This is a genomic window from Bacillus sp. BPN334 (assembly GCF_008368885.1).
Classification (GTDB): Bacteria; Bacillota; Bacilli; order Bacillales; family Bacillaceae_G; genus Bacillus_A; species Bacillus_A wiedmannii.
Genome location: NZ_QOZW01000001.1, coordinates 1 through 57,671 on the forward strand (window position 1 = coordinate 1; position 57,671 = coordinate 57,671).

General features: G+C 32.2%; 53 protein-coding genes and 11 pseudogenes (1 of these 64 running past the window's edge). 22 read left to right on the top strand and 42 right to left on the bottom strand.

Annotation, left to right across the window (positions count from 1 at the left end; all coding sequences use genetic code 11):
- Window positions 1-284: 284 nt before the first annotated feature.
- The 8 genes and pseudogenes from DN393_RS00005 to DN393_RS00040 all read right to left on the bottom strand — a co-directional run.
- A pseudogene (locus tag DN393_RS00005) lies at window positions 285-437 on the bottom strand (IS4 family transposase); the annotation flags it as partial.
- Between the two features lie 149 nt (window positions 438-586).
- On the bottom strand, window positions 587-1,816 hold the full coding sequence (locus DN393_RS00010; RefSeq protein WP_149173090.1) for an IS110 family RNA-guided transposase: 1,230 nt from the start codon (window positions 1,814-1,816) through the stop codon (window positions 587-589).
- 239 nt (window positions 1,817-2,055) lie between these two features.
- A pseudogene (locus tag DN393_RS00015) lies at window positions 2,056-3,333 on the bottom strand (IS4 family transposase); the annotation flags it as partial.
- Window positions 3,334-3,534: 201 nt separating this feature from the next.
- Entirely contained in the window at window positions 3,535-4,590 is a 1,056-nt protein-coding gene (locus DN393_RS00020; protein ID WP_149173091.1) for an alpha/beta hydrolase, read from the bottom strand.
- Window positions 4,591-5,194: 604 nt separating this feature from the next.
- Window positions 5,195-5,872, bottom strand: a complete 678-nt coding sequence (locus DN393_RS00025) for a hypothetical protein (protein ID WP_149173092.1) — start codon at window positions 5,870-5,872, stop codon at window positions 5,195-5,197.
- Window positions 5,873-5,928: 56 nt separating this feature from the next.
- Complete coding sequence (locus tag DN393_RS00030) at window positions 5,929-6,144, bottom strand: hypothetical protein (protein WP_149173093.1); 216 nt, start codon at window positions 6,142-6,144, stop codon at window positions 5,929-5,931.
- Window positions 6,145-6,378: pseudogene (locus DN393_RS00035) on the bottom strand (recombinase family protein); the annotation flags it as partial. It lies immediately after the preceding gene.
- A gap of 232 nt (window positions 6,379-6,610) precedes the next feature.
- The gene (locus DN393_RS00040; RefSeq protein ID WP_472926283.1) at window positions 6,611-7,507 is read right to left on the bottom strand and encodes an Rpn family recombination-promoting nuclease/putative transposase; all 897 of its coding nucleotides are present in this window, start codon (window positions 7,505-7,507) and stop codon (window positions 6,611-6,613) included.
- Between the two features lie 674 nt (window positions 7,508-8,181).
- Here DN393_RS00040 and DN393_RS00045 point away from each other — a divergent pair.
- The 3 genes from DN393_RS00045 (at window position 8,182) to DN393_RS00055 (ending at window position 10,003) form a co-directional block, all read left to right on the top strand.
- Window positions 8,182-8,889, top strand: a complete 708-nt coding sequence (locus DN393_RS00045) for a CotZ-related putative spore coat protein (RefSeq protein WP_149173095.1) — start codon at window positions 8,182-8,184, stop codon at window positions 8,887-8,889.
- A gap of 99 nt (window positions 8,890-8,988) precedes the next feature.
- Complete coding sequence (locus DN393_RS00050; protein WP_255449607.1) at window positions 8,989-9,546, top strand: BclA C-terminal domain-containing protein; 558 nt, start codon at window positions 8,989-8,991, stop codon at window positions 9,544-9,546.
- 112 nt (window positions 9,547-9,658) lie between these two features.
- Window positions 9,659-10,003, top strand: coding sequence for a DUF3992 domain-containing protein (locus DN393_RS00055; protein ID WP_149173096.1), 345 nt, complete (start codon window positions 9,659-9,661; stop codon window positions 10,001-10,003).
- A gap of 232 nt (window positions 10,004-10,235) precedes the next feature.
- On the opposite strand, the pseudogene DN393_RS00060 reads toward DN393_RS00055, so the two are convergent.
- The 3 genes and pseudogenes from DN393_RS00060 to DN393_RS00070 all read right to left on the bottom strand — a co-directional run.
- Window positions 10,236-10,712, bottom strand: a pseudogene (locus tag DN393_RS00060) (transposase); the annotation flags it as partial.
- Window positions 10,708-10,940: pseudogene (locus DN393_RS31800) on the bottom strand (DUF421 domain-containing protein); the annotation flags it as partial. The pseudogenes DN393_RS31800 and DN393_RS00060, both read right to left, overlap by 5 nt.
- 544 nt (window positions 10,941-11,484) lie before the next feature.
- Window positions 11,485-12,123 carry a DUF2953 domain-containing protein gene (locus DN393_RS00070; protein ID WP_149173097.1) on the bottom strand — a complete coding sequence of 213 codons (639 nt, stop codon included), beginning with the start codon at window positions 12,121-12,123 and terminating at the stop codon, window positions 11,485-11,487.
- Between the two features lie 728 nt (window positions 12,124-12,851).
- Between DN393_RS00070 and DN393_RS00075 the strand changes: the two genes are divergently transcribed.
- From DN393_RS00075 to DN393_RS00090, 5 genes are all read left to right on the top strand, one after another.
- A complete protein-coding gene (locus tag DN393_RS00075; RefSeq protein WP_149173098.1) occupies window positions 12,852-13,199 on the top strand; it encodes a YxeA family protein in 348 nt (115 codons plus the stop codon).
- A 171-nt stretch (window positions 13,200-13,370) separates the two neighbouring features.
- Window positions 13,371-14,999 carry an amidase family protein gene (locus DN393_RS00080; RefSeq protein WP_149173099.1) on the top strand — a complete coding sequence of 543 codons (1,629 nt, stop codon included), beginning with the start codon at window positions 13,371-13,373 and terminating at the stop codon, window positions 14,997-14,999.
- Window positions 15,000-15,633: 634 nt separating this feature from the next.
- On the top strand, window positions 15,634-15,780 hold the full coding sequence (locus tag DN393_RS31280) for a hypothetical protein (protein WP_179958481.1): 147 nt from the start codon (window positions 15,634-15,636) through the stop codon (window positions 15,778-15,780).
- A gap of 219 nt (window positions 15,781-15,999) precedes the next feature.
- Window positions 16,000-16,581 carry a DUF421 domain-containing protein gene (locus tag DN393_RS00085; protein ID WP_149173100.1) on the top strand — a complete coding sequence of 194 codons (582 nt, stop codon included), beginning with the start codon at window positions 16,000-16,002 and terminating at the stop codon, window positions 16,579-16,581.
- A gap of 929 nt (window positions 16,582-17,510) precedes the next feature.
- Complete coding sequence (locus DN393_RS00090) at window positions 17,511-17,786, top strand: hypothetical protein (RefSeq protein WP_255449609.1); 276 nt, start codon at window positions 17,511-17,513, stop codon at window positions 17,784-17,786.
- Between the two features lie 41 nt (window positions 17,787-17,827).
- On the opposite strand, the gene DN393_RS32320 is transcribed toward DN393_RS00090, so the two are convergent.
- The 3 genes and pseudogenes from DN393_RS32320 to DN393_RS00100 all read right to left on the bottom strand — a co-directional run.
- Window positions 17,828-18,004, bottom strand: a complete 177-nt coding sequence (locus tag DN393_RS32320) for a CPBP family glutamic-type intramembrane protease (RefSeq protein WP_370458078.1) — start codon at window positions 18,002-18,004, stop codon at window positions 17,828-17,830.
- An 82-nt stretch (window positions 18,005-18,086) separates the two neighbouring features.
- Window positions 18,087-18,257: a hypothetical protein gene (locus tag DN393_RS31285; protein WP_179958485.1), complete on the bottom strand. Its 171-nt coding sequence runs from the start codon at window positions 18,255-18,257 to the stop codon at window positions 18,087-18,089.
- Window positions 18,258-18,348: 91 nt separating this feature from the next.
- Window positions 18,349-18,651, bottom strand: a pseudogene (locus DN393_RS00100) (peptide ABC transporter substrate-binding protein); the annotation flags it as partial.
- A gap of 637 nt (window positions 18,652-19,288) precedes the next feature.
- Between DN393_RS00100 and DN393_RS00105 the strand changes: the two are divergent.
- On the top strand, window positions 19,289-20,053 hold the full coding sequence (locus tag DN393_RS00105; RefSeq protein ID WP_149173102.1) for a class I SAM-dependent methyltransferase: 765 nt from the start codon (window positions 19,289-19,291) through the stop codon (window positions 20,051-20,053).
- A 273-nt stretch (window positions 20,054-20,326) separates the two neighbouring features.
- On the opposite strand, the gene DN393_RS00110 is transcribed toward DN393_RS00105, so the two are convergent.
- Entirely contained in the window at window positions 20,327-20,515 is a 189-nt protein-coding gene (locus tag DN393_RS00110) for a hypothetical protein (protein ID WP_149173103.1), read from the bottom strand.
- 529 nt (window positions 20,516-21,044) lie between these two features.
- On the opposite strand from DN393_RS00110, the gene DN393_RS00115 reads away from it, so the two are divergent.
- The 5 genes and pseudogenes from DN393_RS00115 to DN393_RS00140 all read left to right on the top strand — a co-directional run bounded on the left by DN393_RS00115 (window position 21,045) and on the right by DN393_RS00140 (window position 25,104).
- Window positions 21,045-21,275, top strand: a complete 231-nt coding sequence (locus DN393_RS00115; protein WP_149173104.1) for a hypothetical protein — start codon at window positions 21,045-21,047, stop codon at window positions 21,273-21,275.
- Window positions 21,276-22,440: 1,165 nt separating this feature from the next.
- The gene (locus DN393_RS00125; protein WP_149173106.1) at window positions 22,441-22,914 is read left to right on the top strand and encodes a YbaK/EbsC family protein; all 474 of its coding nucleotides are present in this window, start codon (window positions 22,441-22,443) and stop codon (window positions 22,912-22,914) included.
- 326 nt (window positions 22,915-23,240) lie between these two features.
- A pseudogene (locus DN393_RS32325) lies at window positions 23,241-23,345 on the top strand (TetR/AcrR family transcriptional regulator); the annotation flags it as partial.
- A gap of 236 nt (window positions 23,346-23,581) precedes the next feature.
- Entirely contained in the window at window positions 23,582-23,959 is a 378-nt protein-coding gene (locus DN393_RS00135; protein WP_149173107.1) for a hypothetical protein, read from the top strand.
- Window positions 23,960-24,483: 524 nt separating this feature from the next.
- Window positions 24,484-25,104 (top strand): hypothetical protein, encoded by a 621-nt coding sequence (locus DN393_RS00140; RefSeq protein ID WP_149173108.1) that lies wholly within the window; start codon window positions 24,484-24,486, stop codon window positions 25,102-25,104.
- Window positions 25,105-25,190: 86 nt separating this feature from the next.
- Here the strand turns inward: DN393_RS00140 and DN393_RS00145 are convergent, their stop codons facing one another.
- Entirely contained in the window at window positions 25,191-25,424 is a 234-nt protein-coding gene (locus tag DN393_RS00145; RefSeq protein ID WP_149173109.1) for a hemolysin XhlA family protein, read from the bottom strand.
- A gap of 1,085 nt (window positions 25,425-26,509) precedes the next feature.
- On the opposite strand from DN393_RS00145, the gene DN393_RS00150 reads away from it, so the two are divergent.
- From DN393_RS00150 to DN393_RS31805, 3 genes and pseudogenes are all read left to right on the top strand, one after another.
- Window positions 26,510-26,887 carry a hypothetical protein gene (locus DN393_RS00150; protein WP_149173110.1) on the top strand — a complete coding sequence of 126 codons (378 nt, stop codon included), beginning with the start codon at window positions 26,510-26,512 and terminating at the stop codon, window positions 26,885-26,887.
- A gap of 1,290 nt (window positions 26,888-28,177) precedes the next feature.
- Window positions 28,178-28,543 carry a hypothetical protein gene (locus tag DN393_RS00155; RefSeq protein ID WP_053514607.1) on the top strand — a complete coding sequence of 122 codons (366 nt, stop codon included), beginning with the start codon at window positions 28,178-28,180 and terminating at the stop codon, window positions 28,541-28,543.
- Between the two features lie 317 nt (window positions 28,544-28,860).
- Window positions 28,861-29,074, top strand: a pseudogene (locus DN393_RS31805) (class I SAM-dependent methyltransferase); the annotation flags it as partial.
- A gap of 854 nt (window positions 29,075-29,928) precedes the next feature.
- Here DN393_RS31805 and DN393_RS00160 read toward each other — a convergent pair.
- On the bottom strand, window positions 29,929-30,603 hold the full coding sequence (locus DN393_RS00160; RefSeq protein ID WP_149173111.1) for a carbonic anhydrase family protein: 675 nt from the start codon (window positions 30,601-30,603) through the stop codon (window positions 29,929-29,931).
- A 574-nt stretch (window positions 30,604-31,177) separates the two neighbouring features.
- On the opposite strand from DN393_RS00160, the gene DN393_RS00165 reads away from it, so the two are divergent.
- Window positions 31,178-31,903: a DUF421 domain-containing protein gene (locus tag DN393_RS00165; RefSeq protein ID WP_149173112.1), complete on the top strand. Its 726-nt coding sequence runs from the start codon at window positions 31,178-31,180 to the stop codon at window positions 31,901-31,903.
- A gap of 203 nt (window positions 31,904-32,106) precedes the next feature.
- Here the strand turns inward: DN393_RS00165 and DN393_RS32585 are convergent.
- Window positions 32,107-32,745, bottom strand: a pseudogene (locus tag DN393_RS32585) (cation:proton antiporter domain-containing protein); the annotation flags it as partial.
- A gap of 336 nt (window positions 32,746-33,081) precedes the next feature.
- Entirely contained in the window at window positions 33,082-33,576 is a 495-nt protein-coding gene (locus DN393_RS00175; protein WP_149173113.1) for a cation:proton antiporter regulatory subunit, read from the bottom strand.
- 632 nt (window positions 33,577-34,208) lie between these two features.
- On the opposite strand from DN393_RS00175, the gene DN393_RS00180 reads away from it, so the two are divergent.
- Together DN393_RS00180 and DN393_RS00185 are read left to right on the top strand one after the other, a co-directional pair.
- Window positions 34,209-34,790 carry a DUF421 domain-containing protein gene (locus tag DN393_RS00180; protein WP_149173114.1) on the top strand — a complete coding sequence of 194 codons (582 nt, stop codon included), beginning with the start codon at window positions 34,209-34,211 and terminating at the stop codon, window positions 34,788-34,790.
- Between the two features lie 346 nt (window positions 34,791-35,136).
- Window positions 35,137-35,649 carry a DUF3841 domain-containing protein gene (locus DN393_RS00185; protein WP_149173115.1) on the top strand — a complete coding sequence of 171 codons (513 nt, stop codon included), beginning with the start codon at window positions 35,137-35,139 and terminating at the stop codon, window positions 35,647-35,649.
- A 56-nt stretch (window positions 35,650-35,705) separates the two neighbouring features.
- Here the strand turns inward: DN393_RS00185 and DN393_RS31775 are convergent, their stop codons facing one another.
- From DN393_RS31775 to DN393_RS00255, 15 genes and pseudogenes are all read right to left on the bottom strand, one after another.
- Window positions 35,706-36,452 (bottom strand): SAR2788 family putative toxin, encoded by a 747-nt coding sequence (locus DN393_RS31775; protein WP_218944219.1) that lies wholly within the window; start codon window positions 36,450-36,452, stop codon window positions 35,706-35,708.
- A gap of 10 nt (window positions 36,453-36,462) precedes the next feature.
- The gene (locus DN393_RS00195) at window positions 36,463-37,317 is read right to left on the bottom strand and encodes a S8 family peptidase (RefSeq protein ID WP_149173116.1); all 855 of its coding nucleotides are present in this window, start codon (window positions 37,315-37,317) and stop codon (window positions 36,463-36,465) included.
- Window positions 37,318-37,780: 463 nt separating this feature from the next.
- The gene (locus DN393_RS00200; protein WP_149173117.1) at window positions 37,781-38,074 is read right to left on the bottom strand and encodes an ArsR/SmtB family transcription factor; all 294 of its coding nucleotides are present in this window, start codon (window positions 38,072-38,074) and stop codon (window positions 37,781-37,783) included.
- 94 nt (window positions 38,075-38,168) lie between these two features.
- The gene (locus tag DN393_RS00205; protein ID WP_149173118.1) at window positions 38,169-38,579 is read right to left on the bottom strand and encodes a disulfide oxidoreductase; all 411 of its coding nucleotides are present in this window, start codon (window positions 38,577-38,579) and stop codon (window positions 38,169-38,171) included.
- Window positions 38,563-38,703, bottom strand: coding sequence for a hypothetical protein (locus tag DN393_RS31810; protein ID WP_255449614.1), 141 nt, complete (start codon window positions 38,701-38,703; stop codon window positions 38,563-38,565). Before DN393_RS31810 ends, DN393_RS00205 begins: the two co-directional genes overlap by 17 nt.
- A 50-nt stretch (window positions 38,704-38,753) precedes the next feature.
- Window positions 38,754-39,335, bottom strand: coding sequence for a hypothetical protein (locus tag DN393_RS00210; RefSeq protein ID WP_255449615.1), 582 nt, complete (start codon window positions 39,333-39,335; stop codon window positions 38,754-38,756).
- Window positions 39,336-39,361: 26 nt separating this feature from the next.
- Window positions 39,362-39,649, bottom strand: a complete 288-nt coding sequence (locus DN393_RS00215) for a hypothetical protein (protein WP_149173119.1) — start codon at window positions 39,647-39,649, stop codon at window positions 39,362-39,364.
- 75 nt (window positions 39,650-39,724) lie between these two features.
- A complete protein-coding gene (locus DN393_RS00220) occupies window positions 39,725-39,925 on the bottom strand; it encodes a hypothetical protein (protein WP_149173120.1) in 201 nt (66 codons plus the stop codon).
- 33 nt (window positions 39,926-39,958) lie between these two features.
- A pseudogene (locus DN393_RS00225) lies at window positions 39,959-40,599 on the bottom strand (thermonuclease family protein).
- Between the two features lie 22 nt (window positions 40,600-40,621).
- Window positions 40,622-41,152, bottom strand: coding sequence for a hypothetical protein (locus DN393_RS00230; RefSeq protein ID WP_149173121.1), 531 nt, complete (start codon window positions 41,150-41,152; stop codon window positions 40,622-40,624).
- Window positions 41,153-41,311: 159 nt separating this feature from the next.
- Complete coding sequence (locus DN393_RS00235) at window positions 41,312-43,975, bottom strand: type IA DNA topoisomerase (protein ID WP_149173122.1); 2,664 nt, start codon at window positions 43,973-43,975, stop codon at window positions 41,312-41,314.
- Window positions 43,976-44,199: 224 nt separating this feature from the next.
- Window positions 44,200-44,856, bottom strand: coding sequence for a hypothetical protein (locus DN393_RS31815; RefSeq protein ID WP_255449616.1), 657 nt, complete (start codon window positions 44,854-44,856; stop codon window positions 44,200-44,202).
- Window positions 44,857-44,974: 118 nt separating this feature from the next.
- The gene (locus DN393_RS00245; protein WP_149173123.1) at window positions 44,975-45,577 is read right to left on the bottom strand and encodes a hypothetical protein; all 603 of its coding nucleotides are present in this window, start codon (window positions 45,575-45,577) and stop codon (window positions 44,975-44,977) included.
- Between the two features lie 372 nt (window positions 45,578-45,949).
- Window positions 45,950-46,588, bottom strand: a complete 639-nt coding sequence (locus DN393_RS00250; RefSeq protein WP_149173124.1) for a nuclease-related domain-containing protein — start codon at window positions 46,586-46,588, stop codon at window positions 45,950-45,952.
- A 16-nt stretch (window positions 46,589-46,604) separates the two neighbouring features.
- Entirely contained in the window at window positions 46,605-46,988 is a 384-nt protein-coding gene (locus tag DN393_RS00255; protein WP_048548690.1) for a hypothetical protein, read from the bottom strand.
- Between the two features lie 125 nt (window positions 46,989-47,113).
- Here DN393_RS00255 and DN393_RS00260 point away from each other — a divergent pair, with 125 nt between their 5' ends.
- The gene (locus DN393_RS00260) at window positions 47,114-47,695 is read left to right on the top strand and encodes a hypothetical protein (protein ID WP_149173125.1); all 582 of its coding nucleotides are present in this window, start codon (window positions 47,114-47,116) and stop codon (window positions 47,693-47,695) included.
- On the top strand, window positions 47,679-48,293 hold the full coding sequence (locus tag DN393_RS00265) for a hypothetical protein (protein ID WP_149173126.1): 615 nt from the start codon (window positions 47,679-47,681) through the stop codon (window positions 48,291-48,293). The genes DN393_RS00260 and DN393_RS00265 overlap by 17 nt, the downstream gene beginning before the upstream one ends.
- Before the next feature lie 50 nt (window positions 48,294-48,343).
- Here the strand turns inward: DN393_RS00265 and DN393_RS00270 are convergent, their stop codons facing one another.
- The 8 genes and pseudogenes from DN393_RS00270 to DN393_RS00305 all read right to left on the bottom strand — a co-directional run.
- Window positions 48,344-48,979 (bottom strand): hypothetical protein, encoded by a 636-nt coding sequence (locus DN393_RS00270; protein WP_149173127.1) that lies wholly within the window; start codon window positions 48,977-48,979, stop codon window positions 48,344-48,346.
- Complete coding sequence (locus DN393_RS00275; protein ID WP_149173128.1) at window positions 48,979-49,608, bottom strand: hypothetical protein; 630 nt, start codon at window positions 49,606-49,608, stop codon at window positions 48,979-48,981. The genes DN393_RS00270 and DN393_RS00275 overlap by 1 nt, the downstream gene beginning before the upstream one ends.
- 333 nt (window positions 49,609-49,941) lie before the next feature.
- Window positions 49,942-50,655, bottom strand: a complete 714-nt coding sequence (locus DN393_RS00280) for a transposase (RefSeq protein WP_149173129.1) — start codon at window positions 50,653-50,655, stop codon at window positions 49,942-49,944.
- A 16-nt stretch (window positions 50,656-50,671) separates the two neighbouring features.
- Window positions 50,672-51,397 (bottom strand): annotated as a pseudogene (locus tag DN393_RS00285) (hypothetical protein); the annotation flags it as partial.
- A gap of 98 nt (window positions 51,398-51,495) precedes the next feature.
- Window positions 51,496-53,304 (bottom strand): group II intron reverse transcriptase/maturase, encoded by a 1,809-nt coding sequence (gene ltrA, locus DN393_RS00290; RefSeq protein ID WP_149173130.1) that lies wholly within the window; start codon window positions 53,302-53,304, stop codon window positions 51,496-51,498.
- A 603-nt stretch (window positions 53,305-53,907) separates the two neighbouring features.
- Complete coding sequence (locus DN393_RS00295; RefSeq protein WP_149173131.1) at window positions 53,908-56,493, bottom strand: DEAD/DEAH box helicase family protein; 2,586 nt, start codon at window positions 56,491-56,493, stop codon at window positions 53,908-53,910.
- Window positions 56,494-56,564: 71 nt separating this feature from the next.
- The gene (locus tag DN393_RS00300) at window positions 56,565-56,792 is read right to left on the bottom strand and encodes a hypothetical protein (RefSeq protein ID WP_149173132.1); all 228 of its coding nucleotides are present in this window, start codon (window positions 56,790-56,792) and stop codon (window positions 56,565-56,567) included.
- Window positions 56,793-56,807: 15 nt separating this feature from the next.
- A protein-coding gene (locus DN393_RS00305; protein WP_149173133.1) for a DUF6094 domain-containing protein crosses the window boundary here: on the bottom strand, window positions 56,808-57,671 show its 3' portion. 228 nt of this gene lie beyond the right edge of the window; 864 of the gene's 1,092 nt are visible here — the last part of the coding sequence; its start codon lies beyond the right edge, outside the window; the stop codon is at window positions 56,808-56,810.

The window sequence follows — 57,671 nt, forward strand, 5'->3', positions numbered from 1 at the left end:
TCGAACTTTATGTTTAGTAGGGCATACCCCATCATCAAGTTGAAATTTTAAAATACCCCCAAAACGAGAAAATTGTACGTTTTAATCTGGAGACGTCAATTTTCTCATTTTCGGGTATTTGCTTTTCTTAGCTTGATGGTGATGGGGTACTGCCACATCGCTATCAAGCTAAGCTTATACAAAGTCAATTTTAGGCGAGATTGTTCCTTTTTTCTAAAGGGCAAGTGTAGGTGATTGAAAGATTTGCATACGAAATAAACCCTAACGGGTTTCACTTTTTTGAATTAAGCGGCTTGATTGTCCGACATAGTACAATTATAAACGACACCTAATATATCAAAAACTGCTTTCTTCTCATACCTATGGAATTTTCGCCCGTTTTGCTGTAGGAGATTGAACAGGCGAAGTAATACCTTTGATAGCTCTTGGGTGTTTTCTTACGATTAGTCAACCTGTATTTTTAGTTTTTTACTGGAGTGAATATCAGAATGAACAAGTACTTGTTATCATGCATACCAAAAACCCCTAATATATACTCGTTTTTTTACTAGGGGTGAGATATGATATGATGAATGAAACTATGATATTAGGCCGTTAACCGATAATCATAGTGGATATCATGTGTAATAAGGTGAAAGAGGAGTTTCAAGAACTTGTTTACACATGCAATGGACGCAACTTTATGACATTTGTTATAGGGTTGCGTTTTTAATTTATCGTAATACTCAACAATGTGATTTTGTCCGTAACGTCGTTGTTTAATCATGTTCTGGATGATGAGGAAAAGGAGCTTCCGCAAATGTTTATTTCCACGTTTATTGATTTTATCTTTAAAAAAGGTTTTACCTGATTGAAAACGGCGTATATCAATACCAGCAAATGCATTGAGTTGCTTGTTATTGTTAAAACGAGTAATATCTCCTATTTCAGCCATCAAGCGTACTGCAGTATTCGGTCCAATCCCAGGAAGACTGAGAATGATATCGTATTCTGCACGTTGCTCGGCTATATATACCATCTTGTTAATACAGCATTCTTTTTGGTGAAGAAGCTCTTGATAGCGCCTTGCGTATAATTTGAGTTGATCACACAGAACATCGTTCTGAGAAACAGCAGGATAGGAAGTTTTCGCTATTTCAAGTATTTGAATCGCTTTTTTCTCCGCTGTAATATTTGATATTTTTTTATTGGTGTTGGCACGAATACGATTTTTTATAATGGTTTTTGAAAGACCTAAAATATAATCTGGGTGGGGGAATAGTTGAACAAAATTTAAAAACAAATCAGATTTACTGGTAAATATTCTCTCCGACTCAGGAAATGTTAATTGGATTACTTTATGCATACGACCACGAATTATCGATAATTCACTATCCAGTTCGCTATACAATCTAGAAAGAGATTTTAACTGATGGAATAAGTTATTAGTTCCATTAGATACCCTTCGGGTAACTGTGAAATGAGTGAGAGCTAATCGGTGTGCATCGCTTCGATCGGTCTTATGAATCCGTAAGGAATCACATTGTAGCTTGGCTTCTAATGGGTTTAATAAACAATATGTATACTGATTATCTTGCATAAATCGTTCTAGCTGCCTGGAATAGATTCCTGTTGATTCGAAAACAATTTCAGGTGATTCGCCGTTTTCATCTGTAACCTTGTTTTCATCTGTAACCTTATGTATCTTTTCTTGTAGCTTTTTAAAATCTGGCTTAGTATGCTTGATTTCACTTTCGAATACGCATTGTTTTTGTACATTATAAATGACCATATAGCTTTTACCCATACTGACATCAAATGCAATAACGTGTTTCATATAGCTCCTCCTCAGGTGGGATTGAAGTCTTCAACTTACACTTATCTATTCTCATTTCTTATACACGATCTCGAAGACCAACATACTAAAAACTGATTCAAATAAGGTAAGTGAAGAAGGTCAGTTTTGTATACGGATTCAGGATCCCAAAACACCCACGACCTTCTCTTCACTTCTACTATATAAAAAATAGTAGTGCGAACCACTGCCTTGGTCTACACTACTAATCTTAGTATGTTTTGTATAGTTTGGAATAGAAGAAGGAAATAGTCTTTAATCATATATATGGCCTTATATTCACTCAGTTCTCGTTTCTTTTTCATAAGAAGTAATTGCCGCATTTGAAACATGGTAGAAGAACAAAGTAGAATGGCAATCAGTTGCCCATACAAATGGCATTCCAATCGTTCTCGTTTTATCTTTTTACAATGATGAATATGAAAGAATGATTTCCATGTTTTAAATAAAATCTCGATTTGCCAACGTAAAGAATACCAATCATGTACTTGTCCCATTGGGACAATATCTATAGGGGTATTTGTCATATATACATTGATACCGCTAAGTCGTTTACTACGAGCAGAATACTTCATTCCTTTCTTTTTTTCTCTTACCGTTTGATCGTGTAATCGTTTTTGTTGTTGTTCTTTTGTTAGTCGATGAACAATCACACGAGTTGGTACTTTATCAGTCATTCCTACATAAGCGTTGGATATTTCATATGTTTGTCCTGGCTGAAGAGAGTTCATTAAAACCTCCATATCTATTTGGATATACTCTGTACCCTTCTTAATTCTGCCATCTTGAAAATAATCAGGGTTTGGATTTTTTTGATAAATACGTGTATTCGATTTAATACGTGAGATATAATAAGCCTTTTTATCTTGTATATGTTGAAGATCTTTCAAATGAAAATAACCTAAATCTTGGATACATAAATCATTCGCTGTTACAGTTGGGGCACACAGGGAACCGTAGGTTCGATCATGTTGTTTACCTGGACCTGTATGAATATGAAGGAATTGTCCACTTAATAAATCATACTCAAGCTGTATCTTTACTCCCGCTGTATGGCTGCATCCTCCCGCACCAGGATAAACCGATGAAAATATATCCGGGAGTTGAAATGCAGTTGAATCTAAAATACGAATACGCTTGAAAACAGAAGTGTATGGAGAAGAAATCGGCATAGATGCGGCCAATTTTTTGCTTAGTAGTTCGGCTAGTAGGTGTTGTAAAAGTTGGACGGCCGCCTTATTAAACCGTTGATTCAGTCCCTCAGGACTGATGAGTACTTCTGTTGATGCTTCTAAACAGCTAGATAACTGAGTTAAAGAAGTCATAGCTACATTTTGGCTCATCCATACACATAAAGCTACTAAATCTTTTGCTTGGTACTTACTGGTTCGTTGTACAAAGCCAACATCTCTAGCAAGATCCCGTAAAGCATTTGGAGATAGTACACTTTGAATCTCTTGAGCAAATAGTTGTAATTCGTTAGACACAGAAACAAACATAAAAAACGCCATCCTTTCCTATGATTCTACAGAAAGAATAGCGTATTTTTTCGCTCGATGACGATGTGGTGTTACCTCAAATATAATTATTTTATTTGAAGGTTGTAGTTTTAGAATAAAGTTTGTTCAAAATGGAGTTGCTCTTTTAATATAAGAATATGATTTTTATAAAACAGATTGTTCGGGCAAATACCTCAAAGATTAGTTAGAGGAAGTGATCCCCTTCAGAAACGTCTTTGTCTGCTTCAGACTAAGTATACTGGCTGGAGAGGCCATATCAAACTGATAGCCGTGACCAGCTTTTATCTCATTGGGATCGAAAAATAAAGAAGTAACTGGGATGTCCTTTTCTTGAAGTGTAGCGACGAAAGTCCTGGCTTGTGTTTCAAATGAATTCGTGTTGCCGTCGGTTACAAATGCAGGAGGGAAGTCTTTAGTGATATACTTTGACAGATTTAAGACATCAAACTTCGGATTGTCCATCCAGTTCTTATCATCCAAAATGCCCCAGCCCATACGTTTGATTATGAATTTTTGCACGGGTTTTAGATTGCTGTGCTGAAATGCTGTAATATCGTAGGGGGCGCTATATAGTAATAAGCCCTTGATTGTATTCGTCGATACGGATTGCGGGATTCCCACGAGATTTGCATATTCGGAATTGGTTTGAATCAGGGCAAACTCCCCGGCCAAGAAAGCTCCCGCTGAGGAACCGGCCAAGATCACCTGCGATGGGTCCAAGGGGTATTTTTGAGCTAACTGGTGCAAATAAGACAATACCTCGCCGACCTGCTTCGTCTGATCAAACAAAGTAGCCCCTGGCGCTAACTCGTAATTCATGGATACTACAGCAAATCCTTCCGAGGCAAGCGCCCTTGAATAATCCGCAGGCATATACTTGTCTCCATTAATAAAGCCTCCACCGTGGATAAAGATGATCACAGGCAGTGGCTTCGAATTAGTTTGAGGAAGGTAAAGGTCCAATTTATTTTCTTGGTACTTGGATGGATATGAGATGTCAGAGAGAACCCGAGTTTGTTTCATAAGAGCGGGCAAATCGGATGGGTGGGAGCCATAATTTTCAGGATTATTCTTGCTGCCAAGCATTTGGAGCACCCAAATGCTTGGCTGAGGTGTCCAAATGGTGAATGCAGCCGTGATTAGCACAATCATCAAAACTGCAATCCCTATAAACTTGACTAATTTGAAGTTGCGCTTTTTTTCTACTCGTTGGTTGGGTATTTGTACTTGTGTCATCGGTTAACCTCCTGCATCCATGTCCTCGGTCTCAGCATAACCGGTTATTTTTAATATGAATTTCATGGACGGTATCGTTTATTTAATTATATCACTTCTAATTTGAATCGTAATTCAAAAACTTATTCAATTAAAGCGCCTTTTAATTGAATAACAGAGGAGTTTCTATTAGCTAATTTAGCGAAAATGGAAAAATATTAAGGTTGATATACAAAGACGTGTAGTAATCGACCTATACTGCAGTAATAATAATACTTATAATCATTAAAGACCATTCTATAACTGGAGAAAAGTATCCGTTCGTACTTAATGTAGAAGAACTTACACCAAGTATTAAAATAACTATTTGTAAAGGTCAGTTTTTAACCAATCTGAATCCCCCTTTAAACAATAAAGATGTAATTGATTGTAAGGTAGTTATCTATGGATATTTAACTTATTTTTTTGGGGGGTATTCGCATTTATTAGCTTGATAGCGATGTGGCGAGACCCCCTATATGTCTTAACAAGATAACGCGTATTAATAACCTGACACGCCCTAAACATCATAAACATATTCCCACCACCACCTTTAATACAAATTACCTTTTACCTATCCTTATACTCACATCTTTATCAAAGCTTTTTCAGTTTCATACCCTAACTCTAATTGATAAAATTCTTCTAATGATTCTACAGCTCCTGCAAATTCTAAAATCTTAGGAATTTCTTTTCTTGATTGATAATAAATTGTTTTTGCCTGCGGTATTTTATGATCTGTTTGTACGCTCTTCATTCCAACATTTAACTCATTATGTAGCACACGAACAATATTATTTAATACATCAACAGAACCATGTATACGCAAACGAGGACGGATATAAATTCCTTTTTTATATTTCCCTTTCATAGTGCTGACTTCATGTAACAAGCGAATATACACACTAACAAATACCTTTTCACTAAATGCTCCTCTTGGAAATACTCGATTTCCTTTTGAAATTGGTGTCCATCCCATTTCTTTAATCATTTGTAAAAATGGATGATTAATGTTTATACCTACCTCCCAAAAACCACTTTTTTCTTCAGGTAATCTCTCATTATACCTTACTGTGTTACTTCTAATAATTAATTGGCGGAAGCGTTCAGGAATCCATTGTTGTTTATTTCTTATAGTAAAGCTATCCTTTCGTTTTGATCCGAATCTCCAAGCAATTGCTAATGCTTCTGCAAATCCATCTGTTTCAAGAAATTGATTAAATTGTTTTTCCTCTTCCTCAGTTAAACTGAATTTTTTACTCATAACAAATTCCCCTAGCATCAATTAAATTGTCGTTTTCCAACACACATTATTTCAATTTATTCCTTAGAACTCCTTTTTTGAATCTTCCCTAAGACAATAATCCCTATACTTATTGTCCCTACTATCACTAATACAAAACCAATCCACCACAACACCATTTTCAATCCACTTATAACTTCTTCCCCTGATCGTCCAGATGCCCAAAAACTATACATAACTAAAAAAATAAACCCCACTAACAATATTAATGTATCAAAATTTATTTTCTTCATTTATCTTCCTCCCCCCTCATCATTTCCCTTTTCCTTTTTTCTTTTAGCTCGTTGCAAGGTACTCACACTAATTCCGGTCATTTCTTCTACTTCTCTATAAGATTTCGTTTTCAATAAATCAAGTGCATGATCTATTTGTTTCTTAGTAAACTTCTTTGGACGTCCTTCTTTAAAATCCGGATTCAACTTTGCAATTGCTTTTCCTTCTTGTGTACGTTCTACAATCATATCTCTTAAGTTGTGAATAAGGTATTCTTTTAGATACTCCAACGCAGCTTCTCCTCACAAAACCAATTTTATCCATTTACCATATAAAAAGGAGTTAATTCGAAAATCATTAAATGATACAGATTTTATGGTGAATTCAAAATATGGGGTAGGCAGATATTTTTACACATGCTAAATTAAGAGCTTTGCCACTAAAAAACAACACCTACAGTATTTGTAGGTGTTGTTTTTTCATCTTTTAGACTTGTAAAATATTTCGTATTTCTTCTATGCGCAAATTTGTAAACTTCGCAATATCTTCTATTGGCATTCCATTTTTGTGCATACCACGAATAAGTTGCATTTTCCCTTCTTCTATGCCTTCTTCTATTCCTTTTTTAATTCCTTGCTGCTCTGCATGAGCAAACTTTGCAGCCTCATCCATAAGAGCTTTTTCCCTTGCTTCATAGGCTTGTCGAAAAGAAGAATCTTGACTCATACGCTCCCATTTATCCATTGCTTTTTGTAAAATCGGATCTTGATTCATGGCAATATCCTCCAATGTTTGGGTTAATTGTTCATCTTCATTTGCTGGGAGTAATAATAACCAACGAACAAATGTATCTTCCCAGGGATTGACTTGTTCATTTCGCCACTGTTGCATCAATTTCGGAATCTCCACAATATGAACTTCGATATCATCACTCAACAATTTCTTTTGTTGTTGATTCCATAAGATTCCCGTTGTATGAAATGCATCATATTCAGGAAACATAACGAAATTCAACAAATTAATTGTAATGGTTTTATGAAGAGCACTATACGGCATTCCTTTTTGAAGTTGGGATGTGTATAGTCTTCCCCAGTAATAAAGGCTACGTTTTATCATATTATGGGTGTTATTCATTTGTATTTCTATATTTACTTTCGTGCCGGTATCTAATGTAGCGGAAATGTCTAGTATTGATAATTTATCCTCTTCATGTTCGCGATGTAAATGAGGATCTTCTAATTGTAAAGAAATAATAGGTGATTCTAACGAATCTTGTAACGTTGCATTTAAAAAGGCAACTAAAATATCTTCGTTACCACTTGTACCAAATAATTGTTTAAAAGCAAAATCAATACGCAAATTCACTAATTGTTGATTGGACATGGGTTTTCCTCTCCCCATCTCATAAGATGTTTTTCTTTCATTGTACATAAAAGAGTAACATACATGCAAACAGGCTCTTATGTAAATACACATAAGAGCCTGTTTTATAACAACATACAATACAAAATTAGATTGTTGCATAGAATGAAAAATTGCTGACTGTAAGAAAAACTCAAAGCTAGTATACAAAATAACAAAAAAGAATTCAATACTTACAGATCCCTTCACCAGCAATATTTAGTTTTTGAATTTTCTTTCATTTTAATTTATACTAAAGTAAAGAGACATGTCTCCTTTAGGCTATGTTCGTTACAAAACCAATTCCTATATATGGAATTGGTTTTGTAATTTATTCACTATAAACATGCATCACGTTTGCGGTTTAATATCCCTAATCAAAATCCTTTTATGCTATAATTTTCATAGTGACAAGTCTCTTCTATAAATAAAAATTTTATTATTGACAGAACATTCATAACATTATGTTGGTTTACATCTTAATTTGAATGACTTTAATATTAATCTCTCTTTTTATTTGTGCTTAAATTTCTTGAATAACATATACTATAACAAAAATATCGTGGTTTTTACGATGTTTTTGTACCTATCATTGTTTTTTAATGAAATTTAGGTTTCATAACTACACAGTTAGCATTTTAAGGAATGATTTAAATATGAATAAATGGCTTTCTTTAGAACTAGAAAGAATTATAAAAATCCCTTTCCCTCCTCATTCTACAAACTGGCCAACTACTTCCCCTTTTTGTTTATTTAATTACAATGGAAATTTATTTACTTTAACAGGTAACAGTAAGAATGGCCCATTCACTACTCCCTTTTTTACAGTTAAAGCAGTAGATACTAAAAAGAATTGTGCCTTACTTGAATTATTATTTCCATTTCCAGTTATAAAAAATAAAAACACCCAAAAAATGCCCTTAAATACATTTTGTTGTGTTGAAAAATTATTTCATACAGAAAATCAATTATTTGTAAATCTTGCTGACTTATGCGGCTTGACCTTTGTAGACATTCCAACTTTTGATTGTTTGATAAAATCAAGAGTGATAAAAAATAGTTTGTGTTTAACCTATTGTTTAACACAAACTTGTCCATCTCGAATTATATGGAAAAAAAGTAAAAAATATCGAAATAATACAGCCACCATAACAAGTTCTTATAACTCTGGAACAAATTCAGAATTACAAATATTTTTATATACTAAAACCAAAACTTATAATTTGTTCATCCCGAAGGGACGTTGTAAATCAATTACTGTATCAGATTTAGAATATATTAAAATCCCCACTCCACAAAAATTTGCCGCTGGTACTATACAAATACAACTTAATTATTATTACAAAGAAAAATATTATTTTTAAAATTATATTTTTTCTGTTTAATCATGACCACAATCTAAAAAAGGACATACACTATTAATAAATTAATTGCACTATTCCTTAAAAAGGGGCGTTTATAAATTGGCCAACAAACTAAATTTCACTGGACCACTCGGATGTTGCGGTATTAGTGGGAAAACAGGTCCTACTGGAGTAACTGGCCTTACTGGAATAACTGGTCCTACTGGAATAACTGGTCCTACCGGAGATACTGTCACCACTAATTCCATGTTTGCTTCTAATACAATTGGTAGCGCCATTAATGTCGCATTAGGTGGAGCTACTAGTATTCCTCTTCCTAATAATCAAGATTTAGATGGTTTTACAGTTAATGGGACAAATACCACTTTTACAGTACCACAATCAGGAAGATATTATATTACTTATCAAATTAATACTACAGCTGCAGTAGGTATCGGTGCTGGTTCAAGAGTTTTATTAAACAATACTACTCCTATTCCCTCCTCTATATTAAGACCAGCTATCAGTGTATCTACTTTTAACAATGATGTTATTGTTAATTTAGTTGCTGGAGATACAATTCAACTACAATTATTTAGTAGTATTCTTTTAGTTGCTACACTGTTATCAATCGGAGGTTCAGTTGGAGCAGCCTTAACAATCATCCGAGTGTCATAATATGTACACTTAGTGAAATTTCTTTTAACCCAGAAATTTAATGGTCCAAACACAATCTGAAAATGAAACATACAATAGTGTATCTTGTTTATAAAATTAGGGGGAATGAATATTGGCACAAATAGGGAATTGTTGTACTGAACAACTATGTTGTGTAAATGATGCCGTATGTTGTACTATTATTCTAGATGATACGGATGGAACTGCTTTACCTATTTGGGATGATAGTACTACATTTGTGATAAATGGGACAATTATGGTGGAGAATAATGGTGCAGTTGGAGTGGGATCAACAGCGGCTCTTACTGTAAATGGAACCGCTGTTGGTGGATTTGTCGTCGCACCAGGAGAATGTAGATCTATTACGATGAATGATATAAATTCAATTGCAATTGTGGGTTCTGGAACAGGTACATCTAGTGTTAAGATTTCTTTCTCATTAAATTATAAATTCTAATATAAAAAAATATAGTTGCTTTGTGTTTTTACCTCCACAAAGCAACTATATTTTTATTGGGATTTTCAACGCCCCCATACAACTTAATTTATAATTATAAAATCAAACGTATTTTGTTTTTGAATCCCCTTTCATTTTTAGTTATATTAAATTAAAGAGTCAGGTCTCCTTTAAGTCTATGTATGTTAATGAATTGCACACAAAAAAGAAATTTTTATATAGTTGAATTGTTTTTTGTTATCCGATAAACAATCACACGAGTTGATACTTTATCAGTCATTCCTACATAAGCGTCGGATATTTCATATGTTTGTCCTGATTGAAGAGAGTTCATTAAGACCTCCATATCTATCTGTATATACTCTGTACCTTTCTTTATTTTTCCATCTTGAAAATAATCAGGGGTAGGATTTTTTTGATAAATACTTGTATTTGATTTAATACGAGAGATATGGTGAGCCTTTTTATCTTGTATCTGTTGAAGATCTTTTAAGTACCCCCCCTAAATCACGGATACATAAATCATTTGGTGTCACAGGGAACTATAGGTTCGGTCATGTTGCTTACCTGGACCTGTATGGTTGCATCCTCCCACCCCAGGATAAATTGGTGAATATATATCTAGAAGTTGAAAATGCAGTTGAATCTAAAATACGAATACGCTTGAAAACAGAGAGTATGGAGAAGAAATTCGCACAGATGAAATTAGATTTTAATTGTAGATATTCTAAAATAACTACTGAAATGACAAATATAAGTGCACTTACAATAGCAGTTAATACATTTTTTCTACAATAGGTTGTATAATAATTGTACCAATAGAAATTATCACTACAGTTTGTGCTAATGTCATCTGCGAAATAGACTTTCTACCTGCTAGTCATAATAAAAGAATACCACTCAAAATTAAAATAAAAGATTCCCAAATAAAATTCATATAATTTCCCTTTTGTACTCGATTGACAATTTACTGAATATTTCGTAACAAGAACTTTTGTTATAACCCTGCATAACATTTTTAATCTCGTATACACTATTTTTGTAACCAGCGGTTACAAATTATTTCTGTAAGCGCAGCGTTTCTTTTGTACAACGAGCAGTTAGTTTTATTAACTAGCTGCTTTGTTGTGCTTACTAAAGTTTTTATTTAGCTTTCTTGTATAACATTTTTGCTTCTGCTCATACTATAGCTGTAACCTTAAGTTACAACGTGTTGTGGATATCGTTCTTGTTGAACAATAAAGCAGTTAGTTAATTGAGCTAGCTGCTTTATTATTTAAATACACACCACCACTTAATACGTACAAACGAAACATTCATGTGATATTCTTTTTCAATATTAATTTTGTGCAGAGAGTACCTTGAAAGGCACTCTTTCATTTTCAAATGTAGTCTTATCATAATTACTACATGTAAAAAACATAAAAAAAATTGCTGAGAATGAACGAAATAAGTAAATTTCTCTTTTTTATTGTCACTCATTATGTTTGAACTGATTCTTCTGTGCTTACAAATTGTTGTCGTTTCATGAATATAAGTAACATAAACACAGTTAGTATTGAACGATAAATATGAAATGACGCTGTTAACTCACACCTAGATGCGAAACCTTTCCCTTGAAATACAGGTGTAATTTCAAGCTCTGGTATATCAATAATATGCATATATTCTCCAGCAACTCCGACAACCATTCCTTTTATTGACCACGCAAAACCTGTGATGATTCCAGTACTAGCTGCGTCCCCTGTGCCAATTTGTGAGTGCCATCTCCATTGATTGATTTTAACTTTTTTTAGATTTTTTTTAAGTACAGAATGCATCTCTTGCAACTTTTTTACTATCTCTCCCATACTATCAATCTGTGCCATTACTTTATTTTCAATACCGCCCTCTTCTTCCGCTTTTTCAATTTTTTGTCCAGTCTTTTTTTTCTGCTTTTCTATTCTCTCTAACACATTGAACGTATACTTAAATTTCCATACTTTAACTTGTAGTAAACACTGTTTTTCTATTTCTGTATATAAGAAAGTAACTTTCAAAGATATTTTCAAAAACAATATAAACAAAATCATCAATGACAAAATTCCAATCCCAATTACAAGCCACTTCATACTTATCATCCTTTCATTCCATATCCATTATCGACATGTCCAAGGAACATTATACGAATTCTGAAAATTACGTATGAACAATCATCTTTAAATAATGAACGACATATAGCGTCTATCTTAAACCTTTTGTTTTACAATCATAATAATTAAATAGCATGGTAGAATATTGATCATTAAAAAGAACAAAAAGTACACGAGTTCTGAAATGCTACTATATATATTATTCTACTTCGATTGGCTATTTTATTTTTAGGAGCTAATATTACGTTAATGATAAATCTTATATTATATCCTATTATTGATTATTATTCTTCAGAAGGTTCTTCTGTTGGATCTGGCTCATCTTCATCAACGCCATTGCAACCACATAACAAACCTACAGATAAAACAGTAGACATAAAAGTAAGTAAATATTTTCTTTTTTTCACGAGTTTATTACTCCTTTCGATTAAATATTTATGCTATTAAAAACATACGTTTCAAGGTTTTCAAAATAAAACAAGAACATTTATTCTATTCAAAGTAATCCAAACTAATAACTGTCACTATTAAAAGACAACACCCCTCATAAAAAAGCAGATAGCCGGTTACTTGTTTTACAGGAAATCGGCTAATCTGTTTTAAAAGGACATTTTTTATTATCTTACAAAATTGTAATATTACTGTCATGTTGTTGTATTTTTTCTTTAGTGAAAAGGAGTTACAATAATAATAGTAATAGAAATGAGGTGAATGAAATGAAACGATATATAGTAATTATCAGTATTTTACTCGTCTTTACAACAATGTTAACAGGTTGTAACTTTAGCCGTATTGGAACAGATAAATATTATGTTCAAATTACAATGGACGGTGAAAAACTAAAAGACAAATTAGATGATGGATATACAAATTATCAATATAAATTACCTGGGTTTGATGAAAAAGGTAAAGAGAAAACATTAGAGTTTAAAGCAGATAAAAATATTCGTAAAGACGCATTTTTACGAATATATTATTCTGAGAAAAAAGGAGTAAAGTCTTGGGAAGAGGTTAAGAAAGATGAAATCCCTACAAAAGTGAAAGAAAAACTAGGGATAAAGTAATCCAGTAGTAATATAAAACTTAAAAGGAGATTTTTTTGTTAGTTATTAAAAAGTTCTTCTACCATTTATGTATGTGACAATTCAAGCTCTAGTTTTTTAATATACAGTACATGCTTAAATTATTAACTCTTTTGTCTGTTGACATATAAATTTGATATAGGAGGAAGCAACATGAAGAAATGGATGAAAGTAATATTGGCAATTGCAGGAGGAATTCTTGTATTATTAACTGCCGGTGGTTATTATTTTTACAAAACAGTTATTTCACAAATTCCAGAACAAGCAGAGCGGATTGTTTATGATAAAGAACGTGTGTTATCACCCCTAAATAATCAATTAAAAGGAATAAATATAGAAAATATAAAAAAGAAAGAAAAAGATATTGTAAATGCAACTATAGATGAAATCCAAAAAAAGGTTGATGAGAATCAACTGTCGTATGAAGAGTTAGTAAGTGTTTATCTTCTCCGAATAAAAGAACATGATCAAAATGGAGTTTCATTAAATGCTATTACAGAAATTAATCCTGATGCAATTGAAGAAGCTCGTAAATTAGATAAAGAACGTACTATAAATAAGAAATCTAATTTATATGGTATGCCGATTATTGTAAAAGATAATATACAAACGGCTGATGTTATGCCAACAAGTGCAGGGACAGTTGTATTGAAAGATTGGATAGCTGATGAGGATGCTTTTATCATTAAAAACTTAAAAAGACAAGGAGCGTTAATTTTAGGGAAAGCGAATATGTCAGAATGGGCGAATTACTTATCTAATAAAATGCCTAGTGGCTATAGTGGAAAAAAGGGACAAAATTTAAATCCCTATGAACCTCTCGTGTTTGACACAGCAGGATCAAGTTCAGGTTCTGCTACAGTGGTAGCTGCAGACTTTGCTCCTCTTGCAATTGGCACAGAAACGGTCGGTTCTATAGTCGCTCCAGCTTCTTATCAATCAGTAGTTGGGTTACGCCCTTCTATAGGACTTATTAGTAGGACTGGTATTATTCCGCTATCAGAAACGCTTGATACAGCTGGTCCGATGGCTAAAACAGTAAAGGATGTTGCAATACTTCTGAACACAATGGTAGATTTTGATGAGAAAGACGTAATGATGAAAAAAGTAAATGATAAAGAAACAAAAGACTATACAAAAGATTTACTAGTAGAAGGATTACAAGGGAAAAAAATAGGAATCCTTTTCTCTTCTGATCAAGAAGATGATATGGGCAGAAAAGATGTTTTAGATAAAATAAGGAAAGATCTCCAAAATGCAGGTGCTATCTTAACGGAAAATATAAATTTGAATAAAGAAGTAGTAAGTTCAGATCTTCCCACGATTTTAAAACATGAATTTAAGCATGGTATTAATACTTATCTTACTGAACAAAAAAATATACCAGTAAAATCATTAAAAGATGTAATTGAGTTTAATAACAAAGATAAAAAACGAAATGTTAAATATGAACAATCATTAATTGAAGAATCCGCGGACTCTTCAATTAAAAATGAAACATTACAAAACCTTGTCAATAAAGCTCGAATAAATGCAAAAAAAGAATTAGATAAATATTTAGAGGAAAAGGCACTAGATGCCCTTGTAATGATCGATAACGATCAAGTGATATTATCAGCAATTGCTGGTTATCCGGAACTATCAATACCAGCTGGATATGATTCAACAGGTAAACCCGTAGGTGTAACATTTATAGGAAAAGCATTTGGTGAAAAGGAATTATTAAAGCTGGGCTATGCATATGAACAGCAATCACAGAACAGAAAAGCACCCCACCTTTAGAATGAAAGCAACTTATTTTGCATGATCCTGATATTGAAAACCTCTCAAGCTTAGGTGAGTTGATATATTTTGCTGTAAAGTCGTACATTAGGCTCCTTCCGATTGAAATAGAATGTAAAAATGATATTAAAATCACAATGGATGTATTAGATTGAAAAATTTTTTTACAAAACATACGAAATGTTAAACGCATAACATAAAAGCCATTGATATCATCAATAGATATCAATGGCTTTTTGTTTGAATTTTATATAAAATAATAATTTTTATGTGGATTTTTAAATGAAAATGTTCTATAATTTTTATTTTAACGCTGTATAGGGAAATTAGAAGAATTATTGAGTATATCAAATAGTTTTTCCCTTGATTAGATGGGTGATTTCTTCTGAAAATCCACTGTATAACATCTTTTATTCCTTCTGAGGTTTTTGATAAATGTTTTTGTCCTCTTGATTCCAAAACATCTAAAAGAGTGCTGCTAAATCTATTAAGTTATGAACGTATCATTGTTAGAATTATAAAACTTTTCAACAGGACAACAGATAAAATTTATTTTTCGATAAAGTAAATATAAAAGAGTTTTTTTAATATTTCAATTGTATGATAATACGTATAAACATTTAGGAGGTACAATATGAAACAACCTTTCCTCATCGGAATAAGTTTTAGTGACTATAAACCAGGTATGAAATTATGCTTGCACGAAGACTATGAGTCTATACAAAAAGATACCATATTATACTACGATTTAAATCAAGACCTGCACGTCTTATACTATTGATACTGAAAGACATCTCTATCCCTCCTAACAATTAAATTTCAAATTTAACTCTTTAAATATTTTCTCCTCCATATCGGATTCTTATTTAACCAAAATTCACATCCCAAAACACGCACCATAATTATGCGCAGAAATATACATAAGTAACATTATCCTGTGTAATAGTAACGTATATAGAACTTATACATTCTAAATTCAGAGCATTAAAGGAGAGAACACATGTATTTTATTGGCCAATCTTTTCTTTTAGTTTTATGTGGAATTTCCCTATTACGGATAGCTGGAAGAAAATCCATTTCACAAATGACATTAGCTCAAACGTTTATTATGATTTCAATTGGGACAATTATGGTTCAACCCATTGTAGACAAAAGCATAACAAAGGCTATTATAGGCGGTACTATTTTTGTGATCACAGGCATTGGATTAGAGTATTTACAACTGAAATACAACTCAATTGAAAGGTTCATCATAGGAAAGCCTAAAATCATCATAGAAGATGGTACCTTGCAAATAGAAAACTTAAAAAAACTAAGAATGACAGTAGATCAATTAGAAATGAAATTACGCAACAACGGAATCTCACGTATAGAAGATATTAAAACAGCAACTATAGAGCCAAACGGTCTATTGGCATATGAATTATATGAGGAATTAACCCCCTTAACTACCCAAGAATTCAAACGGATCATGAAATCTTGTGGATTTGATTCGCTAGAGTCCCATGAATCAAATCCACAAGATAATCTTTTCACAGAAATTAAAAAGCCTCAAAGAAATCAACACGACTTACTTAAATAAAGAATAATTAAACCGATATCTTTCTTTTTAAGGAATCAGCATATTTTATTTACTCTTTTCGTCAGTTCTCTTTCTATATGCAATTTACAACTAAAAATTAGTGGGAATTACATCTGAAATTAATCGACATTAAGTTTTGAATATTCCTTCAAATTAAGTTATACTAAGCTAAAGATACAAGTCTCCTTCAGGCTATGTTCGTTATAGAAACCATAATCATGCAACACGTTTGCGGTTTACTGCCCCTAATCAAAATCTTTTTATGTTATAATTTTATAGTGACAAGTCTCTTCTATGTACAAACACCTTGTCACTAATCTTCTATCGTTATCTTTTTCGCATCTTAAAAGAGCCATAATCCCAAACATTGGGGATTATGGCTCTTTTTTCTGTTCTTTACTACCAATAGATAAACCGAAATCAATATTTAATGTATTCCTCTCTTCTCCCAAACGCTCTTTATTCCCAAAACTAAATTCACATGTACAGAGTCTAGAAACAAATGTAAAACCGTTAACGACCTCAAACCGTCAACATGTGAAACATTCCATACAAACCCTGTCCGACTTCATCTATCTGTGTTTGCATATCTACTTAAAGACCTCTTAATCTTCCATCAAAACGAAAAAGCAATAATTGCTAACTGTACGGTACACACCTATAAACTATCCAATTTTTCATAAACAGATTAAAAAACATTCAAAACCAACCTAAAACTATTAAAAACTGAATCACTAATATCTAACTAATTTACTACATTGATTGCTGTTAGTAATCAATCTAAAACTGAAAGGAAAAGTATACAAATGAAAACAAACACTTATTCAAACGAAACGAGGAACTCAAACATGCACCTAGTTAGCAAATACGCACACATACTCTTCGAAATAAAATGTGAAACAGCTATCAACGATGAATTCTGTCACGAAATGGAGAATATTTTAGACGATAGCGAAACTGTTTTTGCAGAAATTAAACGATTAACTTTAACCGTATTTGCAATGGGATACATACAAGTTTCTAGAAGATTAAACCAAAATCCCAACAAACAACAACCTATCATTTTAAATGAGAATATTTATAGTAGGATTTTAGTAAACGATACCGATTTAAGGAAGCGTGAACACAAAATCAAGATAAGACGCAAAGAATTGGAGCGTTTCATTTTAGATTTTGGAAACATCTTAAAAAAACTAGCGTTATAATATATAAAAAGAATCCCTACATTTTATTGTAGGGATTCTTTTTATATCAGGTTCATAACCGTTACATAATTCACTAAAACATGAGTCATAATTGGAACAATAATTCGGTCCGTTTTGTAATACAAATAAGAAGTGACCAGCCCCATAATTATATAAATAGGTATATGGGTAAGTTCACCATGTACAATGGCAAAACACAAAAGGACTAGATAAACCACGAACGAAATGTATCGAACTGTTTACTTGTAATTTTCAAACGTTTTTTCCATTCATCCCTAGTTAGGAAGATAATAATACCTATTACAAAAAATCTATAATTAAATTCACATAACCCCTCACCAATAACTTACCGTTTGTCATTGTTTCAAACATGTCTATTTTCATTAACCCTTTAACTATAAAATCACTACCCAGCCATAAACTGAACCAGGCTAAACCAATCATCAAATACTCTCTTTTGATTGTCTTCACCACTGTGACCACCTTATCAATTTTCGTGCTTACCTACAAAACATCTAAAAATAAAACGAAGAAAAGCGACTTTGATATAAGCCACTTTCCCTTACTTCTTAATTTCCGCCCATTTAAAATTAAATTCCCCACCAAAATCAGTAGTCACAATACCCTTAATAGAAGAACGTTGTAAGTATGAGCGCCCCATTTGATAAAAAGGAGCCACAGCTACATCTTGAAGCAAGATCTTCTCCGCTTGTTTCATCGCTTCCCAACGTTCTTTTTCATCACCGGCCAACTCATTTTTGGCTTTATGTATTAAATCATCATACTCTTCGTTTGAATACTTATCAAAGTTATAAGTACTGTCTGTTGTGAATAAAACTAAAAATGTAATCGGATCAGCAATATCGAGATCAATATACTATTTACTAAAAAATATTCTTGCTTAAAATATGAAAATATCCCAAAAAACATTTAATTAATATATACTGAATGTAAAACAAAACCAAATAACAACACTAAAAAATACCCAAAAATAGGAACCCTCTTCTCCTGACGGTCAATTAAAAATTCTTCTTCATTTTTAATATCTTACGACTTAATTATCCCTAGTAAGGACTAAGAAAAATAACAAAAAAATCGAAACTTATCCAAATCCTCAACGAATATTAGCAACAGATAGGAATGATAAGTTATTCGTTGTAGAGTTAAAACGAAATGTTATTTCAATACATTTAGATTCTAAAATAATAGAAATACTACTTTTCTCCAGAACTAATATACATATATCTTAGCTCGATGATACTAGAATAACACCGTATTAAAAAGAAAATTAAAAACTTATATGAATTTCTATTTTTTATAAATAAAAGTTGAATAAAAAGAATATTCAGTTATAATATTATTATATCTTATTGAAGGCGAGTGATTTACTATGACAGTCAGCTCTTTCCAATCATCAATTAAATTTAGAAAACGGAAGGGTTAATATTAGAAATTTCTTTTATTAAAAGTCTTCCGTACACAAAAACGGAGGGACACACTATATGTTTAGTTATTACAGTACACTTTGTACCGAACTCTATGATTTCACAAAACCTGTAGGGTACTCATTAAACGGTGATATTGAATATTACCAAGAACGGTTAAAATCTTGTCAGGGACGTATTCTTGAAGCAGCAGTTGGTTCAGGACGTTTGCTTATACCACTTCTTGAGGCTGGATATATACTTGATGGCATTGATTATTCTCCAGAAATGTTGAATTCTTGTCGTAAACGTTGTGAAGAAAGAGGATTAAACCCTAATTTATATAAAGCGAATTTACAGGAATTTTCATTGCCATTTAATTATGAAGCGATTATTATTCCTACGGGTTCCTTTTGCTTAATTGAAGAACGAGAAGACTCTCTAGACGCATTGAAATGTTTTTATAAACATCTTCTTCCAGGTGGGCGTTTAATTATTGATCTTCATTTACCTCGCGATTGGAAAACAGGTGAGATTTCTACCTCAACTTTTTCTCTACCAAACGGAGATGGAATTACGCTGGAAAGTAAGGCAATTGAAATGGATTGGCTCAATCAACTTACTATATCCTACATGAAATATGAAAAATGGAGTCAAGGAAAGTTACTCCAAACCGAGTTGCAGCGTTTTGCATTACGTTGGTATGGAATCGAGGAATTTAAGCTTATTTTGGAAAATACCGGTTTTTCTGATATTACATGCTCTGCTAATTATATTTATGGAAAACAACCATCGGCTGCGGATCAAATCATTACTTTTGAAGCCAGAAGAAAAAATGCTTGATATATGAGGAATCTTGTACAATTGTTTCCTTACTTACAATCCATGTAACTTAATAAAAAAACGAATTCCTGTAGAGTTTATTTCAGGTGTAAATTTTCAAACAATCTAAAGTTAGTCTATACAAAACTAGAAATGCATCGTCTGAAATTCAAATCCATAAATTTAGCTTAATAATACTGTAGCTGGATTCCTATAAGCTACAGTATTATTATATTACACTCAAAATAAAGTATTAACATCTGCTTCATATATCATATCCCTATTGTAATTCTATTAGCTTCCTATTACAGCACTGGTAATCAAAATATATAATCCTAATATAAAAAGCACTGCTGCAAGAGAAATCATTGTCCATAAACTTTTCTTATTTACTCCATTTTTATGTAAAAACCAAACAATTACTCCTGGTGTAATCAAAAGTAACAGTCCTCCCAAAATCATTAAAACAAAATCATCTATCATTAAACGTCACCTTTCACCCTTATTTTCTACAACTTTAGCTTTTCAAAGGTTTTAATGTACTTCTGCTAATTCCAATCATTCTTTCCACTTTTTTTATATAAACGATCTTTCAATAACATTAAGAGTATGTTCTATTTGTTCCTTATTATATTTATTTGGTATCCTTTGTTAAAATTAGAATTCGACTTTGCAATCACATTTTCTTCGTTCATATATTATACAATTCTATCACCCTTTCCACTTCCTAAAAAGCACTCACAATCTTAAGTATTAACCTAGCTGTGGGTGTATCTTCTATTATTCTCATGTTTATTACATTTACATTAATTCCCTATTCAGATAACATTTTAATTGTACAGATGGTATTTTCAACCTTACGAGCAAACTAATATAATTTTTTCATCATACATCACGTTACAAATTTGTGTTTTTTATTAGGTTTATGTCGCTTTTTTTTGTGATTTTAAAAGGTAACTCCATTATATAAATAGAATTGTGTAATATAACCAACTATGTAGGAGGTCTATTTATGAAATGGATTTATAAATACGGAGAACCTATTATTATTTTTAATTTTTTTGTTTCTTTATTCATCTATTATCAATTCCAACAAAATATATGGTTAATTTTCTTTTTGACAATAAATTTTTTCTTTTCTTTATTTCTTGTACTACATAACCGTAGATGTACTTATTTACAAAATAAATCTCAAAACATTCACTCTCCTCAAAAACGTAATCTAAATGAAAAAAACACATGATATTTATCTACTTCATGTGTTTTTTTCACTACCTTCTACATCTTAAAAAATAGCAGGTATATATTGTTATAAGACTCTACTTTCAAAATTATAGTTATTCATATGTCAATGTATGCTTTACAAAAAAATACAATTTTATTTTTAATAGAAGGAGTGATATATATTATAGAATATTATCATATATTTTTATTTGTAATGACAAGTATAATTATGCTTTTGTATATTCAACATGCAAAAATACCTACGGTGAAAAATAAATATAAGGTTTTCATAGCCATATTTTTATTTTTTTTCATTAATTATGTGTTTATAAAATATTTGTAGCACGGCGCCAAATCCCTAATAAATTGATATATCAATCAGTATCTGTTTTAGCAACCTAATTTGTATTGTAATTTAAGTACTACTTTATATTTATATCATAAAAAAACATTTATCTGTCTGTTATTATTCTACAATACTGAATTACGTAAAGCTTGTCTTTTATTTTTTAGGCCCCTATAATTCCTCTAGATATTTACTAGCTTGAACAATACTCCACATCCAGATTATAATTAGTATTACCAACAAAATCATTTTAGTATCGGGATAATAGATAGAAACATAATGAAACTTAACGCATAAGAATCCTATGACAATTAAAAAGATCATAAAAATTTTAATAGTTTCAGGGTCACCACTCCCTATCATTTCTCTTATTATAAAGGGTATTAGCTTGGTTAGCTCATGAATTTTTTAATTTATGCTCAATAGCATCCTGTCCATTATATTCTTCAAGTAAGCATATAGATTAAACCCTATAGGGGAGATCACGCTCATTTTAACCTTGTTATACTCTAAGAGATTCTCAAAAATCAAAAACATAATCTGAATTGAGTTTTTGATTTAAAGATGAGTTTTAAGAAACCCTGCAAGCTATTTTCAACTTATTTAAAGTTAAAGTCCCTTTGTCTCAAATACCTATATTTGTTGACGTTTTTTTGGCCAACATTACTACCAATATTACTTAATACAATTCGATGGACAATTTCTACCGCAATTCTTATTTACCTGTTAACGATCCAAAAACAAAAGGAAATTTAATTATAAATTATTAGTGACAGTAGGTAGTCAACATATATGCACGAACACAATTGAAAATTTTATGCAAAGGAAGGTCTGTAAAATGGCATTAGAAAAAGTCATTTCCTATTTCAAACAATATGGTATGGAAGATAGAATCATTGAGGTAACAGAATCTAGTGCAACAGTTGAATTAGCAGCAAAAGCATTACAATGTGAACCTCAAAGAATCGCAAAAACTTTATCTTTTCAAATAGATGATCGTGTTTTAGTAATAGTAACTGCAGGTGATGCAAAAATTGATAATCGTAAATACAAGGAACAGTTTGGGGCTAAAGCAAAAATGGTTGATGCAAACCAAGTGGAAGGGTTAATTGGTCACGCAATAGGTGGTGTTTGCCCGTTTGCTGTAAATAAAGATGTAGAAGTTTATTTGGATGTATCACTACAAAGATTTATAACTGTCTTTCCTGCTTGTGGTAGTGTAAATAGTGCTATCGAATTAACAATAAAAGAACTAGAAAAACACTCAAAATATTTAAATTGGATAGATGTTTGTAAGGGATATGCAAACTAGTATGGCAAAACACAAAACCTTGGACTTTGTCCAAAGCTGCTAGGGAATTCTTCCTTATCCCCCGCCTTAATTACAAATATTTATGTATATTCTGTTCTTAGTTTTCAAATTTGATGGCCGCTAATACTTATTGCGTGATTCGGTTCCATTGCTACACATACGCCATAATTCCCTTGAAATCACAATCTCAGCGATAATATTTCGCCTGTTCCAGAAAAAAGGTTCCTGGTTGCTACTGTATGAAAAATCACGATTTCCTTTATTTTTCATGAACAGTCGTATTTATTTAATCACGGGTATACATTTCTTATCTTATAAATGTATTTATGGTTGAATTAGCACCTCATGATGAGAGATTTGAAATTTTGACTAGAGAACATCAAATGTACCTCACCGTCATTTTCCAAGAGACGAGCGAACGAGAAATCCAGTAACGTGATGTATGATGATAAAATTATTTAAGTTGATGGGCATGTGGCGGTACCCGATTGCTATTATATGTGACATTAAATTTCCTCGTATGCATGGTTTTAAAAGGACCTGTCTCCCACATCAGGTTCCTTTTAATTTGTTAATTAAAAAATCCACGCTAAACTAGACTCATATACTCACACCATCCCTTCTAGACGAGCATAAGATGTACTAACGAACGAAAGGGGGTCATATTATGGGGTTTGGTTTTGGTGGAGGTTGTAACTGTAACAGATGTAATAATCATAGAGAACAGCCTAGAAGAGAAGAAAATCGAAATGATAATAACAATAACGGTAGCCCAGAATTGTTACAATTTTTAAGAACATTAACTCCTGGAACTTGTCTTGTTATTCAGTATGATTGTCAGCCACCTACAAGTGCAACATTCCAAGGGTTCCAAGGTAACAAGGTAATCATCCTTTCGGATTTTGATTGTTTCCCTGGATTAGCGCGTATTGCAATCAATAAAATTAACGTAGTTTCTGTAAATTCTCCTGATTGCAGCCGTTTCTGCTGTAAACGTAAAAAATGCGATCATCATCACAGTCTTTGTGATGAATATGATATCTAAAAATTAAAAAATCAGAAAACAAATTCTTTTAATTTATAAGCTTACTTTTGCAAGAAAAACACCTATTAATAAAAATAGGTGTTTTTCATTTGTATTTTTTATTGAAATAAGCAATAATAACAAACCAATTGATAAATACAAACATACAATACTGTAAGGGACAGCATCCAAATGTTCCAAACACCAGTGCCAAGAGATAAAACTACGAACTATTTCTTGGCACTTTTTATATAAAATTAAAATAATTTTTTTCAAATTGTATAAGCTTATTTACATACTATTAAGGAGCTATTGATCCTTAAAATCCACCAACAGCTACACCTATAATTTACCCGCGGAATAAAAGTAAAATTCTATAATTCTTCCTCTTAGTATTAATAGCAAAATGAATCTATTTACATGTATTTCTTACTTCTCCTTTAAATTCATTTCCTATAGAATATTACCATTTTTATCCAATCTATTATTATAAATCTGTATATACTATTAATAAAATAAAATAATATTATAAAGGAGTTATGCTAATGGAAACTACCAATGGTAAACCTTATGTAAACACTAACGAAGGAGTATTTACTTCTATAAAATTACAAGAAGCTATTGATCAGGCTTTTCGAATACCTGTATTTTTAAGCACAGTAAATACCTTAAATCAATTACAACAACAATTTTTAGATCGACTCATTTTAGAAATTGAGCAAGCCCTTTTATTCCCTCCTACAATTCCTCGAAGTGATCTATATCCTGAAACTCCATTAACAAGTATACGACGAATGATATTATCCAGTTATGGTTTAGTTGCGATAAATTTCCAAAGATTTTTTGTCCAAGGGATTAGAACAAATGTGGGAGCATTCCAACCTACAGAACCAGTTTGGGAAGGAACTCCTTTTTCGCAAATTGAACCTTCCATGGGGTATCAATACGGACTTCCCTTATTATTAATAAGAGAGACTGGAACTGATAATAACAGAGGCGTTTGGCAATTGGGAAATGCCCCATTCTTAATTTTAGAATGGAATTCCGAGACTCAATCCATAGATTCATTTTTTAATAGTGTTTCATGGAGACAATTTTTTGCTAATTGGATAGGTCATGTAAGAAATGCTTATTATATTGAAACAGAACCACAATTTAAATACTAATTTATCTTTTATACAAACATAAGAATTAGTAAAAAAGAAGTCAAATATAGTCATTAGACTTCTTTTTTTAATTAAAAATAGGGTTTTTACATAAATCCTTTCATTAATATACCAAGTAATCCTGTTAACAATCCACCTACAATTAAACGCAAAATCCACGTTGTATTAGCACTTATTTTTTCTAATTGTTTATTAATAGTTATAATCTCCTTTTCATTTATTAATATTCTTGACTCTAAATTTCTTATCTCACGTTGTATGTCTTTTTGATCTAATTTTAATTGTTCGAGTTTGTTTTTTAGCTCTCGAAGTTCCTCCATACATAATACCCCTTTATTAAGCTTGTCTTATATTATTTCAAATAAAAGTTACTTAATATTTATATGCAGCTTAAATTATTAAGTATAGATTTTCTTCTTATTTTCATTTTTTATTATCTATTAAATAAAAAAAAGTCCTGTAAAATTGAAACATAGAATTTTACTCGTTTACACCCATACGTATGCAGTCTTGCTTTTTCATTTTTGCTTCCAATACTACTGAATTAGTTTTCAAATGATGATATTTTTGCATTAAAGCGGATGTTAGGAAATCTTATTCAAGTCCTCCACCACCAAGATATTGTATTAGGTAAGTCGTACGTCCTTGAGGAACAGACATTGGAGGAATCGGGCGATTATAATAATTTAAATTGTTATATTCAATATAGTCATACATTTTCTCGCCTCTTAAAATTATCCATTTGGACTTGATATATTAACGCCCCATTTTTTAGCTCGATCAAATCTACTGATATGCTTATTTTTCATAACAAAATTATAAATTTAAATCCTTATCAATAATGGTTTTGGATGTAAATAAAAAATAAGAAGTCTCTACAAGAGACTTCTTATTTTTTACAAACAACATTGTTTTGTCAAATATACATTTTAATGTCCAAAAACAAAACCCATCTCTCTTTCATTGTAACCTGTAAATTAACTTTTTTGTTAGAAAAAAACAAAAATAATCATTTATCAACATTTTTCACATTTATAATTGAGGTAAACTTAAATGATAACAGTTTGAATTTTCTGTTTTTTTGGTTATGATAAAATATAAGAGACAAACCTCCTTAAGGCTGTCAGATAGTAATAAATTTCACACCTAAAAAACCAGTTTCTATACAATGAAATTGGTTTTTTATATGTTATCAAGCCTACACATTGGGTTATGTATTAGTAGTATACTCTAAATTCAAATCATAATAAAGTAAACAAAAAAAGCTAATTAACACAGAAAAAATAACATAATGGAAGATTTTTTAATTTAAATAAAAAATTTACTCTTAAACTAGACTCATATACTAACACCATCCCTTCTAGACGAGCATAAGATGTACTAACGAACGAAAGGGGGTCATATTATGGGGTTTGGTTTTGGTGGAGGCTGTGACTTTAACAGATGTAATAGTCATAGAGAACAGCCTAGAAGAGAAGAAAATCGAAATAATAACAACAATAATGGTAGCCCAGAATTGTTACAATTTTTAAGAACATTAACTCCTGGAACTTGTCTTGTTATTCAGTACGATTGTCAACCACCTACAAGTGCAACATTCCAAGGGTTCCAAGGTAACAAGGTAATCATCCTTTCGGATTTTGATTGTTTCCCTGGATTAGCGCGTATTGCAATCAATAAAATTAACGTAGTTTCTGTAAATTCTCCTGATTGCAGCCGTTTCTGCTGTAAACGTAAAAAATGCGATCATCATCACAGTCTTTGTGATGAATATGATATCTAAAAATTAAAAAATCAGAAAACAAATTCTTTTAATTTATAAGCTTACTTTTGCAAGAAAAACACCTATTAATAAAAATAGGTGTTTTTCATTTGTATTTTTTATTGAAATAAGCAATAATAACAAACCAATTAATAAATACAAACATACAATACTGTAAGGGACAGCATCCAAGCGTTCCAAACACCCATGCCAAGAAATAAAACTACAAACTATTTCTTGGCCCCTTTTACATAAAAATAAAATAAATTTTTCCAAAATGTACAAGCTTATTTACGCACTATTCATAGTATACTATTAAGGATTTATTAATCCTTAAACTCCACCAATAGCTTCACCTATAATTTACCCACGGTATGAAAGTAAAACAGAGTGATATATATCACTCTGTTTTACTTTCATGTAACCTTTAATATATTTTTTGATATGTTAAAAAAAAAACTTATAATAACCCTTTCACTACCTCTTTATAAATATCGTTTCAAATTGTATATGAGCAGTTTTTCAAATTTTTTATCTCTTGTTACTTTATATAGACAAATTTGTTCATTTCTTCGTACATTTGACTGAGAAAGCTTGAATTATATACAACAAACCCTAATTAATATTCGTTCATTTATTTTTAAAAAATTCACCTTTAAATTAAACAAGCATATAGTATGGTATGGAGGTTCCCCGCTCATAGGAATCTACCTTTCTATATAAAAGCACACTAATAAGTGTGCTCTTCTTTATTTACCATAAAAAGAGCAATTTTTTCACATTTCTATAAACATAAAAAACATAAACGATACAAATTTATAAATTCATTTATTGATTAAAAATAGGTGTTTTTCTTTATTAAATTAAACAATAATAATAAACCTTTTCTTCGTACAAACATATAATAATGTAAGGAACAGCATCCAAATGTTCCAAACACCCATGCCAAGAAATAAAACTACAAGCTATTTCTTGGCCCCTTTTACATAAAAAACAGAACTAATGTTCAAAATATACAAGCTGCTTCATACGTTACAAAAATTAATTATTAAAGAGACTCTAAAAAAATATCCCTTTCTTTCTTAATACTATTTATGCTATATTTTTCATTCTATAATTCACCCACCTATTCTCTTCCTCAATCAAAGGTTATGAGAAAAAGAGAAATCACATTAGAATTAACAAAAAACACAAAATATTAAACCTATTTTTTCTCTACATAAAAAATCCTAATAAAACTAGACTTATATCCCCTCACAATTCCTTTCAGACGAGCATAAGATGTATTAACGAACGAAAGGGGGTCATATTATGGGGTTTGGGTTTGGTGGAGGCTGTGACTTTAACAGATGTAATAGTCATAGAGAACAGCCTAGAAGAGAAGAAAATCAAAATAATAACAATAACGGTAGCCCAGAATTGCTACAATTTTTAAGATCATTAACTCCTGGAACTTGTCTTGTTATTCAGTACGATTGTCAACCACCTACAAGTGCAACATTCCAAGGGTTCCAAGGTAACAATGTAATCATTCTTTCGGATTTTGATTGTTTCCCTGGATTAGCACGTATTGCAATCAATAAAATTAACGTAGTTTCTGTAAACTCACCTGATTGTAGTAATTTCTGCTGCAAACGTAAGCATTGCAGAGACTGTGATCATGATTATGAGGTTTAGAAGAATAAAATTAAAATAATGAAATACCTTTCTTTTAATTTATAAGATCCTTTTGCAAGAAAACACCTATTAATGAAAATAGGTGTTTTTCTTTTCTATTTCTATACTTATTTTCTATAACCAAAAAACAATATTAAAACTGCATAATTAGTTTCTTCAGTTTGTATATACCCTTGATATCTCTTATTGAAGCGAGGAATTTACTATGATAATCTGTTCTTTTCAATCATCAATTAAAATTAGAGGACAGAAGAGGTAATATTAGATATTCCTTTTATGAAAAGTCTTCCGTACACAAAAACAGTGGAACAAATTATATGTTTAGTTACTACAGCACATTTTGTACTGAGCTCTATAATTTCACAAAACCTGTCGGGGATTCTTTAAACGGTGATATTAAATATCCCCCCCATTGAACGGTTAAAAACATGTCAGGGACGTATTTTTGAAACGATAGCTGGTTTAAAACGTTTGATTATCGTTCTTCATTTACCTCACGATTGGAAAGCAGGTGAGATTACTACTTCTCCCTAACTGCATAGATATAAAACGATGTAGATTATTTTCTCCTTCTTTATCAAGATCTACAAAAAATATTCAAGAACTATTCAACTAGGAACATCCTCATCTGAGATTTAAATTCATAAATTTAGCTTAATATAGCAGTTATGTAATACAACCAAATATGTAGAAGATCTATTTATAAAATATATGGTTAATTTTTTTTAACAGTAAATTTTTTCTTTTCTTTATTTCTTGTACTACACAACCGAAACTATACTTATTTACAAAATAAATCTCAAAACATTTGCTCTCCTCAATCATCCTTTAGGTGTTTACTTACTTGAACAATACTCCATATCCAGATTACAATTAATATTAATAACAGAATCATTTTAATTTCAGGATAATAGATAGAAACATAATGAAACTTAACGCATAATAACCCTATGCCAATTAAGAAGATCGTAAAAAATTTTAATAGTTTCAGAGTCATCACTCCCTATCTTTTCTCTTATTATAAAGTATATTCCCCTGTGCTCATCAAAAATTTATTTCAATAGACATGCGATGCTCCCTCTTATAAACCTATTCAGCAAATTGAATTAATTATATTTTCTACAATGTCCCAAATTATTATTATAGTTTTCTTTTACTTTTTCCATAGTATCCCTTAACTTCATTTTGTATTGTCTAAAAACTATTAGTTTTACATACACGTGTATGTAACAAAATATAAACGACACAGTAATAACTGTCACAACTTCGAGTTCTAGCCAAGAATGATTTCTTTGAAATTTTCAATTATATGACGGCTATAGAAACTAAAAAGAGATATATTGTAGATGAATCTACAATATATCTCTTTATTCAAAATGTTATTATTAGTAAAGTAATTTAACTTTCTTTTTTAATACTTTTCGTTCATTTAATTTCTGAGGCTTTCTCACACTATAATGATAATGTTCTTTAAAAATGTTCAATTGCTCTTGAGACATCTCTATTGACGTTTCAAATACATACCATTCTACGTTTTCTTCGCAATTACCTGTAGTTAAAGATCCTAAATAGTGATAATATACTGTTTCTGATGGTATTAATTGTTTAATATCAATATCTATTGGAGATGTTACTTTTTTATTTATGAGTTCTAAGATTGTTTGCAGAGCAGCATTTTCACACCCGATTTTAAAGAAAATACTGAAAGCAGCTATTCTATCAACTTGGCTTCTGTGTACTAAGTGAAGCTCCATTTTATAACTTTGTCCTTTTATAACGTGTTCATTTCCACCTTCGTTTTCATTTTCTTGACCAACATGAAAATGAAATTCCTTTAACTGGAATTCTCTTCCATTTATAATAGCATATCCGCTTCCATCATTACAAATTTTAAGTTTCTTTTCATTGTCATTGTCATTTATTGATAAAAATGTGCTATCATAATTGAGTATAATATCACCCTTATCTTCCATTTCCATAGCATAATCAGGTTCAATACAAATAGGTGATTGAAAATTCCCGCTATTACAAATACTGAATTTTGTCGATTTAGACTTCATAGCTAACTCCTCTTCATTTATCCATTTTAAAAAAATGTTGAATTTTCAATGCTAATCATACATAAATGTACATTAAAAGAATATCCGAACAATATTTAAATCATATTATCATTCAGAATTATAAAGAATCTATAATGATAATACTGTACAATATTTTTAGAGTTTCCTTTTTAAGACTCTTTAAACATATGAATTGAATTAGAATTTTCTCCCTCAAAAGCTAAGGATAAAGCAACATTATATTGATATATTTTAATATTAAATAATTAAGTATAGTTTTCACAATTAAGAAATAAGTTATTTGTTATTTCGATTGTTATTTTTCACCACTTTCAATGACATTATACGTAATAATTTTAATATTTAGTGCTAAACCTCTTGAACTGTATAATATAAGCTGCATCTATTTAATTTAGCATAGGAACGTATTATCACAAATACATATTCCCCTCCTTCACAATCCAATATTCAATATCTCTATTTTATAAAATCGAAATTCTCAGTATTTATTATTCAAAGATGGGAATTGTAATAACAAATAAAAATTATTTAAAGTCCTTAGAGAGGTGTATCCATGTTAGAACTATTAAAAGACGTGGCTCTAGTATTAGGAAGAGTAGTGACTATCTTGCCATTACTACTCTTTGTCACATTATTTATGGGAAAACGAGCAATCGGAGAATTACCTGTATTTGATTTTTTAATTATCATAACATTAGGCGCCGTTGTAGGGGCTGATATAGCTGATCCTGATATTCATCACCTTCCAACAGTCATAACAATAATTGCAATTGGTATTTTACAAAAAATTGTTACCAGCTGGAAAATATCCAACCGGAAATTAGGGGCGTTACTTACATTTGAACCAACAATTGTAATTCAAAACGGAAAAATACTAAATCAAAACTTAAAAAAAATACGTTATTCCATAGACAATCTTCTCCAAATGTTAAGAGAAAAAAGTGTATTTAATGTGCAAGACGTTGAAATAGCAATTATTGAAGGAAACGGTTCATTAAGTGTACTAAAAACCTCCTCAAAAGATACAATTACACGCGAAGATATGAATATCAAGAAAGCAAATCCTATTATTTCTTTTCCAATCATTATAGAAGGAAGGATTTGTGACACAGTTTTACACGAGTTTAACATAGAAACAACGTGGTTACTTCAAAGATTATCACAACAAGGAATTGATGATTTAGACACTATCTTCTTTGCTACCATTAATCATAATCTCGAAATTCATATTTCTTTACGAGATGAATCCAATATAAAGCTTCTTCCAATAATACATTAGTTAATATAGCCTTCTATGTTGTCATATTGTTAATCACCTCTTTATACTCGTTATGAGACATTAAAATAATCCTAATAAAGTTATTATTGTACTTTATTAGGATTATTTTATTTTTAAGTACTGCTAATACGTATTATTTTTTATTCAGTATGCCATAATTAACTTAATAAATATTTATTAAGTTCTTCAAACAATTTCTATACTTATTTCCTGTATGTAACAACGGAAAATCCCTTAATTATAGATAGGCTAAGCACATATAATGCTAAAAATGTTTTTAATACTGAAAGTAGTCCGCCCGCTATACCAATATTGGCCATAATAACTAAAAACTCTCCTCTTGATACAATTGTCAAACCTGTATCCGTCGATGACTTATGAGACAATCCAGCTTGTCTCCCTGCTACAAAGTTACCAATAATTATAAGAAGAACAGTATTTAACATTAACTATATTGCTCCACCTAACGAAAAAGGATCTAGACTTAATCCGAAACTGAAAAAAATGGCTCCGAAAAGTTTCTAAATGGAACGACAAGATGTTCAAATCGATCGCTATCCTCTGTCTCAGAGAAAACTAATCCTAAAAGAAGAGAGGCATAGATCCTAAGGCAATTCGAATTGAAGTAAGGGCACTCATGATTCGCCAAGAACTAAACCAGAACCGACTGCTAATTATGCAGTAAGGAATATATCTTCCAACTTAATAATCTCTAAAATTTATTCGTTTTCATTATTACCAGTTCTTCTTAAATCAACTAACACTTTTGCAACAATAACACTAGTAGCAATCGGAATAATTCACGCAATAATTAAGATTTCCAGTATCGGGAATCCTATTATAAATCAGTATAATAATCCAAGTGAAAAGTTAATTACAATTTAGGCTGTTCCATCAATCGTAATAGAATGCCTGATTTAATTAGTTTTTCATTGTAAATTCTAATCCTATATAAAAAAAGAAACAGAACGCTGATTCTTCCAAAGGAGGAGATGACACTTTCGCTCTCTATAAATCTGAAATCGATAACACCTAATAGAGGTGCATGCGGCCACACTAACACACCAGTAACAATTAGGAAAGGAATTAATGAGAATTTTAATTTCCCGCAACCAATGCACCGCTGGCTATTAAAATTAATGCTGTACCTACTTCAAAATTAGAGTGTCAACTTAATATCACCCTTCTCTATTTGAGAATAACGCATGTGTTATTTTTTTAATTTCTTCTCTCTTACCAGAAACTACGAGCATATCCCCTTCTTCAAGAATAGTTTCTGAACCTGGATTAAGTAGTTTTCGCATATTCTTTTTCATAACAGCAATTATGGTCACATTGTATGACTTCCTTATTTGAAGATCACCAATCGTTTTTCCACTTGCTAGAGCTGTACTCTCTACTTTAAACCACTCAATTGCTAAACCTTCACAAATCATCTCAACATTTTCTAACGCCTTTGGCTTATATATCATTCCACCTAATATTGCTGCGATTTCTCTTGCTTCTAAGTCATGTAGCGAAATACTAGAAATACCCTCCGTATGATCTGAATCCAAATGATACATGTCTCTACGACCATCATCATGAATGACTATCACCATTTTTTCGTTCTCTTTTGTAACAACTTGAAATTTATAACCAATACCAGGTAATTCACTTTCTTTGATTTTCAATATAACCTCCCCTTTCTAAAGACTAAATTTTCAGAATTATAACCGTATCTAATTCAATGTTTCTTCTAAGAAATATATTTCAAAAACTCTACCAACTCTGGATACTTATGATTCGGAAGCTTCTTATTATAAAAATAGGTAGCTGTTAAAAAAATACAACTGAAGTAACAATAAAGAAAATAATACTTTTCGTTTTCATAATGGCAAGACTTACTTTCACTAAAGGTTCTTCTATCACATATATCTCTCCGTTCTATTATCAAAACTATTATTTTTATAATACTCACATGAGAACTACTACATTAATTCAACCCCATGACGTTACTTAATTGTATCATAATAACATTTTAAGTAACCATTTAATTTAAAAATATATGAAATATTCAAATTTCGAATTATATTGTGTAAAATCTGTCCGTATTTAACCTTTACTTCCAGCTCTTTCTGTGATATTAAAAATTCGGATAGTTAATAATATTGTTTTTTCGGCTTGATTTAAAATTAATACATAATAAACCATAATACGTACCATAATTATATGTAAACGAGTATATAAGTAACTTTATCATACACGTTAATAAAGCAACTAGAACTTATCCATCCTAAAATTGTGGTATTAAAGGGGCTAAAACATGTATTTTATTGGGCAATCCTTTCTTTTAGTATTATGCGGTATTACACTATTACGAATAGCTGGAAGAAAATCTATTTCACAAATGACGTTGGCTCAAACGTTTATCATGATTTCAATTGGTACCATTATGGTGCAACCGATTGTAGATAAAAGTATGATAAAAGCTGTCATAGGCGGTATTATTTTCGTGATTACAGTTATCGGATTAGAATATTTACAACTTAAATGCAACACATTTGAAAGGTTCATTATAGGAAAACCTAAAATCATCATAGAGAATGGTACCTTACATATAAAAAACTTACAAAATTTACGAATGACAGTAGATCAATTAGAAATGAAATTACGTAACAATGGAATCTCACGTATAGAGGATATTAAAACAGCAACTATAGAACCAAACGGTTTATTGGGATATGAACTATATGAAGAATTAACTCCATTAACTATCAAAGACTTCAAAATGATTATGCAGGCTTATGGGTTTGATTCATTAGAGTCTTATAATCCAAATAAACAAGAGAACATTTTTGAAGAAATTAAAAACCCTCAAAAAAATAAGCATGACTTACTTAAATAAACATGCTCCTTTCAGGCATTTAAAAGTAGTATTTTTTCTCTCTAATGAGGCTAACTCCAAATTGAAAAGATCGAGTCCTTAACTTACTGGACCGGTTTTTTCAGTCTAATATTTACTTCAAATACAAATTTTCCAATCTGCTTTTTTCAAATCTTGAAAAAGACATAATCCCACTGGTTAAGGATTGTGCTTCTTTGGTCTTCTTTAGATAAAATTCATATATTTGGAGAGGCATTCTTTTATATCTCTTTTCAATTTGAATAGGCAAAGACACATAAATGTTATATATTAAAGTGAAATGATACATTGAAGAATACTATTAATCTTTTAAACTTTTGGAGGAACTATGAGTATATTTTGGACTATTCAATCTGTTGAGAAGTGGAATGAAGTTAAAAGTATAGGTTACTTTACTGGTGCATATGATCATGTTTGGCCCGAATTTATAGAACCGTATCAATGGATGATGCAACAAATGAATTTAAGAGTTAAAAACTATACTCAAGAAGGTTATCCTATATGGCTATGGACTAATAGGCCGGACTTAAGGAGATGTGGACATTTAGGTAAGGGAGAACGCGGTGTTTTACTAAAAATTGATATTGATGATGAAAGAGTCCTTTTATCCGACTTTGAAGCATGGCATTTTGTATTGGATGGCGTTTACTGCAACATTGAAGCAGAAGAAGATAACAATCTTGATTTATCACCCGAGTCAATACAGAAAAGTTGGGAAAAAATTTTCGATTTAAATTATTTATATAATCATCCTGAATGGGGTAATTGTATTATCCAAGGAGTAACTAGTAAGGTTTTTCTACATGAAATTACCCTTGTAAAAGAATTTACCTCCCGATAAATAAATTTAAAGAAATAAATAACAGGTGACATAAAGTCACCTGTTATTTATCTTTATCAGACTATAGCATTTTCTACTGATTTCTTAATACTATTATAAGTTCCCTTGGCTAATTCCTTATGCAAAGGAACAGTAAAAGTATTACCATTAGGCCCCTTCATAGTCACATGACTACCTTTTTGTCTTACTTCCTCAAATCCTACTTTTTTAAGCATCTTAATAAGATCTTTACCACTAATAGTTTTTGGCCATTTAAGTTGCGATAGGACCGCTTTCTTTACTTGTTCTTTACCGTAATCTTTAATTGCTTTTTGAATAGCCTTTTTAGCTATTAATCCTAGAATTATAGGTACAAGTGGAGCGGCAGAAGCTTCTAATTTTGTTGAATCCAACAAATATTCTTCACCTGTTTTTGTATCTGTTAAAGTTGCAATAAATACTTCATCTTTAATTGCATGAAGTTTCATATCATATTCATAATTAGAAATTTGACCATTCTCATCTGTAACTGCACCTAAAACTGTAATTTCGTGATTCTCTTTATTCAAATCTACTTCTGCATTAATTTTGAGGTTTTCTTCTTCTATACTTGTTTCAAGCGTAAGCATTTGCTCATTTTCTTCTTTAATATTAACTAATACATTTTCAGAAACTTGCATATTATACTGTTCTTCTATTTCTTTTTCAGCAGTATCTAAGTCAATTACTGTTGGAGTTGCTTCATCTGCCTGTACAGTTAAATCCTTTGGAAAAACCATAAATGTCATAGTCAATGCTAATAATAAACTTAAAAATTTCTTCAATAAATACACCTCATTTTTTTTTTATTAATGCTCCATAACCGTAACTACTATCAAAGCCGTCAACACCTAGATCTTTTGAAAGATTAATTAATAACTCTTTCACTCTAAAGCGGTCTATATCTTTTCCTTTAGAATTCAATTCGGACGCTAACAATTCAGCTATGTAATTTGAAACATAAGCCGCAGCAAAAGAAGTGCCACTAAATTCGGAATAGCCTCCATTCTTATCAGTTGATAAAATTTTTTCTCCAGGTGCAACAAAATCTATTTTCCCTTTCGCCGCTGAAATAGGCCTTTTGAAATTCTTGTCAACTGAAGAAATAGAGATTACATCTTTGTATTTAGCTGGATAATCCACGCCAAAACCAAATGTGTTACCAGAAGCAGCTACAACAATAATTCCAGAATCAATAGCTTTATTAATCGCTTTTTCTAATTCTGGATAATGTACTTGGACACCAAAACTTATATTCATAATGTCAACATCTTGTTTAATACACCATTCAATTCCCTTAATAAACTCTTTTATTTCACCTTTTCCCGTTTCACTTAGAACTTTAACATCATACAGTTCTATATTATTTGATAATTCTGACGTATTTTCGGTATTTTGATTGAGAATTATACCAGCAATTGGAGTACCATGTCCGAATACATCTTTATTAGAGTCCTTAGGATTAATCGCATTGAATTGTTTTACTATTTTCCCAGTTAACGCAGGATGATCTTCCTTAATACCACTATCTACTATAGCCACCTTGATTTTTTTATTATTAGTAGAATTTTCTTTCGTTTGGACATTATATAAAAAAGAAAAGATAATACCGATAAGAAAAATTATCAAGTAAGCATATAGCTTTTTCATTCGCACCTCCTCCTTATATTTTGTACTCTATCAAACGCTATATTACAGCATTTGAATTAAGTCACATCCACTATATAACGAACATTAAATTTAATCAATTCTAAATAGAAAGAAAATACCTTAAAATTACCTTAAATAATGCATTTAGTTATTTGAATTCTGTAAACATCATCATTATGTTAATGAAGTAAGTACCCTATACCAAAATGTATAAATTAATATAAAGCTTATAAAGTATATGTTAATTTATACATTTTATAAGGAAAGGATTTTTACACCATCAATAATTTTTGGAAATCTTATTGTATAAAATTGTAATGGTTCTTTTAACTATGGAAGATAAATGTTTGCTATACTAAATTCGCACAAATATATGCAAAATCACAAATAAAATAAGGGCAGCCTGGCATAGCTTCCCTTATTTCATATTTATTCTCGTAATCTGCTATTTAATTTAAGTTATTTATAAACCTAACACACTAACAATCTGACACGCCTTAGAATTCACAATATGATAATACATCTCTAATCCCTTTCTTTCTGCACGAAGAATTTTCCCGCGCATTTTAGATAGATGCTGAGATACGGTAGATTGAGGTATATTTAATAGCTCTGTTAACTGTGTTACATTGCAAATCTTACGATGTTCTAACTCTTTTACAATTTGTAACCTAACTGGGTGAGCCATGATCTTAAGTAATTCTACATCTGCCTCTGAAATTTTGTTCATTTCTTTATTTAGTTGCATTGTTGTCATTTTTATTAACTCCTTAATATTTATTATTTTGATTTTAAATAAATTTGTTTGTGTTTAAATTTATAAAGTTCATACTTATCATTCTGTTTGACTACTACTTACTATCCGGTTTTATATATAAAAATACTATAATAGCTAAAAATCCAACAAATGATAGCATAGGTATCGAGATGAAACCAAATAAATTTAAGTAATCTTCTGTACAAGAAACTCCTACTGAACAAATCTTCATCTCGCTAACAGGAAACGCTTGAATTGTAATTTGATATACAGATAACATTAAACCGATACACGCAAATGGAAATGCATACGTGCTGACATGAGGATCGTTTCTATACATTCCTATCCCCAATATTAATACTAATGGATACATGGCCATTCTTTGGTACCAGCACAAATCACATGGCGGCAGCTTCATCCATTCACTGAAAAACAAACTAATTAACATTGCACTAGTAGCTATCATCCAGGCAATAACGATGTGGTACTTACGAATCAATTCCATTTTTGTTCCCCTCACACGATTTTAATTGCATACTATATTTTTCCCCAAGCATATACGCTTCAATTTGTTTTCGGTGTTCCATGTTCATGAAATCCACTTCAAAAGTAGTGTTATGGTTTGCCATATCAAAAAATCTTTTACTTACATACTTTTCTAAGTCCGTTCCTCTTAATTTCAGAAAATCATTTTTGGATAAATAGATAAATATCTCATTATATGGCGCCATATCCCCTGAGAATTGAATGGAGACGAATGGAGTCCATTCAAGCTAGTCCATATCACCAAAATTAAATGTCCACTCTTAGTCATAGCCTCAAACGTATGTCCATCATCTATCGGTATAAAATACGTACTTGTCTTTTGAATAAAATCTAGTAGCACATAATGATCGTGAGACAACGGCTTTCTTATTCGATTTATTAACTGTTTCATTCGGGTACTCACTGTTTCTATTACTTCAGATTTAGTTGCTAGTATATGGATAATAGAATCCTTTGCTTGTTCATCGAACACCGACTGAAAGTTTGCATGTGATAGCATCTCGTGTTGATATGTTTCATCCTGTAAAAATCTTAATATAGTTTCATGACTGTATGCTGGTTCAACATGTGAAAGACAATCTATGAGTTTTCGTAAAAAATCTTTTACATGCTTATATTCTTCTCTGGAATAATCCGTACAATAAGTTCCGACATACTGAATACCTGGTGAATTAGAAAAACGAAAATACTGTTCTAAAGATTTTATATCAAGCATGTGATATAACCTCACTTATTATCAATTTAGAATGTCACTAACTTATTTCCGTATTTGGAATAACCGGTTTCAATGGATAGTATCCAATCATTTAGGTCTTCCCAATCATATCCCTTATCTTTTAACTCTAGCGGAAAGCAAACCTCAAAATCGTCACGCATTCCATACATAGTTTCTAATGCTTTTTCTAGTGGACCGAATCCATATACAATATGTGTTTTTACTCGTTTATTTTTCTTTTCTGCTACAGCCAAATATACATATCGTCTTTCTTTTGCTAAAACAAACTTCAAGAACCCTGGTATTTGACTCATCTACATCTTCCCCTTTCAGTTTTCCTTACTCTTTTCATTTGTATATGAGTAAGGAAAACTGGCGCTTATACAGTATTAATTCAATAGATGTCTCATTCTTTTGCTTTGAAAATACAAGAATACAATCATCATGAAAATATTTATTACACCAGCTGCCGCTCCAACTTTCGAGATAACATATACATATTCATTACCATTAAACGGCAATAAACTTAGAAAAATGAATACAGATGAAATAAAAAAAGATAAGAGCATATTTCTTTTGTTCCCATTCACTAATGAAACCTCCTTTTTGAATAAGTATTGGCATTAAGCTGCATCATTACGGTTATAATGCCGGTTCTTTTCATCAACAAATCCTTTAATGCTCCACACACCAGCCTTTAATTCTTTTGCTTCTTTTTCTGCTTCTAGCATTTCAGGTAGAAATGTAGTATTAGGTCTAGAAATATAGGCTATAATCCCATAACCCGACTTGATCATTAATTCGTTGATGTGTATTCCATCACAAAATACATAAGCCAATTTCCTACCGTATTTGTCTTCTTTTGTTCCCCGATCATGAACCAAGGTTACGCTTTTCCCTTCTAGCTGTTTCTTTAAAAAGGAAGAGGCTTCTTTTCCCATCTTTTGTGGAGGGATTTTTTGAGATACAGACTCAGGGTATCCAATAACAGTAACCTTACCGTCTGTTTCTTCCCCTTTACGTTCACGTCTATCGTATCTCCGTCCTTTATATGTAATACCTTCCCTTTAACAGTCTCTAAGTCTTTTATTTTCCCTTTATAAGCTTCTGGAATACCAACAATACCTTTCCCTTCTACGGGCTGGTGTATTCCTTTTTGTACTGTTTGGGCAGGTTTTGAATCATTCGTTTGCGTCGAGCTGCATGCTGTTAACCCCACAATGCAGGAAGAAATTATACTTACTTTTATTAAAAACTTAATCATAATAAGCACTCCACTTTGATTCTCATAAATTACCCATCTCTATTTTCCCTGCATAGTTTACTTTCCAATACTTAGTAATAAATTTTTCATATTCCATATGCTCTTTTTCTGTATAAAACTCAAGTGCGTCGAGTTCCTGGTGCCGATATTCTTCAGATAATGTAGGGTATAATATCCCTTCGTAGTTATTAAGCATTTCTAAAACAGTTGTCCTCTCTTCCTCATGCAACTGTTCTTCATTCGCGGAAACCATACAAAAATAACCTATATTCCAATACTCTACTTTTACCGATTGTGATAGTAGTAAAATAGCATTAATGAGTTGCAATATTTCAACTTTCTCATTATTATGTAATTGCAATTTACCCATTTCTAATCTTTTTCGTATATCGCGTAATATTTCAGTATTTAATAAAGGGCCCGCTGAATCTTGACCGGACCATATGTTTTCTATCTCTTTCATATGGTTCACTCTTCTATATTTACGCATCTCATCTTCAATTGATGAAGGTATGGATAATGTCATCTCTCCACCTGCAAAGCGCTGAAACATATCGACCTCTCCTTTTTCGAACAAATAAAAAAGGACACACCTATAGCATGTGTATGCGTAGGTGTGTCCTTTTGCAAGATAGTTTTAGAAGTATTTTGCTACTTTTATCATACCATAGTTCTAATTAATTTTATATATGAAATTTAAGATTTTTCGATATTATTTCTTCTTCTCATATATAAACGTGACTCTCTTCTGTGTAGAGTCATATGTTAATTTTGTATCGAATGATTTCCCTGTTTTTTTCGATATAAATCCTTTTATTGTATCCGTCATATTCTTTTCTAATAATTTCTTGATTTGACTGGCTGTAATTCTTTTTTCAAGTATCATTCCTGAAACAATAAAATCACAGCCCTTCTTGTATTGTTCGCATAGATAGTTTGTTTTCCCCATTATGACTCTACTCTGGCATAATGGACATTTACCTACCGTGCGATCATCTGCAGTAGGAAATTCAAAACAAATACTAAGATCCATTTTTAATCGAATCGCAGCTGTGAATTCTCCTTTTTCCCCACTAAAACCATTGATGAAGTCTGTCACATGATTATTCACTAGTTTTTTAATCTGGCTATCGGATAATTTCTTGCCTTTAATCTTAGCCGGCAACATAAAATCGCATCCGTTTTGATATTCTGAGCACCCAAAAAACGTTTTACGGTTTAGGATTTGTCCTTTATGACACTTTGGACACTGACCTAGCGATAATTCTTCAACTGAAGGCAAATTAAAGCTGACTTCACCGTTAACAAATGCTAGATAAGCAGAAAACTCTTTACCATTAGATTTAAATCCTTTTATAATGTCCGTTTTATTCTCTTCAAATAGTTTTTTAACTTGTGCTGCAGGAATCGTTTTTTCCTTTACTCTTTTGGGTAATCCCATGTTACAGTTCGGGTGATTGCTGCATCCAAAAAATTTCCCTCTATCTAAAATTATTCCATTTCCGCAAGGACATTGGCATACTTCAATTTGTTGCTTCCAGGTTTCTATTAGATTGTACGAAACCGTGTCAGGAATTCTTATAATCTCTTGTGTTATTTTTTCTACAAACGTATTTGTTTGTGCTATGAAATCCTCATAACTCATTTCATTCTTTTCAATACGATGTATCATCCCTTCCATTTCAGCTGTGTATAGTGGATCTTTAATTTGCTGAACAGGAAATTTCTCAATAAAGGCGCGGCCTATTGGAGTCGTAGTAATTTTTCCTTTTTCAATGGCTATATAGTTCTTCTCATGTAAAGCTGGAATAAAGGTTGCTTCGGTTGCAACGGTTCCAATTCTTTTCCCTTTCATTAATTCTTTTAAATGTTCATCGTCTATTTTCCGACCTGCTGTTTCCATGAAAGTCAGAATTGAGCTTTCTGTGTGTAGAGCTGGTTTCTTTGTTTTGGATTCCAGTAACTCAAAATTAGAGATTTGAAGTTCTTGTCCTTTCTGCAGGATAGGAATTTTAAATGTTTCCACACTTTCTTCCTCTACTTCCTCTTGAAACACCTCTAGAAATCCTTTTTCTCGAAGTACACTTTCTTTTGTTTGATAGATATTTCCCATCGTATCAATAAATGACGCTTCTCTTACCAGGTATTCTGCAGGACGCATGAAATTACCTACAAAACGTTTTACTACGAGGTTATATAGTTGTTTCTCAATCTCTGGACGACCTTCCTCTTGATATTGTTTAGTCGTTGGTATAATAGCAAAATGGCTTGATACAAGCTCATCATTGAATGTTTTATGTTTCACATCAATTGCTTCAATATCGACGGATTGTACCAGTAAAGAATACTGACTCTTTGCTAGTGCCTGCATAACACCTTTTACACGATCCACTTGTTCTGTAGGTAAATGCCTAGAAGATGAGCGTGGGTAGGTTATGAAACCTTCCTCATACAAGGTCTGAATGTATTTTCTGGAAGTTTCAGCATTAATTTGCAATTGCGCATGGGCATCTTTATACAGGTCTGTTAAGTTATATAGCAATTTAGGATTCTTCTTCCTGGTTCCCTCTTTAAATTCTTCTACTACAAGATATTGCCCTTTCAAATTTTCTCCCAAACTTCTTAATGGGGATGGGTTTAACACTTGGTCTTCTGTTTTCATAACCGGTGTAAGTCCTAAATCTGTTATTAGCTGCAGATGATAATAAGATTGTTCTCTATATTTTTCAATTGCTAATTCGCGTTGGCGTATCTCATTTAATAAACACATTTGTACACGGCCAGATGACAATAAGAATTTATTTTGTGCTAATTTTGTGGTGCATCCCCTGGTTATATTCATCCCTAATAGATAATCTAGATACTGCCTAGCTTTAGCAGAATACGCCAGTCCATCATATTTAGACGCGCTCTCCAAACGATTGAGTGCTGCTTCAAGTTCTGCCGCTTCAAAAGAGGATTTATATACGCGAGATTGCTTTTTATTCACTCCTGCATATTCGTACACTTCCCTATAGATTAACTCGCCTTCGCGGTCCGCGTCACAAATATTCACCGCATGATCAACATCAGGGCGTTGCAGCAGTTTAACAAGGATTTGTAATTGTTCAGCATTTTCTTGTTTTACCTTATAGGCTGGCTGATAAATTAAAGGTAAGTGCTCTAAACTAAACATTTTGTACTTTGGATCCATCTCTTCTGGATTTTTTAATTCCAGAATATGCCCACGGCACCAGCTGACAATATAATGGTCATTTTCATAATAGCCATAATAAGGTTTGCTGCCAGTATACTTTTGCGAGTGACGGAATCGTGGTGATTTCATAATTTCATTGGCCACTTTCGGTTTTTCAGCAATAAATAACGTTTTTCCCATATTTTTTCCTCCTTAAACCAAAAAAGGACACACCTACGCCATGGTTCTGCGTAGGTGTGTCCTTTTGCAATATGATTTTTTAGTATTGGATTAATTCAATTATAGCATAATACTTACTTTATGCAATTGACTAAAAAAATGAAATTCACCTCAAGAGGAGTGCGCTCGTCCTACACTCATTATCAGTTCCTATTGGTGTAAAATGGAAAACGATACATACTCACTTATCCAAAAATATCTAAACCTATTACACTTTGATCCTCTTCATTCACAACTAAAACAATTTTATTTGCAAATGTAGCAAATAAGCGCAGTGTAGTTGATTCTATTAAAGAAGAGTCTAATTTCCATCCTTTAGGTGCGAAATTAATGTTTCCGCTTTTTGCAAAGTACGTATTTTCTATAAATCGTTGAACTTCCGTTATTCCATTAAAAGATATAGGTTTAATCGCACTAATATCTACCGAATAAAATTTCACTTTATTACGGTTTACTGGTCGTGTCTGTTTGTCTTCTTTGTACAAATCGAACGCAAATTCATTTTCAATACAATTCGAAAGCTTTTCTAATAATGCTTTAGAATTAGTTTTTAATCCTATTGTATGTATTTCTACAACTTGTCCATCTATTATCTTCTTTTTCGCCTCTTTATAATGAGGTACAATTTCACTCAATACAACACCTAATGAATATTCATTTGCAATCGGGAAAATATGATATATATCAACTGTAGATTTTAATTCAGGGGAAGTGAAAAGTAGGCATAATGGACTCATTGTAGTTAACGTGCTTGTAGTTTCTATATTTTCAAATGAAAACTCTCGTTTATCTATATGGAAATTATACTGCGGTTCTTCTGTTTCATTTATCCAATCAAACAAAATATATTTCCTCCTTCTTTACGGTCGATTTAATATTTTTTTAAATATTATAGTCCTATATAATTACATATAAACAATTATATAGGACTTTTCTGTAATTGTTTTCTATATTTTTGGATTAAGGTATATATATTTTTTTAGACCAGCTAGACAGTGTATACAGACCATATCTACCTTCTACTGATCCATTTAAATGAGCGCTGTACGTCCCTTTAAATCCACCTACATCCATAATTGCTTGATTTGAAATACTATTTGTGGCTCCATTAACTGGATATTTGAAATTATTAACATAGAACCAACCATCATTTATATACCAATCTACTTTCATGTATGAATAATTGATAAAATCTGAAAATAAAGTACCTGTCCAATTACATACAATATCATCAGTTGATTTTTTGTACGAACAAGCCATAGTCGCGACACCATCTAATGCTAAAGACTCCGGGCCGTTATTATCTATAATGCCTGAATTATGTGTATTGTTATTTTTTTCTGTATTAGTAGTTATAGATTTTGCTAGTTTCTCAATTTGGCCATTATCATTTTCTTTAAGCTTTTTAGTATACTCTTCAACATTTTTATCATCTTTTAATATAATAAAAGTTTCTTCTGACACTAATTGTCCATCATCTAAAGAATCGGCATATGCTTGAGATTGTAGTAATAAAATACTTGTAAATAGAACAATTAATGATACTCTAATTTTTTTTAACATACAATATTCTCCTTTTATCCAATATGGGGCCCTTGGAATAATATTCCTATATAAGTAAGAATTTTTCAATTATTAAATTAATATAGTTGTATTTTCTCAAGTAAATACTGAATTTTCTGTTTTTATAGATCGACTGCTATAAACTCTTTAATTACGAATTTGTATATATCATATATCCTCAGTTTATAAAAAATAAGCTAAGAAGAGATATGCACTCTTTCTTAGCTTAAGTAAAGAAAACTTAATCATTCCTTTTCATTATAAAATCGCTCGAATCCCCTTTTAACTTGTAATACTTCATGTTAAGACGAATAGCTACTATGGAGATTACTAAGAACCCTATTACATATAACATGTCTCTTTCTCCATTTCTTATTGTTTAGCAAACTTATTATGTAAATATTTCACATGTTTCTTTTCAATATCCTTATCCGTAATGTTTGCTCGCAATATAGTTTGGTAGATGTGCTGGACCTCATCATTTGTTAGTTGCGCTTCAGTATATGATTCAATACATTTTTGTAGATCGTTATAATATAGGACATGTTTATCTTTAGATTGAACATTTACTCTTTTTAGACTGCATTTTGGATGGAACGCTGCAATTGAGATGGACGGCAGCTGTTGCTCCATTATCCATTCAATTGCTTTCATATGTTTATAATTTTGTCTTAATGGATTTTGAAAAGATTGTTTCTTTCTAAAGATACCTTGTGTCCATCTTGCTGATTTCTCAGTACCATAGATCCATCCTTCATAGTTCTTCGTTTCTATAATAAATACACCTGTTTCTGCGATAACAATATGGTCAATTTGAGTTGTATCACCATACTCAGTGAGAACCGTAACATCATGTAACACGCAATACTTTTCTGAATCCAATTTGCTCAATGTACGCTTCACTAATTTTTCTCCGACTTTCCCTTTCCATTTTGGTACATGTTTTTTCACAACAATATTCAATGGAATTAGAATTACAATGAGAACTAATTCGAATATCAATACTTTCATTGTAAAATCCTCCTTTTCACACTCTTACGTTTTTGCGCATTAGACGATAGATATATGTTTCTAATCCTAAAATAAAATATGAGATACATAAGCCTTTTATCACCATCTCTACAAATCCTAAGGCTAATGAAACAATGAGCCCACCCCTAAACGGAAACGGTCTTGTCACTCTTCGATTTACTGGTTTTTCAATAACCCCAAAATTTGCCCAGGTAGGCAAACGTTTTTCCACATTCTTGACGGTACCCATTAATCCGTATTTTAGCGATAAAATGAAACAACCAATTAGTAAATATACGATAGATGAAAAATAGATAGATAGACCTATAACGATAATTGTAAGCAACCAACCTATTAAGATAGAATTTCGCAAAACAATATATTCTCGATTTCTTTTCAAAACAAACATTCCTTTCAAAATAAATTAGGGTATTTTTAAATGGAAAATATTTACAATTAAAAATAAGCATGATATGATACGTCTATATTAAATTTAGAAATAGCCTATAAAGGATTGTGATAGATATGTTAAAACTTGTAGTAGATAATACCGTAACAGATCAAAAAACAAATTCAGCTTTTTCAAACTATTTCACCTGCAAAGACTGTGTATACTATCTTTCAAAATCGGATTCTTGCAGTCTACAATTAGCAGCTGATTCAAATAGTCCCCTTATTCCTTATGAGTGTGGGAATTTTGAGGAAACCTATGAAATCGGAACGGAAGAACCATTGAATTCACATATTCATCAACGACTTCGTGAAGAAAAAGCACAAATACTAGCTGAAAATTATCCAGAACAACCTTCTATTGACCCTATTCTTAAAGATGCAATATGGTATGGAGCAGCAAATTATGGTTGCTGGATTGTAAATGACTCAAAGAAACGCTTTGCTCTTGCAGAACAAGTCCCTTTTGATATTAATTCCTCCCTACAAAAATATGCTTCTCCTTTCCCTTTACATGATCACGGTGCAAAAGAAGGTATTAGGCACTATATGTGTTGGTATGTAAATGAAAAAGGAATTGGTGAATACCATCTCCTTATTGGTGGTGTCATCATGAAAATTGCAGAAGGAGTTAAAAAACTTGGATTCAATCACTAATCATATTTATAAGAAGAGAATGATAGAACATACGATATTATTTAGCTTCGTGCAATTGGTTCCAATCCTTTTCGTTACTGTTATCATTTACGTAGCAATGGAGATTTCTGATTCAGAATGGCAAATTTGGCTTAGTTATGAAGAAATCTTCATAATATTATTCCTCATAACAAGATTTCAGGTGTTTCAAACGAAAGAAAGTATTTTTTCAATGCTACAATTCGAAAAATGGTTTTCGAAATTAAATATTTTCTTAGTTTCTATTTTCCTGGTCTGTTTTGCAAATATACCGGTTCTACTAAAAATTGTTTTCATTCTGCAAATGACAATCATATTCTATCTGTTAGAGCGTACTTGCTTGCATATTGAAAGATTACGAACACATAACCTCTATGCAATTAAGACAATCATTTGCGACAAAAAACAACTAAAAATTGAACGAATTGTCCCCTATAACGAGGAATATGGAACACTTACCATCCAAACAAGAGACAAACAGTACTTTTTATATACAGCTGTGTACTTAAGTGGCATATTATCTCCAATATCAGAGGAAATATTTGCAGAATACGAAAGAAGAAATCTCATAGGTAGATAAAAGGTACTGAATGTAAATTCAGTACCTCTTCTATCTCTATATATGATTCTTTATATATTAGCAAATAGCCATGGAGCGAGTACAGCTAACATACACAGGAAACAAGATCCCGTTATGACACGGTTGGACCAACGGTAATATTCGGGCTGTTTCGTACTCTCGTGAATTCTTCTTAAACGAATACCTGCGATTAACATAAATGGTGTGAAAATAAGTGCTGTTGCTTTAAACAGGTCTAAAAAATCCGTAAAAATATTCATAAACGAAACCACATCGGAACTGAACAAGAAGTACACACCTAGTCTCAGAGACATCATGCTAACAAATGAAAAAATCATACTTCCAGTTGCCCACTTCATCCATTGACCATTCTTCGTAATCAATGCCATAACCATAACAATGACGCCTAATACAAACAAAATAGAAAAGATATTTACACCTGTTTTAAAAGTCGGTGCATACATACCTTCAATCTTTTGAATGATTGATGAACCAAATGAATCATCTTTCTCTGATGTTTTTGCTCGATTGTTTAATCCCTTTTGAAAGGACGACGAAAGTTCGCTCCCTTTTCCTTCATTAAAACCTGGTTTTACAGAAGCTTGAGCCGCTTGTAAGGGTATAAGTAGTAAAATCATTAAAACAAGCGTACATAGGACTCCAAGCATCCCTTTTTCTTGTTTCATCACACATCACCCGCTAATTTTGGTTTAATGCTCTTTAATTTGATTTGATTTCCTTCCGCAACATAATAAAGATCTGCTGCATAATAAATATTTGCTTTCGTATATGCTCCCATAATAGCATTCGCAATTTCTTCCTTCTCTACTGCAATGTATGTTTCATTTTCATTGTAAAATTCAATTTCAATTCGGTTAATATTATTATTTAATACTGTAATATGTAACTCTTTTAGACTATCTAGACGATTTCCTAATCCACACACCAATTTAAATACTTTATTTGCAATTGTTGGTGGTTTAACATACGTCGTATTAAAATGAAGTGTTTCATCATCTATCACACCATCTTCCTCAACTGCACACTTCATAATGAAAGAATGATTTTGCTTTTCAATTTCTTGTTGACTCAACTTGCGATCAATGACATACTTCACGCTTGTTGACAGGTTTTCTATATATTCATCCAGTTCGGTATTTGAAATTTTAACCTCTGAGAATTCCGGGAAAATCATGTAAGCATGTACATTTGAGCTACTTTTACTTACACGTAATACCTCAACTTGTTTCCTTTCATAGCGCACCGTTTGTTCTAATTTTTCTACTACATTGTTACTTAGGGAATTAATATTCATTTACATTCACCTTTCAAAATTGTTATTTTTTAACTCAAAAATATTTTTTAATTCATATAATCCTCATGTTTGGATTTTATCTATTTTAAGCATTGTAATATTGCGGAGAGTTCTCGGTTCTCCTGTTTTAAGATTATTAATCACTTAATCTTAAAACATTTTAATATTACAATGACGTACAATGTCTCATTATAGTCGAATATCCTTATATGGTGAATCATTCTGTCCCACTCATTTGTACAAAAATAAAAAAATGTTTTATCCTTGTACAAATGAGTGGATAAATGCTGCATTCATACTATCTATCTATAAAAATACAACTAGGAAATTGTTTTATATATTCCCTAGTTGTCTATCACTCCATTCAACTAATGTATAAGAATACGGTGAATCAATTTGTAATTCTATATACAATGGTTGATTTTCTGGTAAGATTTCTCCCTCTGTATGGATCCAATAACGTTTGTTATCCGACATATTCAGTACGCGCGTCAGTCCTTGTTCGCTTCCTATTACTTTTGCAGTCCAACTGACCACATTCATATCATCTACCCTTGATACTTCTTGTGTAAAAGGTAGGTTCTGTTCTGTTTCTATTGGTATTGGCAACTGTTCTAGTTCCTGAAATATCTCCTCATATTCTAATATTTCCTCTGGTATATCCTCATCACTCGGAAAAGAAAATTCATATACTGCTTCAGAAGCAGGAGCATGATGAAATTCTTCAACATACTCCACTTCTTTTGCAACTTCCTTGTCCTGCTCTAACGTTTTTTCTTCTTCACCTACATTGATTCGAATAGATGTAGCAACTAAATCGTATATATTTGCTACATCCTTTTCTAAAGTAATTTCTTTTGTTGGAACAGTAACACGTTCTTGTTCCCTACCTATAGGCCTATTTTCTCTCGGGCACCAATAAACAGGTCGTTCCACCGGTTCAGGTCCTTTCTCCTTTTTCTTTTTCTCTATCACCATGTTTCTCTTTTTTTTGTAAACTACAAAACACATATAGCAAATTAATGCGATAAGAAGTTTCGTAAACATAATTTTCCCCTCTCGTTTAACCGAATAAATCAAACTCAAATTGTCCTTCAATTACTTTACTTTTTCGTTTGCCTTTCTTTTGAGAAGTATCTACTTTCACAATCAATTCTTCCCATAATGCAATATCTTGTTTTTGTACAAGCATACGCTTATCGGTATTCAGTGTTGTTAAAGTACGTATGATATCTTCTACATTTCCGTCAATTTCAAGTTTACGTTGCTTTACAACAACGCCAGTTACTTTTTCTTCTTTGATACATTCAATAGCTTTTTGCACAAATTTCGCATCTTCCATAAACGATACATCAAATGTACTCGGTAATGTTTTCACCCAATTTGTAAATTGAATTTCAATCGATTCAAACACTGGTGTAATTACTTTACCGATATTTGCAAGTACTCGCTTAGATTCTTCCGATGCCGCTTGTGTCCATTCTTCTGTTGAACCCTTTAACTGATTCCCACTCTTGATATTTTGAATTAATAATGTTTGTAGATCCCCAGTATCACCAAGCATTGCATTTAACCCATCACTTGTTGCATCACCGTTCATTGCTTCAGCAGCTTTATTCTTTTGGGCAATTAATTGCGCCATCTGTTCTTGGAATGTTTCTCGGTATCCAAGATAGAAAGTTCTGCATTGCTTTGTTTGACCAATGCGCCAATGTCTTCTTGCAGCTTGGTTCAACGTAAATAAGCTAAATGATAGTTGGTAGAAAATTAGTGTTGGTGTCGCCAGCAGTCGGGTAAGTCAGAGGTGTTACCAACTCTTTCTCCCCTAAGAACCGTACTTGTACCTTTCAGCACATACGGCTCAAGCCTCCCTTTATCCTTAACAATCTAGTATTTAAACTTTTTAAATGTGTTCAACATTGTTCTAACTGCTTTTTTGCTGTTGATAGGTATCTTTTGAGATTTTAAATAAGCTTGTACTTTAGGTAGCTGTTTTCCGTTCCCGTACCATTCTAAAAGGGCATGGTGCTGTTTATGACAACTACAATGAAGTAATTCAAGATTATCGTACTCATCTTTTCCACCTATAACTTTAGGAACAATGTGATTACTTTCAAGTGGTTCATCTCCAACTAATGAGTTGTTGCAAACTCTGCATTTATATTTAGTTTTTTTCGCTAATTTTCTCTTAGAATTTGTATTGAACCTATTGAATATCTTTTCATCCCTTTTTGCGAAGTATTTTTTAAGATTAGCGTCATCTGGACTATTCTTGTACTTAATCAGTACATGTCTTACAATTGGTGTCCATCTCATACGAATCAATTGATTTTTGTGATTATCAGGGTCCGTTAGTAACCATTTATCTCGGCTAACACCTGTATGGTCTGGATGGAAATATTTCTTATTTATCCATCTAGCGCCTTTTCGGTGATGTTTATATTTAAGATGGTGCATTACCTTCTTATGAATATAGCTGTCAATATCGCCATAAATTACTTTTGCTACAACAGGTGACCAGTAATTTGCTATACCTGTTATAACTGGATTTAGTTTTCTGATTAATTGTCCAATTGAACGTCCTCTATGAGATTTAAATATTTCGCTTATCTTTTCTTTAGCTTTTTTGACACTTTGGTTGGATGGTTTGATGAAGAGTTGTGAACCTTCTTTAGTAGGATATTGTCTAAAATTAAAGCCTAAGAAATCAAAACCATCAGTAATGTGTACTACTCTGGTTTTTTCCTCTGCCAATTTTAACCCTCTTTTATCAAGATAAGGTTGAAGTTTAGCATACATACTTTCAGCTTCTTCTTTAGAATTACACACTATAACAAAGTCATCTGCATATCTTACTATCCCAATTGAATCGGGATATAACATAGCTCCATCCCTTTTTGGGAAATGGTATCTTACTCCTAATTCCTGTTCCATTCCATGTAAAGCGATATTAGCTAATAAAGGTGAAATAATTCCCCCTTGTGGAGTACCAGTTTCTGTTTTGTAGAAGGTTTTATTATCTATACATCCTGCGTTTAACCATTGGTTAATTGCATTACTATAAGGAAAACCTTCTATACAGGATAAAATATGCTCATGATTCAGGTTATCAAAACAACCTTGAAAATCACCTTCGAATATCCATGCTCTATTAGTCCCTCTACTTAATTTAAGGAAAAGGTTTGCCATAGCGTCATGAGCACTTCGTTTGGGTCTAAATCCATAAGACATAGACTCAAAGCGACATTCCCATTGAGGTTCTAGTGCATTTTTAACCACATTTTGAAATATCCTATCTTTGATAACTGGAATCCCTAAAGGTCTTTTCTTTCCATTTTTCTTAGGAATATAAGTTCTTTTCACTGGAAATGCCTTAATATTTCTAACACTATACCCTTTTAATAAGTGGAACAATTTAACTCTATCCTCTGGTGTGTTAGTAGTAATCCCATCAATTCCAGCAGTACGTTTTCCTTGATTGATTTGCGTTACTCTCTTAATACTTAATAACAGGTTTGCCTTACTTCTCAACATTAGACGTTGAAGTTTTCTCACTTTACGTTTATTACCGAATTGTTCGGCACGATAGATTCGTTGTCGAAGTTTCTTCACATAGTTTTCAATTTCCTTCCATTGTATGGAGTTCCATTGAGTTACCTGTGGAGAAACAGCCGACTTCATATTGACAGTATTCATAACATGTTCCTCCTTTATAAGATTCCTCTTTCCGCTTTCTTTCGTGTTGAAGACCAGTAGGAATTCAGCACTTTTTCAAGTTATGTCAAAAGACACTATCCGCTCAGTTATGATTTCCTGCTATCTTTCGATATAGCGGCATTCGCTTTCTCCAACCTCCTATACCCTCTGAAGAATTAGTCGCACCTTACGGTTTGATTACCTTATTCATAGTGTTCTCGGCTAAAACGATTCACACGATTTATGAGGACTTCATAGGGCTTAACAAGTTCCACTAATAATAGATTCGTTTAAGGTAAGTGTCCTTCTTTACTCCGGCAGATCTATGGGTCATTATACGACTCTTTGACCGTCGAGCCTTTCCTATCTGCATCTACGAGCTTGTTCAATCACAGTACACTCGTTGTCGGTGACGAAGATTACAAAGATTCAGCTTTACGCTTACACATTCTCAAACTTTCCCTAGCCCCTTCAAACGTCTGTGTAACGTTATCCGTTGGACACTTAACTCTCATGCAACCCAACAATCCGATTACTCAGATAGCAGCTTCGAGCGGGAACACCTTTCATGACTAAGGTGACTTCATAATGAAGCACTATTTATTAGCGACTTCTTGTCGCACAGTCCAATCCTACCTTAACTAATTCTTGCGAACAGATGATAACATTCACACCGCTATTTACTTGCTCTTTTAACCATGCACTGCGCTTTGGCGGGTTAACTGTATTCGTGCGAAGAATAGCTACTTTTGCACCAGGTACTTGCTCAGCAACCTTCTGTAAACGAGGCTGAATGTCTCGTTCTTTCACTGTAGATCCTGTATCAGATACATAAATGATAGTTGGACGGCCTTCAGAAATTTCAGTATGCAATATTTCTTGCAACTTCTTCTCCTTCGGCTGTATACAATCCTCATCAAATCTGAATTCATTATTGGACCAAACCAATTCCTTTTCCGCGTTATCTAAGTGATAGTTTGGATAGTGGTTCATATTGTCTGGATACGAATTTCCTGTACGAATATAAGAGAGCCATAGTTTCCCAACATCCGGTGTACCTTTCGCCCCTTCAATCGCTTTCTCAAAAGACTCTTTCATATGCTCATAAGCCTGTTTTTGTTCTTCCGACATATCTACAAGAATCGTAGGTACATTAATTAACTCCACAGGATTTGGCCAAACATCTTTTAAGCGTACATTAATGGTTGTATCCATTAAAAATTGAGTAAACACATAAGGTGAAATACCAGGTACGACCTTAGTTTTATCTAATGTACCTTGCGCTCCGCGTGAAGCTATATTAGATGTGACCTCACCATCATGGTAATATGTTCTCTCGATGTTTCCGTAGGTTTCATTCCATTCCATTAAAGAACTATATTCAAAACCACTTTTCACCATTTTTTGAGGGAATAAACGCCATAACGTATAGAAAACATCGCTTGCGCGCCCACCAAATAATGTACCTGTTCCAGCTACGACTTTCTTACAAACCTTTGCTAAACTTCCTAAAGCAGTTCCTTGTGCTGTTTCACTTTTTAATTCGTGAACTTCATCAACGATAAGAGCATCAAAGAAGTGTTTCATTTTTCTACGAATATACTCAACGGTAGCTACCTTTCGATATGCTCGTCCTGTTTGTTTCGCATCATATGGCTTCACACGATTCTCTAGCTCTAGTTGTTTTTGCAGCGGTTTATTTCCCTCTTTTATTGCTTGCACTAATTTATTTTCATATTTGGTCCAATCTTTAAAACTTGCATATTTGGTTTTTACTTTTGGACTCCAAATATTTGAATTACAATCAGCACATACACTGTTTTTATTTGTTTTCGAATCTAAGTCACTTCCTGTAAAATCTTTATACTGACAGACTTCTTTTTGTTCTCCATTAGCTTGGTGAACCATAATGGAAGATGTTTTTTTACGTAACTTTGCACCACAATCTGGACAGTAATATCCATTCTTATAATATCTTTGCATCTCTTCCTCCGACTTCTTGGAAAGTGCAATTTGCTTATAAGGCAATGGCATCTGTTTAATAGAATCCCCTCGCATCGTAGTAAAACTAATGACAAAGAAGGTTGGTTTTTCTGGTTTTGGTCTTCCAGCCTGAATCCATGATTGATGAATACGTATTAAATCCTCTGTACGTTTAATCAGATGTACTTCTGCGTCTGGTATTAAGTGTCGTATTTCTTCTTTTGCCCACTTCTCAGTTAGAGTCGGTGGAACAAATACGCAGGTACGATATCCCTTTTGTTCTGTCAAATGGAAATATCCATCTACTGTCGCTGTCATAATTGCGCTTTTTCCGCTCGACATTTCCCCCTGTATAATGATCCCTTTTTGCACTTGTAATGCTTTTGCTGCACCTGTTGCTACATGTGCCTGTACAGGGAATAAAGGTCTTTGATATGTATCAAAATGAGATAATGCCTGTTCTTTCATCGGTTGATGTAAAGGCTCATCTAATTTTGTTACCTTATCAAGCATGACAGGCGAATATTCCAGTAAATATTCATTTAAATCATTAATTTCATTGATTTTTTCACCTGTACCCTCTTGCGGGAATTGACATTTTCCAGTACGTATCATTTCTGATAAAAACTCTTTACAATCCTCTTCTTTTAACGCTACCTGCGCAATAGATAGAGAAGTAAATTCATTCCTATCAAAATACACATTTAATGGTTGTAACAAATTTCTTGTTAACATCTCTTCATAAATTGGCTTCGCCCATTGTTCTAAAATTGGGAGACCATACGGAGGAGCCATTAAGAAATCTCTTACTTGCATTTCTGGTGCTTCATCAATTGCCACAATATACTTTTCTTCTAATTCTTTAGAAAACGCAATAATTGCCTTTTTTCTATTTACTATTTGTGTATTTATAAACTCAAATTGTCCTTTCGAATTTACATTCATTTTTTTGCCTAATACATAATGTAATTTTTCTTTTTGTCCCTCTCCAAAATACAAACGACTAGTACCCATTGATATGGCTGCTCTGAATGACTTTAATGTACTGTCATTCGCACCTAACACTGCAAATTGCATTTGGTTGTTATGATTAACTGCCATAGCAAAGCAGAAAGCTGAATGTGAAGCAGTGCCTGTCTCCAATTGAAACATCGCTGGCGTTTGTTCCTGGTCAAATGTATCTTGTTTAATTATTTCTTGTAACATAAGTTTCCCTCCTAAAATAAAAAACGCATCTTATTCGATACGTTTCATGTCCTACTCATTCAATTTATTGGCTAAAAATCTATAAACTGTTTCCACTCCGGTAATGATTGTTCAGCCGCATGTAGCATATCGCCTGCACCTTGGAATAGTGAGAATTGCTCTAACACTACAAAATGTTCACCTGCACCAAATTGAGATGCACATAGGCAAATGACTGTAAGAACAATAGCAATACGTAAAATACGACCGCTAAACTCCCATACAATGTATAGTGCTCCAATCCCTAACAGTACAGACATAGTTCTCTTCCTTTCCTAGACAAGCTCTTTGACTTCACCAGTTGGTGTTGCTGTGATAAATTTCGCGCGGCGTTTTTGTAATACAACTTCTTTCGTTGTTGTTTCCAGTTTCTCGAATGAAGTTTCAAAATACACATTTTCAGATCCACGAACAGCATGAAGTGTATCACCTTCACCAAGCAATCCATCTGCCACACCCGTTATCAGCAATAGTCCTAATTGTCCAGAAGCAATTGGCATCTTTGCTCTCTCTGCAGCTGTTTTCTCGCCTTGGAGTGAGTAACCGTTCCCCCTATTTAAGCGTTTTTTTAATGTTAAGATCCCCTCTGATTTACCTACACCTTCATATGCATCTTTATAATCCACGCGAGATGTGAAAATCAATTTATTTTCATGTCGTAATTCAGGTATAACCCAACTCTTACGATTCACCATTTGCGCTAATGTATTCACATTTGCTTTAACAAAATCTAGGTCTGACATATTCTCACAAAAATTAGCGAATCGATCATTAAAATATGTATCATTTTTCGTAGCTCTACGCTTACGCCCGATAAAGACACATTGCTTAAATTGCTCAAATTCTTCATTTTCATCACCAAAACGCATTAATCCCATTTCCTCGTAATTCTTAGCTAAAAAGTAGCTAATGTCATCTTGAGCAAAACGATCGTATGGAATGACATACACGATAACGCCACCGTCTTGTAAATAATGGTGCGCACGCTTTAAGAAATTAAATTCCATTTTCTCTGATTTCTTTTTTTCTGTCCGAAGCTCCGTATTATACGGTGGATTTAAGAAGATGAGTGGAAAATAGTCATGACTAATCATCATATTTTCAAAACCAGAGCGTATTACAACATCTAATTGCTCTTT

Bases quoted from the DNA above. Each gene is read 5' to 3' on its own strand.
- DN393_RS00070 (WP_149173097.1), bottom strand. From the start codon at position 12,123: ATGATAAGTATGAAGTGGCTTGTAATTGGGATTGGAATTTTGTCATTG.
- DN393_RS00205 (WP_149173118.1), bottom strand. From the start codon at position 38,579: ATGGAATTGATTCGTAAGTACCACATCGTTATTGCCTGGATGATAGCT.
- DN393_RS00115 (WP_149173104.1), top strand. From the start codon at position 21,045: ATGAAATGGATTTATAAATACGGAGAACCTATTATTATTTTTAATTTT.
- DN393_RS00295 (WP_149173131.1), bottom strand. From the start codon at position 56,493: ATGTTACAAGAAATAATTAAACAAGATACATTTGACCAGGAACAAACG.
- DN393_RS00030 (WP_149173093.1), bottom strand. From the start codon at position 6,144: ATGAAGAAAATAAATTTTGATACATTAATATTGTTAGTGGGGTTTATT.
- DN393_RS00105 (WP_149173102.1), top strand. From the start codon at position 19,289: ATGTTTAGTTATTACAGTACACTTTGTACCGAACTCTATGATTTCACA.
- DN393_RS00235 (WP_149173122.1), bottom strand. From the start codon at position 43,975: ATGGGAAAAACGTTATTTATTGCTGAAAAACCGAAAGTGGCCAATGAA.
- DN393_RS00165 (WP_149173112.1), top strand. From the start codon at position 31,178: ATGTTAGAACTATTAAAAGACGTGGCTCTAGTATTAGGAAGAGTAGTG.
- DN393_RS00160 (WP_149173111.1), bottom strand. From the start codon at position 30,603: ATGAAGTCTAAATCGACAAAATTCAGTATTTGTAATAGCGGGAATTTT.
- DN393_RS00200 (WP_149173117.1), bottom strand. From the start codon at position 38,074: ATGACAACAATGCAACTAAATAAAGAAATGAACAAAATTTCAGAGGCA.
- DN393_RS00245 (WP_149173123.1), bottom strand. From the start codon at position 45,577: ATGTTAAAAAAAATTAGAGTATCATTAATTGTTCTATTTACAAGTATT.
- DN393_RS00040 (WP_472926283.1), bottom strand. From the start codon at position 7,507: ATGTCCAATCAACAATTAGTGAATTTGCGTATTGATTTTGCTTTTAAA.
- DN393_RS00125 (WP_149173106.1), top strand. From the start codon at position 22,441: ATGGCATTAGAAAAAGTCATTTCCTATTTCAAACAATATGGTATGGAA.
- DN393_RS00195 (WP_149173116.1), bottom strand. From the start codon at position 37,317: ATGAAAAAGCTATATGCTTACTTGATAATTTTTCTTATCGGTATTATC.
- DN393_RS00150 (WP_149173110.1), top strand. From the start codon at position 26,510: ATGGGGTTTGGTTTTGGTGGAGGCTGTGACTTTAACAGATGTAATAGT.
- DN393_RS00275 (WP_149173128.1), bottom strand. From the start codon at position 49,608: ATGAATATTAATTCCCTAAGTAACAATGTAGTAGAAAAATTAGAACAA.
- DN393_RS00155 (WP_053514607.1), top strand. From the start codon at position 28,178: ATGGGGTTTGGGTTTGGTGGAGGCTGTGACTTTAACAGATGTAATAGT.
- DN393_RS00080 (WP_149173099.1), top strand. From the start codon at position 13,371: ATGAAGAAATGGATGAAAGTAATATTGGCAATTGCAGGAGGAATTCTT.
- DN393_RS00185 (WP_149173115.1), top strand. From the start codon at position 35,137: ATGAGTATATTTTGGACTATTCAATCTGTTGAGAAGTGGAATGAAGTT.
- DN393_RS00020 (WP_149173091.1), bottom strand. From the start codon at position 4,590: ATGACACAAGTACAAATACCCAACCAACGAGTAGAAAAAAAGCGCAAC.
- DN393_RS00085 (WP_149173100.1), top strand. From the start codon at position 16,000: ATGTATTTTATTGGCCAATCTTTTCTTTTAGTTTTATGTGGAATTTCC.
- DN393_RS00300 (WP_149173132.1), bottom strand. From the start codon at position 56,792: ATGTCTGTACTGTTAGGGATTGGAGCACTATACATTGTATGGGAGTTT.
- DN393_RS00135 (WP_149173107.1), top strand. From the start codon at position 23,582: ATGGGGTTTGGTTTTGGTGGAGGTTGTAACTGTAACAGATGTAATAAT.
- DN393_RS00270 (WP_149173127.1), bottom strand. From the start codon at position 48,979: ATGAAACAAGAAAAAGGGATGCTTGGAGTCCTATGTACGCTTGTTTTA.
- DN393_RS00110 (WP_149173103.1), bottom strand. From the start codon at position 20,515: ATGATAGATGATTTTGTTTTAATGATTTTGGGAGGACTGTTACTTTTG.
- DN393_RS00230 (WP_149173121.1), bottom strand. From the start codon at position 41,152: ATGTTTCAGCGCTTTGCAGGTGGAGAGATGACATTATCCATACCTTCA.
- DN393_RS00260 (WP_149173125.1), top strand. From the start codon at position 47,114: ATGTTAAAACTTGTAGTAGATAATACCGTAACAGATCAAAAAACAAAT.
- DN393_RS00180 (WP_149173114.1), top strand. From the start codon at position 34,209: ATGTATTTTATTGGGCAATCCTTTCTTTTAGTATTATGCGGTATTACA.
- DN393_RS00140 (WP_149173108.1), top strand. From the start codon at position 24,484: ATGGAAACTACCAATGGTAAACCTTATGTAAACACTAACGAAGGAGTA.
- DN393_RS00075 (WP_149173098.1), top strand. From the start codon at position 12,852: ATGAAACGATATATAGTAATTATCAGTATTTTACTCGTCTTTACAACA.
- DN393_RS00025 (WP_149173092.1), bottom strand. From the start codon at position 5,872: ATGAGTAAAAAATTCAGTTTAACTGAGGAAGAGGAAAAACAATTTAAT.
- DN393_RS00250 (WP_149173124.1), bottom strand. From the start codon at position 46,588: ATGAAAGTATTGATATTCGAATTAGTTCTCATTGTAATTCTAATTCCA.
- DN393_RS00280 (WP_149173129.1), bottom strand. From the start codon at position 50,655: ATGTTTACGAAACTTCTTATCGCATTAATTTGCTATATGTGTTTTGTA.
- DN393_RS00010 (WP_149173090.1), bottom strand. From the start codon at position 1,816: ATGAAACACGTTATTGCATTTGATGTCAGTATGGGTAAAAGCTATATG.
- ltrA (WP_149173130.1), bottom strand. From the start codon at position 53,304: ATGAATACTGTCAATATGAAGTCGGCTGTTTCTCCACAGGTAACTCAA.
- DN393_RS00210 (WP_255449615.1), bottom strand. From the start codon at position 39,335: ATGCTTGATATAAAATCTTTAGAACAGTATTTTCGTTTTTCTAATTCA.
- DN393_RS31280 (WP_179958481.1), top strand. From the start codon at position 15,634: ATGAAACAACCTTTCCTCATCGGAATAAGTTTTAGTGACTATAAACCA.
- DN393_RS00145 (WP_149173109.1), bottom strand. From the start codon at position 25,424: ATGGAGGAACTTCGAGAGCTAAAAAACAAACTCGAACAATTAAAATTA.
- DN393_RS00215 (WP_149173119.1), bottom strand. From the start codon at position 39,649: ATGAGTCAAATACCAGGGTTCTTGAAGTTTGTTTTAGCAAAAGAAAGA.
- DN393_RS00045 (WP_149173095.1), top strand. From the start codon at position 8,182: ATGAATAAATGGCTTTCTTTAGAACTAGAAAGAATTATAAAAATCCCT.
- DN393_RS31810 (WP_255449614.1), bottom strand. From the start codon at position 38,703: ATGGCAAACCATAACACTACTTTTGAAGTGGATTTCATGAACATGGAA.
- DN393_RS00090 (WP_255449609.1), top strand. From the start codon at position 17,511: ATGGAGAATATTTTAGACGATAGCGAAACTGTTTTTGCAGAAATTAAA.